Source organism: Dehalobacter sp. DCA, from assembly GCF_000305775.1.
In the GTDB taxonomy this organism is placed as follows: domain Bacteria; phylum Bacillota; class Desulfitobacteriia; order Desulfitobacteriales; family Syntrophobotulaceae; genus Dehalobacter; species Dehalobacter alkaniphilus.
Genome location: NC_018866.1, coordinates 1,036,607 through 1,094,277, shown reverse-complemented (window position 1 = coordinate 1,094,277; position 57,671 = coordinate 1,036,607). Strand labels below are relative to the sequence as shown.

The 57,671-nt window shown below is 44.9% G+C and carries 58 protein-coding genes (2 of these 58 running past the window's edge); 51 read left to right on the top strand and 7 right to left on the bottom strand.

What is annotated here, in order from left to right; genetic code table 11:
- Positions 1-449 carry the end of a tetratricopeptide repeat-containing glycosyltransferase family 2 protein gene (locus DHBDCA_RS05125; RefSeq protein WP_015043114.1) on the top strand. It extends 622 nt beyond the left edge of the window, so only the last 449 of its 1,071 coding nucleotides appear in the window; its start codon lies off the left edge, out of view; it ends in the stop codon at positions 447-449.
- Here DHBDCA_RS05125 and DHBDCA_RS05120 read toward each other — a convergent pair.
- Positions 446-1,471, bottom strand: coding sequence for a DNRLRE domain-containing protein (locus DHBDCA_RS05120; protein WP_242824968.1), 1,026 nt, complete (start codon positions 1,469-1,471; stop codon positions 446-448). The two genes, DHBDCA_RS05125 and DHBDCA_RS05120, sit on opposite strands and share 4 nt — an antisense overlap.
- A 134-nt stretch (positions 1,472-1,605) precedes the next feature.
- Here DHBDCA_RS05120 and DHBDCA_RS05115 point away from each other — a divergent pair, with 134 nt between their 5' ends.
- The 5 genes from DHBDCA_RS05115 to DHBDCA_RS05100 all read left to right on the top strand — a co-directional run bounded on the left by DHBDCA_RS05115 (position 1,606) and on the right by DHBDCA_RS05100 (position 8,258).
- A complete protein-coding gene (locus tag DHBDCA_RS05115) occupies positions 1,606-2,694 on the top strand; it encodes a glycosyltransferase (RefSeq protein WP_015043112.1) in 1,089 nt (362 codons plus the stop codon).
- Positions 2,695-2,762: 68 nt separating this feature from the next.
- The gene (locus DHBDCA_RS05110) at positions 2,763-4,343 is read left to right on the top strand and encodes a glycosyltransferase (RefSeq protein ID WP_015043111.1); all 1,581 of its coding nucleotides are present in this window, start codon (positions 2,763-2,765) and stop codon (positions 4,341-4,343) included.
- An 87-nt stretch (positions 4,344-4,430) separates the two neighbouring features.
- Positions 4,431-5,261, top strand: a complete 831-nt coding sequence (locus DHBDCA_RS05105; protein ID WP_015043110.1) for a class I SAM-dependent methyltransferase — start codon at positions 4,431-4,433, stop codon at positions 5,259-5,261.
- A 158-nt stretch (positions 5,262-5,419) separates the two neighbouring features.
- On the top strand, positions 5,420-5,713 hold the full coding sequence (locus DHBDCA_RS15685; protein ID WP_015043109.1) for a hypothetical protein: 294 nt from the start codon (positions 5,420-5,422) through the stop codon (positions 5,711-5,713).
- A gap of 4 nt (positions 5,714-5,717) precedes the next feature.
- Positions 5,718-8,258, top strand: coding sequence for a phosphodiester glycosidase family protein (locus tag DHBDCA_RS05100; protein ID WP_242824967.1), 2,541 nt, complete (start codon positions 5,718-5,720; stop codon positions 8,256-8,258).
- Between the two features lie 148 nt (positions 8,259-8,406).
- Here DHBDCA_RS05100 and rsgA read toward each other — a convergent pair whose 3' ends face one another.
- Entirely contained in the window at positions 8,407-9,483 is a 1,077-nt protein-coding gene (rsgA, locus tag DHBDCA_RS05095; RefSeq protein ID WP_015043107.1) for a ribosome small subunit-dependent GTPase A, read from the bottom strand.
- A gap of 309 nt (positions 9,484-9,792) precedes the next feature.
- On the opposite strand from rsgA, the gene DHBDCA_RS05090 reads away from it, so the two are divergent.
- The 11 genes from DHBDCA_RS05090 to DHBDCA_RS05040 all read left to right on the top strand — a co-directional run bounded on the left by DHBDCA_RS05090 (position 9,793) and on the right by DHBDCA_RS05040 (position 21,641).
- Positions 9,793-11,064, top strand: a complete 1,272-nt coding sequence (locus DHBDCA_RS05090; protein ID WP_015043106.1) for an MFS transporter — start codon at positions 9,793-9,795, stop codon at positions 11,062-11,064.
- Between the two features lie 207 nt (positions 11,065-11,271).
- Positions 11,272-12,483: an NADP-dependent isocitrate dehydrogenase gene (locus tag DHBDCA_RS05085; protein WP_015043105.1), complete on the top strand. Its 1,212-nt coding sequence runs from the start codon at positions 11,272-11,274 to the stop codon at positions 12,481-12,483.
- 256 nt (positions 12,484-12,739) lie between these two features.
- A complete protein-coding gene (locus DHBDCA_RS05080) occupies positions 12,740-13,903 on the top strand; it encodes an isochorismate synthase (protein WP_015043103.1) in 1,164 nt (387 codons plus the stop codon).
- A 107-nt stretch (positions 13,904-14,010) separates the two neighbouring features.
- Positions 14,011-15,741, top strand: a complete 1,731-nt coding sequence (menD, locus tag DHBDCA_RS05075; protein WP_015043102.1) for a 2-succinyl-5-enolpyruvyl-6-hydroxy-3-cyclohexene-1-carboxylic-acid synthase — start codon at positions 14,011-14,013, stop codon at positions 15,739-15,741.
- Between the two features lie 15 nt (positions 15,742-15,756).
- A complete protein-coding gene (gene menH, locus DHBDCA_RS05070) occupies positions 15,757-16,638 on the top strand; it encodes a 2-succinyl-6-hydroxy-2,4-cyclohexadiene-1-carboxylate synthase (protein WP_015043101.1) in 882 nt (293 codons plus the stop codon).
- Positions 16,639-16,650: 12 nt separating this feature from the next.
- Complete coding sequence (gene menB / locus DHBDCA_RS05065; RefSeq protein ID WP_015043100.1) at positions 16,651-17,493, top strand: 1,4-dihydroxy-2-naphthoyl-CoA synthase; 843 nt, start codon at positions 16,651-16,653, stop codon at positions 17,491-17,493.
- Positions 17,494-17,585: 92 nt separating this feature from the next.
- Positions 17,586-19,034 (top strand): o-succinylbenzoate--CoA ligase, encoded by a 1,449-nt coding sequence (menE, locus tag DHBDCA_RS05060; RefSeq protein WP_015043099.1) that lies wholly within the window; start codon positions 17,586-17,588, stop codon positions 19,032-19,034.
- Positions 19,031-20,134 (top strand): o-succinylbenzoate synthase, encoded by a 1,104-nt coding sequence (gene menC, locus DHBDCA_RS05055; RefSeq protein WP_015043098.1) that lies wholly within the window; start codon positions 19,031-19,033, stop codon positions 20,132-20,134. The genes menE and menC overlap by 4 nt, the downstream gene beginning before the upstream one ends.
- 29 nt (positions 20,135-20,163) lie before the next feature.
- Positions 20,164-20,553, top strand: a complete 390-nt coding sequence (locus DHBDCA_RS05050; protein ID WP_015043097.1) for a PaaI family thioesterase — start codon at positions 20,164-20,166, stop codon at positions 20,551-20,553.
- A 251-nt stretch (positions 20,554-20,804) separates the two neighbouring features.
- Positions 20,805-21,284: a DUF6530 family protein gene (locus DHBDCA_RS05045; protein ID WP_015043096.1), complete on the top strand. Its 480-nt coding sequence runs from the start codon at positions 20,805-20,807 to the stop codon at positions 21,282-21,284.
- Positions 21,285-21,287: 3 nt separating this feature from the next.
- Positions 21,288-21,641, top strand: coding sequence for a GIY-YIG nuclease family protein (locus tag DHBDCA_RS05040; RefSeq protein WP_015043095.1), 354 nt, complete (start codon positions 21,288-21,290; stop codon positions 21,639-21,641).
- A 19-nt stretch (positions 21,642-21,660) separates the two neighbouring features.
- Here the strand turns inward: DHBDCA_RS05040 and DHBDCA_RS05035 are convergent, their stop codons facing one another.
- Both DHBDCA_RS05035 and DHBDCA_RS05030 read right to left on the bottom strand, forming a co-directional pair.
- Positions 21,661-22,197: a hypothetical protein gene (locus DHBDCA_RS05035; protein ID WP_019226424.1), complete on the bottom strand. Its 537-nt coding sequence runs from the start codon at positions 22,195-22,197 to the stop codon at positions 21,661-21,663.
- A 300-nt stretch (positions 22,198-22,497) separates the two neighbouring features.
- Positions 22,498-22,998 (bottom strand): hypothetical protein, encoded by a 501-nt coding sequence (locus DHBDCA_RS05030; RefSeq protein ID WP_019226423.1) that lies wholly within the window; start codon positions 22,996-22,998, stop codon positions 22,498-22,500.
- A gap of 285 nt (positions 22,999-23,283) precedes the next feature.
- Here DHBDCA_RS05030 and nirJ1 point away from each other — a divergent pair, with 285 nt between their 5' ends.
- From nirJ1 to DHBDCA_RS04980, 10 genes are all read left to right on the top strand, one after another.
- Positions 23,284-24,471: a putative heme d1 biosynthesis radical SAM protein NirJ1 gene (gene nirJ1 / locus DHBDCA_RS05025; protein WP_026071881.1), complete on the top strand. Its 1,188-nt coding sequence runs from the start codon at positions 23,284-23,286 to the stop codon at positions 24,469-24,471.
- Between the two features lie 43 nt (positions 24,472-24,514).
- Positions 24,515-25,516, top strand: a complete 1,002-nt coding sequence (gene nirJ2 / locus DHBDCA_RS05020; protein WP_015043090.1) for a putative heme d1 biosynthesis radical SAM protein NirJ2 — start codon at positions 24,515-24,517, stop codon at positions 25,514-25,516.
- Positions 25,517-26,509 (top strand): siroheme decarboxylase subunit beta, encoded by a 993-nt coding sequence (locus tag DHBDCA_RS05015; protein ID WP_015043089.1) that lies wholly within the window; start codon positions 25,517-25,519, stop codon positions 26,507-26,509.
- 181 nt (positions 26,510-26,690) lie between these two features.
- The gene (locus DHBDCA_RS05010; RefSeq protein ID WP_015043088.1) at positions 26,691-28,352 is read left to right on the top strand and encodes a spore germination protein; all 1,662 of its coding nucleotides are present in this window, start codon (positions 26,691-26,693) and stop codon (positions 28,350-28,352) included.
- An 11-nt stretch (positions 28,353-28,363) separates the two neighbouring features.
- Positions 28,364-29,446, top strand: a complete 1,083-nt coding sequence (locus DHBDCA_RS05005) for a GerAB/ArcD/ProY family transporter (protein ID WP_015043087.1) — start codon at positions 28,364-28,366, stop codon at positions 29,444-29,446.
- Positions 29,443-30,609 carry a Ger(x)C family spore germination protein gene (locus DHBDCA_RS05000; protein WP_015043086.1) on the top strand — a complete coding sequence of 389 codons (1,167 nt, stop codon included), beginning with the start codon at positions 29,443-29,445 and terminating at the stop codon, positions 30,607-30,609. The genes DHBDCA_RS05005 and DHBDCA_RS05000 overlap by 4 nt, the downstream gene beginning before the upstream one ends.
- Positions 30,610-30,796: 187 nt before the next feature.
- Positions 30,797-31,825 carry a 3-deoxy-7-phosphoheptulonate synthase gene (locus DHBDCA_RS04995; protein WP_015043085.1) on the top strand — a complete coding sequence of 343 codons (1,029 nt, stop codon included), beginning with the start codon at positions 30,797-30,799 and terminating at the stop codon, positions 31,823-31,825.
- 19 nt (positions 31,826-31,844) lie between these two features.
- Positions 31,845-32,489: a class II aldolase/adducin family protein gene (locus DHBDCA_RS04990; protein ID WP_015043084.1), complete on the top strand. Its 645-nt coding sequence runs from the start codon at positions 31,845-31,847 to the stop codon at positions 32,487-32,489.
- Between the two features lie 20 nt (positions 32,490-32,509).
- On the top strand, positions 32,510-33,649 hold the full coding sequence (locus tag DHBDCA_RS04985; protein ID WP_015043083.1) for a GGDEF domain-containing protein: 1,140 nt from the start codon (positions 32,510-32,512) through the stop codon (positions 33,647-33,649).
- 33 nt (positions 33,650-33,682) lie between these two features.
- On the top strand, positions 33,683-34,480 hold the full coding sequence (locus DHBDCA_RS04980; protein ID WP_015043082.1) for an inositol monophosphatase family protein: 798 nt from the start codon (positions 33,683-33,685) through the stop codon (positions 34,478-34,480).
- 44 nt (positions 34,481-34,524) lie between these two features.
- Here the strand turns inward: DHBDCA_RS04980 and DHBDCA_RS04975 are convergent, their stop codons facing one another.
- Positions 34,525-36,051 (bottom strand): FAD-dependent oxidoreductase, encoded by a 1,527-nt coding sequence (locus tag DHBDCA_RS04975; RefSeq protein ID WP_015043081.1) that lies wholly within the window; start codon positions 36,049-36,051, stop codon positions 34,525-34,527.
- Between the two features lie 131 nt (positions 36,052-36,182).
- Between DHBDCA_RS04975 and DHBDCA_RS04970 the strand changes: the two genes are divergently transcribed.
- The 7 genes from DHBDCA_RS04970 to ybaK all read left to right on the top strand — a co-directional run bounded on the left by DHBDCA_RS04970 (position 36,183) and on the right by ybaK (position 40,461).
- Positions 36,183-36,920: an EcsC family protein gene (locus DHBDCA_RS04970; RefSeq protein ID WP_015043080.1), complete on the top strand. Its 738-nt coding sequence runs from the start codon at positions 36,183-36,185 to the stop codon at positions 36,918-36,920.
- A 95-nt stretch (positions 36,921-37,015) separates the two neighbouring features.
- Complete coding sequence (locus tag DHBDCA_RS04965) at positions 37,016-37,288, top strand: putative signal transducing protein (protein ID WP_015043079.1); 273 nt, start codon at positions 37,016-37,018, stop codon at positions 37,286-37,288.
- A gap of 91 nt (positions 37,289-37,379) precedes the next feature.
- Positions 37,380-37,601: a tautomerase family protein gene (locus tag DHBDCA_RS04960; protein ID WP_015043078.1), complete on the top strand. Its 222-nt coding sequence runs from the start codon at positions 37,380-37,382 to the stop codon at positions 37,599-37,601.
- A gap of 18 nt (positions 37,602-37,619) precedes the next feature.
- A complete protein-coding gene (locus DHBDCA_RS04955) occupies positions 37,620-38,465 on the top strand; it encodes a DegV family protein (RefSeq protein ID WP_015043077.1) in 846 nt (281 codons plus the stop codon).
- Positions 38,466-38,676: 211 nt separating this feature from the next.
- Complete coding sequence (locus DHBDCA_RS04950; protein ID WP_015043076.1) at positions 38,677-39,186, top strand: HD domain-containing protein; 510 nt, start codon at positions 38,677-38,679, stop codon at positions 39,184-39,186.
- Between the two features lie 300 nt (positions 39,187-39,486).
- Complete coding sequence (locus DHBDCA_RS04945) at positions 39,487-39,936, top strand: Fur family transcriptional regulator (protein ID WP_015043074.1); 450 nt, start codon at positions 39,487-39,489, stop codon at positions 39,934-39,936.
- 48 nt (positions 39,937-39,984) lie between these two features.
- A complete protein-coding gene (ybaK, locus tag DHBDCA_RS04940; protein ID WP_015043073.1) occupies positions 39,985-40,461 on the top strand; it encodes a Cys-tRNA(Pro) deacylase in 477 nt (158 codons plus the stop codon).
- A 95-nt stretch (positions 40,462-40,556) separates the two neighbouring features.
- Here the strand turns inward: ybaK and cls are convergent, their stop codons facing one another.
- Positions 40,557-42,014 (bottom strand): cardiolipin synthase, encoded by a 1,458-nt coding sequence (gene cls / locus DHBDCA_RS04935; protein WP_015043072.1) that lies wholly within the window; start codon positions 42,012-42,014, stop codon positions 40,557-40,559.
- 152 nt (positions 42,015-42,166) lie between these two features.
- Between cls and DHBDCA_RS04930 the strand changes: the two genes are divergently transcribed.
- From DHBDCA_RS04930 to DHBDCA_RS04885, 10 genes are all read left to right on the top strand, one after another.
- On the top strand, positions 42,167-42,862 hold the full coding sequence (locus DHBDCA_RS04930; protein ID WP_015043071.1) for a DUF2953 domain-containing protein: 696 nt from the start codon (positions 42,167-42,169) through the stop codon (positions 42,860-42,862).
- Positions 42,855-43,289, top strand: a complete 435-nt coding sequence (ytfJ, locus tag DHBDCA_RS04925) for a GerW family sporulation protein (protein ID WP_015043070.1) — start codon at positions 42,855-42,857, stop codon at positions 43,287-43,289. Before DHBDCA_RS04930 ends, ytfJ begins: the two co-directional genes overlap by 8 nt.
- 116 nt (positions 43,290-43,405) lie before the next feature.
- Complete coding sequence (locus DHBDCA_RS04920) at positions 43,406-43,987, top strand: nucleoside recognition domain-containing protein (RefSeq protein WP_015043069.1); 582 nt, start codon at positions 43,406-43,408, stop codon at positions 43,985-43,987.
- Complete coding sequence (locus DHBDCA_RS04915; RefSeq protein ID WP_015043068.1) at positions 43,984-44,523, top strand: spore maturation protein; 540 nt, start codon at positions 43,984-43,986, stop codon at positions 44,521-44,523. The genes DHBDCA_RS04920 and DHBDCA_RS04915 overlap by 4 nt, the downstream gene beginning before the upstream one ends.
- A 67-nt stretch (positions 44,524-44,590) precedes the next feature.
- Positions 44,591-45,349 carry a pseudouridine synthase gene (locus tag DHBDCA_RS04910; RefSeq protein ID WP_015043067.1) on the top strand — a complete coding sequence of 253 codons (759 nt, stop codon included), beginning with the start codon at positions 44,591-44,593 and terminating at the stop codon, positions 45,347-45,349.
- Between the two features lie 70 nt (positions 45,350-45,419).
- Complete coding sequence (locus tag DHBDCA_RS04905) at positions 45,420-46,127, top strand: FadR/GntR family transcriptional regulator (RefSeq protein ID WP_015043066.1); 708 nt, start codon at positions 45,420-45,422, stop codon at positions 46,125-46,127.
- A 2-nt stretch (positions 46,128-46,129) separates the two neighbouring features.
- A complete protein-coding gene (locus tag DHBDCA_RS04900; protein WP_015043065.1) occupies positions 46,130-47,164 on the top strand; it encodes an NADH-quinone oxidoreductase subunit I in 1,035 nt (344 codons plus the stop codon).
- A gap of 126 nt (positions 47,165-47,290) precedes the next feature.
- The gene (locus tag DHBDCA_RS04895; RefSeq protein WP_015043064.1) at positions 47,291-48,538 is read left to right on the top strand and encodes an NAD(P)/FAD-dependent oxidoreductase; all 1,248 of its coding nucleotides are present in this window, start codon (positions 47,291-47,293) and stop codon (positions 48,536-48,538) included.
- Between the two features lie 474 nt (positions 48,539-49,012).
- Complete coding sequence (locus DHBDCA_RS04890) at positions 49,013-49,471, top strand: hypothetical protein (protein WP_015043063.1); 459 nt, start codon at positions 49,013-49,015, stop codon at positions 49,469-49,471.
- A gap of 158 nt (positions 49,472-49,629) precedes the next feature.
- Positions 49,630-50,049 (top strand): HutP family protein, encoded by a 420-nt coding sequence (locus DHBDCA_RS04885; RefSeq protein WP_015043062.1) that lies wholly within the window; start codon positions 49,630-49,632, stop codon positions 50,047-50,049.
- 158 nt (positions 50,050-50,207) lie between these two features.
- Here DHBDCA_RS04885 and DHBDCA_RS04880 read toward each other — a convergent pair whose 3' ends face one another.
- Positions 50,208-50,387 (bottom strand): hypothetical protein, encoded by a 180-nt coding sequence (locus DHBDCA_RS04880; protein ID WP_015043061.1) that lies wholly within the window; start codon positions 50,385-50,387, stop codon positions 50,208-50,210.
- A 112-nt stretch (positions 50,388-50,499) separates the two neighbouring features.
- Between DHBDCA_RS04880 and DHBDCA_RS04875 the strand changes: the two genes are divergently transcribed.
- From DHBDCA_RS04875 to der, 7 genes are all read left to right on the top strand, one after another.
- Entirely contained in the window at positions 50,500-51,162 is a 663-nt protein-coding gene (locus DHBDCA_RS04875; protein WP_015043060.1) for a CPBP family intramembrane glutamic endopeptidase, read from the top strand.
- 106 nt (positions 51,163-51,268) lie between these two features.
- Positions 51,269-51,946, top strand: coding sequence for a (d)CMP kinase (cmk, locus tag DHBDCA_RS04870; protein ID WP_015043059.1), 678 nt, complete (start codon positions 51,269-51,271; stop codon positions 51,944-51,946).
- A gap of 4 nt (positions 51,947-51,950) precedes the next feature.
- Positions 51,951-52,532: a lysophospholipid acyltransferase family protein gene (locus tag DHBDCA_RS04865; protein WP_015043058.1), complete on the top strand. Its 582-nt coding sequence runs from the start codon at positions 51,951-51,953 to the stop codon at positions 52,530-52,532.
- An 88-nt stretch (positions 52,533-52,620) separates the two neighbouring features.
- Positions 52,621-54,669, top strand: coding sequence for a bifunctional 4-hydroxy-3-methylbut-2-enyl diphosphate reductase/30S ribosomal protein S1 (locus tag DHBDCA_RS04860; protein ID WP_015043057.1), 2,049 nt, complete (start codon positions 52,621-52,623; stop codon positions 54,667-54,669).
- An 89-nt stretch (positions 54,670-54,758) separates the two neighbouring features.
- Positions 54,759-55,877 carry an FtsW/RodA/SpoVE family cell cycle protein gene (locus DHBDCA_RS04855; protein WP_015043056.1) on the top strand — a complete coding sequence of 373 codons (1,119 nt, stop codon included), beginning with the start codon at positions 54,759-54,761 and terminating at the stop codon, positions 55,875-55,877.
- A 148-nt stretch (positions 55,878-56,025) separates the two neighbouring features.
- The gene (locus DHBDCA_RS04850) at positions 56,026-57,354 is read left to right on the top strand and encodes a DUF512 domain-containing protein (protein WP_015043055.1); all 1,329 of its coding nucleotides are present in this window, start codon (positions 56,026-56,028) and stop codon (positions 57,352-57,354) included.
- Positions 57,347-57,671, top strand: partial view of a ribosome biogenesis GTPase Der gene (gene der, locus DHBDCA_RS04845; RefSeq protein ID WP_015043054.1) — the 5' portion only. The gene runs 1,007 nt beyond the window's last position; only the first 325 of its 1,332 coding nucleotides appear in the window; the start codon lies at positions 57,347-57,349; its stop codon lies off the right edge, out of view. Before DHBDCA_RS04850 ends, der begins: the two co-directional genes overlap by 8 nt.

The following is a 57,671-nucleotide window of genomic DNA, read 5'->3' as shown; positions in this document are numbered from 1 at the left end:
AGGCCGCTGAGCAATACAATCGCTATTTGGACAGTGAAAATATGTTTGAAAACTATGCGATACTGGCTTGTCTGGACCTTGCCGATTGCTATCATCGGGCTCAGGAATGGAAAAAAGCGCTCCGGATATTGATCCGGAGTTTTGAATACGGCAGTATGCGCGCTGAGACACTGTGTTACATTGGGAGCTTATATTTGGAAAAAGAAGAATACCCGAAGGCAATCGGTTGGTACGAGTTGGCGCTTACCCTCAAAAAGCCTGACATCAGCTGGAATACCGTCCTGCATGATTTCTGGGGTTTTATCCCGAATATTCAGCTATGTTACTGTTATTACAGGATCGGAGATATGGAAGAAGCACAAAAATACAATGAAAAAGCGGCTCAATATAAACCGGATGATCCGGGAGTCATATTCAACCGCAAGTTATTTAGCAGTCCTGGCTATTAAGGAGCTGCAATTACTTCAAAACTAAAGTAGTTGAAGTTATCCAGGTACTTGGCGGTTATGATAATTGTCGTCGTATCCGCAACTGCTAGCGTCATAACCCCGGTATCAGGGTCAACAGGAAGAAGCGTATTCGATGATTCGTAACGTAAAGCAGTTTCATTGGAATTATCAATATTGGTATTGACATCGATTGTACTGCCGACGGTATCCGTCATAGCGGCGTTTGCAGCATTTACAAATGACAGCCTTTCATAGACCATAGGTGTAGAAATATTCATTGTTCTGGTCTCTCCAGGGTCCAAACTAATAGAGGATGACTGGGCCCAAGCATCATCATCCTGGCTTTGCTCCACAATAGCAAGACCTGCTGTTGGGGCCGCTGAATCATAGGTGATTGTATAAGCTGTTTCTAAGGCATGCCCTTCTAAAACAAAGCTTGTGGATAAATAGGAGAAGTCACCGATTACAGGACTGGTGTAAATGACGGTATGGGTCAGGGAATACTCGATAATCAGCATAGGCCACATGGCACTTTCGGCATATTCTCTTGTCCTGAAGGCCAAAAGGGAATTTGTAAGCTCTGTAGTTTGAAGCATAATGCCATAATTGGCGGCGGGTGTAATATACCAGTCTTTCACCAGATCGGTCATGGTGATATCGATATAGCCATTAGGGTTGTTATCATCAACCAGCGTATAATCAGGAGTTAAAACGGATCCGGGAGCATTATCCCAGGTTACAGCAGTTTCTTCAAAGGCAGCGGTTAAACGATAAATATCCAGCTGCTGCGGCGCGCCTGCTTGATAACGCGTAGTCAGATAAAGCCGGAGTACCGCTTTCTGGATGGTAATATTGGGTTCAAGCATGGCGAGGTCAAACCTTAGCAAGTTTCTGTAGATTGAACCGGAATACGGATCCAGGCCTGTATACATTGTACCTGTCTTTCCATTGTTTTCCGTTGGGGTAAGACTGGTTATATAGGCATCGGCTGCCGCGTAAAATGTGTGAATCAATTCTATCACCTTTCCTTTTTGAACGAGGTTTTTCTACGTTATATAGTATTCTGCTTGTCCGCGGATTGCGCATCGAGATTCACCAGACTTGCTCGATTCACATAGTATGAATTGTGAATTTGATATAGTTCAAGGAGAAAAAAATGGTCACAATTAGCCTGTGCATGATTGTAAAAAATGAGGAAAAGACGCTCGGAAGATGTCTCGAAAGTGTCAGAGATATACCCGATGAAATGATTATTGTGGATACTGGTTCGACGGACCAAACCAAAATGATTGCTGCCCGTTATCAAGCTAAGGTCTATGATTTTGCCTGGATAGATGATTTTGCAGCAGCCAGGAATTTTTCTTTTGCCCAAGCTACCCAGAACTATATTCTCTGGCTGGATGCGGATGATGTGCTGCTGGAGGATGACAGGAATAAGCTCCAGCAGCTGAAAGAGACCCTGAATCCGCAAGTGGATATTGTGATGATGAGATACAACCTTGGCGTTGATGATAAAGGGAATGCTGTCTGTACTTTTTTCCGGGAAAGACTCCTGAAAAGGTCGATGAACTATACCTGGCAAGACCCGATTCACGAATATATAAAAATTGAAGGAAACATTATCAACTCGGACATTTGTGTGACCCATAAAAAAGTTGAACGGAAGACCGCAAGAAATCTGGAGATCTTTGAAAAAATTATTTCCGAAGGCCGGATCTTAAGCGACAGAAATTGTTTCTATTACGCACGGGAGCTTTATATTAACAGCAGAATTGACGAAGCCATTCAATACTACGACAAATTCCTCGATACCGAGGGAGGGCTTTTATCTAATTATATTGATGCCAGCATCGATATGAGCAACTGCTATTTGAGCAAAAATGACCGGAGAAATGTGCTTAAAGCTTTGCTGCGAAGTATGGAGCACGATCTTCCCAGGGCAGAAGTCTGCTGCCAGATCGGTCATTTGTATAAAACTGCGGAGGATTATCCCAAAGCAATATTCTGGTATGAGCTGGCAACCACGATAAAAAAGCCGGAAGAAAGCTGGGGGTCTGTCGTCCATGATTGTTACGGTTATATTCCGTGTATGGAGCTTTGCGCCTGTTACTTTAAATCCGGTAACCTGGCGGAGGCCATCCGTTATAACAAGAAAGCCGGCGAGTATAAGCCGGAAGACAAGCTGGTCCTGCATAATCAAAAATATTTTGAAACTTTACTGGGCAGCGTCGTCAGTAAAAATTAAAGATGATGATATACAAAATAAACAAATGCACTTTAGGCATCGGCAATCTATAATCAGGAGTCAAAATAATGGAGAAGAAAAAGATTCTGCTGGGAAGCCCTGTCTGCCAAAAATCCAATATCTTAAGAGAATTTCTTGATTCGCTAACCAGACTGGAACAGGAAGATGTATGCATCGAGTATATTTTTGTTGATGATAATCATGAGGAAGAGTCCAGCCGGCAGCTGCTGCTTTTCGCCCAAAACAAACCGGTCAGACTGTATCAATCCGTGGACAAAGAAAAGAATCCTGAAACCTACGTATGTGATGACGCAACCCATCACTGGAAAGAGCACCTGATATGGAAGGTTGCTAAGTTTAAAGATTTTATGATTCAAAAAGCGATTGAAGGTTCTTACGATTATTTGTTTTTAGTTGATTCGGATTTGCTTCTTTATCCTCAAACTATTACCCACCTGATTGGAACCGGCAAAGATATTATCTCCGAAATCTTCTGGACGACGTGGTATCCGGAAACTCCGGAGCTGCCCAATGTGTGGCTGTATGACAGCTATGATCTGGTTCGCAGGCTCAGAGGGGAGAGCCTGACCCCGGAGGAACAAATGAAAAGGCAGCAGGCTTTTCTCAATCAATTGAAAGTCCCCGGCGTTTACGAGGTCGGAGGTCTCGGAGCATGCACGCTGATCGGCAGAAAAGCCCTGCTTCAAGGAATCTGTTTCAGGGAAATAGAGAATTTAACTTTATGGGGAGAAGACCGCCATTTTTGCATCCGGGCCAAGGCACTGGGGTTGGACTTGTTTGTGGATACGCATTATCCGGCTTATCACATTTACCGGGAATTAGCGCTGGCGGGGGTAAGTGATTTTAAGAAAAAGTGCGACACCGATAAAGGTAGACTAGAAGTAAAAGAGAGAACAAATGAAAAATATTTAAGTGTTCATAGACCGAAATTAACGCTGTCGATGATTATGAAAAATGAAGCAAATCGCTATCTGGAAAAAGTGTTGCAAGAACACAGGCACTCTATAGATGAAGCTGTCATTATTGATGACGGCAGCACGGACAACAGTGTCGATCTTTGCCGGAAGATCCTTCGGGGGATTCCGTATCAGATCATTCAGAACCCGGTATCAAAATTTCAAAATGAAGTGGAACTTAGAAAACAGCAGTGGGAAGAAACGGTCCGGACAAATCCGGAATGGATCCTAAACCTGGATGCAGACGAAATGTTCGAACGTAAATTTAAGGAGAAAGTCCAGGATTTAATCTGTAATCCTGATGTGGACCTTTATTTTTTCCGTTTATATGATTTCTGGGATGACAATCATTACAGAGAAGATAAGTACTGGCAAGCCCATTCCATTTATCGGCCTTTCTTGATCAGGTATAGGCCGGATTTTCAAGCTGAGTGGAATGAAACCCCCCTGCACTGCGGGAGGTTTCCCAAAAATATTACAATGCTTTCCTATGCTTTAGGCGATATGAGGATCAAACATCTGGGCTGGGCGGACCCGAAAGACCGTTTGGCGAAGTACCTGCGGTATTTGCAGCTTGATCCTGAATCGCGTTATGGCTGGAAAGAACAGTATGAGTCTATCCTTGACCCGAACCCCCGACTGGTCGAATGGGAAGAGAGTCCATTGCGTTAGTCATATCAAATACACTTGTTGGGAGAACCGAATATCGTGATGGAAGGTATCAAAATAGAAAAATGCCCTATATGTGAAGGATGTAGATTGGAAGTTTTTTTTGAATACAGCGGATTCAGACTGATTCATTGCCTGAAATGCGACTTAATTATGAATGAGCACGTTGCTTTGAGCATGCAGGGCAGCAGCCCGGACAGTCTGATTGACGCAACGTATGACGACAGCTGGATCATGATGCGCCAGCAGTACATCCAGGATACTTTTCTGCAGCATGCAAGTTTTAATATTTTGCTGCTGGAAGTGTTTTGCCCCCATAAAGGTGACCTTCTGGAAATCGGTTCCGGTACAGGTGAATTTATTTTCATGGCCAAAAATGCGGGATGGAAGGCCACGGGTGTAGAACCGTCTGAAAAGGCATGTATATTTGCTGATGAACGATTCGGAATTCAAATGATCAATCATGTATGGCAGACCGGCGTATTGGAACAAAATAAAAAATTTGAGGCAATCGTATTTTGGCATGTTATGGAGCATATGGCTGATCCGGTGGGATTCCTCAAAGGAATATCCGGCTTGTTAAAACCGGATGGGAAAATATTTTTCAGCATTCCGAACAGGGATTCATTCACCAACGCGGTTTACGGACCTTATTCCCCGCTTTTTATGGAAAGGGATCATCTGTTTCATTATAATGCTGTGAATCTGACCCTGCTTCTGGAAAAGGCAGGACTCAAACCGGTTTCACTTTTTTCGAGGGAAACGTATCAAAAAATGGAATCGGACCTGAACGCTTTATCAAAAATATCGAACAGGCCCGATAGCGGATCCCTCGATCAGATGATGGGAATGATAGCGCGGCTGCAGTCTCAGCACCAGGGGCATGAACTGTTCTGTATTGCAGTTTCATTATTTTTATAGGTCGTGCTCTGAAAGAAAAACTGAAAGAAAAATTATGTCAAAAAGGTAGATAAAACAGCAGGCAAAGGTGTATACTTAAAATAAGTTGGAAGAAATTCCAAATTTTTGCTGTGTATAGACAGAAATATCAGACAGAAAGAGGAGACAAACAAATTATCATGATTCAATTTAAAAAAGCATTATCCGTTGTTATCGCCATGATATTATTCGTCGCAACGCTTTCAAGTGAAGCAGCAGCCTTGCCGGCTGCGCTTTACCAATCAAGCACCCTGCAAACGATTACTGCTGGGGCAACTTTGGAGAATATATCGAGATTCACTTTGAACGGCTGGTTAAATATTAATGTTTTACGAATTGATACGACGAATCCAAATATAAAAATTGATACATTGACAAACGATCAGATAACAGAAGAAACTCGTCACTGTTCCCGCTCTAGCTCAACAAGATAACGCTGTGGCAGCGGTGAATGCCAGCTTTTTCAACGCAATAAATGCGGGAACCGGCTATGCCGACGGGCCAATCGTTCAAGATGGTAGCTTGTTGTCGACAGCCGGCTGGTATAATCAAAATAAAAATGAAATGGCTTCTTTAAGCTTAAGCAATTACGGCGAATTGAGTATTGACTATTGGAAAAATGAGATTCAATTGATTGGCCCTGATTCTGCGCCGTTTGTTGTTTCTCAGTACAACCAGCCCAGCCGTCGGAATTATACCGATATTACCGTTCTTGATAAGAAATGGGGGGCTTCCACACTAGGGGCTTCGGCTGCCTATCCTGACCTGGTTGAAGTTCTTGTATCTGACGGCCGGGTTGTGGAGGTGCGTCAGGCTCAGTCAGCTGCAGCGATTCCTACTAATGGCTTTGTAATCATCTCCAGGGGAGAACAAGCAGCAAAACTGGTGCAAAGTTTGCAAATTGGCGGACAAGCTTCTCTAAGCCTAAACTCAACTCCGGACTGGTCCGGCCTTCAAATGTCAGTCACCGGAGCTTCTGTTCTGGTTAAAGACGGTCAGATACCCGATAAATTCTCATATAATGTTAGCAGCTTTAATCAGAATAATCCCCGCACGCTCGCAGGAAGTACGCAGGACGGCAAACAACTGATTCTGGTTACTGTGGACGGAAGACAGGACAACAGTATCGGTCTTACCCAAAAAGAGTCAGCAGCACTGATGCTGCAGCTGGGCGCTTACAATGCCATGATACTTGACGGAGGCGGGTCAACGACCATGGTGGCCCGAACCCCTGGGACAAAGCAGCTCCAGGTTGCCAATGTCCCTTCAGAGGGAACATTAAGGCCAGTTGTGAACGCCATCGGGATTTTTTCTTTGGCTCCTGCCGGAACGCTTTCAAGATTAATCATTGAAACCGAAAGTCCAAATGTTTTTGTCAATACTTCGAGAAGTTTTACACTTAAAGGAGTAGACCAATACGCGAACCCGGTGGACATTGACCCTGAGGATGTGAAGTGGGGAGTCAGCGGTATCAAAGGCACGTTTTCAGGAAGTACGCTTCGTCCGACTTCCGTGGGGGATGGAAAAGTCACCGCAAAGGTAGGGGATTTGACGGCTGAGTTGGATGTTTGCTCTTTAAGCGCCCCCGCAAGGCTTATTCTGAGTACCAATGAAATCAAGGCGCCGTCAGGGCAAAGCCAGACGATACAGGTTACAGGCTGCAGTCTGGAGGGATTTACAGCTCGGATTCAGCCGGAAGATATTCAGTGGAAGGTATACGGCAGCATCGGCATCGAAGAATGTCTTAATGGTGTCTTCCAGTCTCAGAACGCAGGTACAGGCTATATCAAGGCTTCCGTCGGCAATGTTCATGCCTACTGTGCGGTTGCCGTATCTTCAGAAAGTACGGAAAATAAATATGCTTTTGAAGACAGCCTTGGGACATTTTCTGCAAGCTCGGAAAATGTCAGGGGTTCTTACCGGATCAGCAGCGGGCAGGTTTATGCAGGTCAAACATCCGGAGAACTGATGTATGATTTTCTTAATACGGAGGACCCTGGTGAGGCATCCATCCTTTTTGGAAATAAAGGGATCCCGCTTAACGCCAATACGTCAGGACTTGCCGTTTGGGTTTATAATTCTCTGGAGAATACCAACAAACTCATGGGAGAAGTTATAGATGCCAACGGTAAAAAGCATCAGGTCCAATTTTCAGCGGATATGAGCTGGAATGGATGGAGACAGGTCAGCGCTTCTCTCGGAAGTATCAATTCCCCGTGCTATTTGACAAGACTCTATGTCCGGAACACGGATCCTTCCAATAGCGGCGGAATGATTTATTGGGATGAGCTTACGGCAAGCGTGAGCAATCATCCTGCCATCGATACTGCCAAGATACCCCAAAATACTGTACTCGCTGATAAGGCCAACCGGGCGGCAACGTTCTCTGCGGGATCAAGCAATTTCAGGTTTGCGGTGTTCGGCAGCAGCGTGCAGCCCAGCAGCAAATCCAAACAACAAAGCTTGATGCAACTGAATACGTTTATCAATAAAAATATGGATCTTGCCATTTACACCGGAGCAAGCGCTGCCAAATTAGCCGGAGGAGTGACCAAGCCTGCTATGAAAACTGGCAGCGGGTATAAAATTTTTCATTACAAGAACAGTACTTTCATTCAGCTTGATTGCAGCAAAGGAGGGCTTCGGAGAACTAACCCGGCGCAATGGACCTCGCTGTTCAAAGAATTAGACAGCAGCAAAGGCGATCAAATCTTTGTATCCATGGACTGTGCTCCTGGTTCGTTTGTTAATGCCAAAGAAGCTGCTTTACTTAAGGATACTTTAGCGGATTACCACAAGGAGACCGGCAAAAATATCTATGTCTTTTATCCGGGCTCCACGGATCAAGTTCAGTTGGACAGGGGAGTACGTTACATTTCCTGTGCGGGCTTCAACACTTCCGCAGCAGGCAAACAGGCCAATAAGCTGATCGTTACCGTTCTGGATGATCAAGTTACCTACGAATTTAAAGCGCTATAAAAACGTAGAAAAATCGCTATAGAAAGAAAAAGACTTTAGCTGAATGGGAAAAAACCAATCAGCTAAAGTCAACTTGTATTTCGCTTACCCGAGTAAAGTTCTGGATCTTTGTTAACGGAATTTAGAAATCGATTTACTTGGGTTCGTGCTATCTTTGTTTCTTATTTTTGAACTGGCGCATGGCCTGCTTCATTTCGCCTTTGCTGCCGAACATGCTTTTGATTTTTTCCTGCTCAAGCTGCCGCGAATTTAAACCTTCGTAAGCAAGCTCTTTTTGCAGTTTCTGATAGCTGTTTACCCGGTCTTGCAGCAGTTCACCATTTTCAATCGCTTTGCGTACCGCGCATCGCGGTTCCGTGGTGTGGGAACAATCTTTGAATCTGCACTTTTGGGCAAATTCCGCAATATCATCGAACGTTTGGGCCAGATCACCGGATTCAATCTGCAGCTCCCGCATCCCTGGCGTGTCAATGACAAGGCCTCCGTTAGGAAGCTGCAGCAGCTGGCGGCTGGTCGTTGTATGCCGGCCTCTGTCGTCATCACGGATCTCCCGGGTAGCTAACACTTCCTGGCCCAGCAGGCGGTTAATCAGGGTCGATTTTCCGACACCGGAAGAACCGATAAGGGCAACTGTTTTACCATTGGCAATATAGGTTAAAATATCCCGGTAACCGTTTTCTGTCATACTTGAACAGACAATGACGTCTGTGCCGGCACAGACATCCGAAATTTTTTGAAGCTTTCTGTCTAAATCCGTGCAGAGGTCAGCCTTGGTCAGAACAATGACTGGAGTTGCCATGCTGTTGAAAGCAATGGTAAGGTAGCGTTCCAGCCTGCGCACGTTAAAATCATAGTTTAGGGACATGCAGATAAATACGACATCAATATTGGCCGCGACAATCTGGACAGCATGGGTTGTTCCTGCAGCTTTCCGCTCAAAGACACTTTGGCGGCGAAGCACCTGGTGAATGATCGCGTTGCCGGAACGCTCGTTTAAGCGGTCAATCATGATCCAATCCCCGACGGCCGGAAAATCTGCGTTATTTCTGGCGTTAAAAATAAACTTGCCGGAGACCTCAGCCTGCAGCTCGCCATTTTCAGCGATCACTTGATAGAAATCCCGGTGCTGTTCAATGACCCTTGCTAAATATAAACCCGGATATAAAGTTGCTTCTTGTGCAAAACGATCATTCAGCCCGTAGGCAGCTAAAAAGTTGTTATTCATTTTATCCTCCAAAATTATTCATCTCAAGTCATGTTAGAGAATTTTTTGGAGGGTACAAGTTTAGTAAACCTGTTTGCCCTCCCGACAGAGGACAAGGGGCTCGTGAGTGCAATAGAACTTCATCATAAAAATACTCCTTTGGTTTAAAGTAAATGTTGAAATACAATATAATTATACCATAAATGCCAATCACCAGAGGAAGATGTGTATCAAGGATAATCGTATCGTGTTATCCTTGATGTCAAAAAATTAGAGTTATTTTGAGAAATGTTCAGGAAAAAGTATCTATAGATGGGAGAAATTACTGCTATGCCTGACCTGAAAAATACGCCAAGCATAACGAGATTGCCAAACGGATCGAACTGGAAGAACGACACTGTTCTGTTTATAGCAAGCCAGACGCTCTCGCTTTTTGGGACATCGCTGGTTCAGTACGCGATGATGTGGTACATCACCTTAAGCACGCAATCCGGCGTGATGATGACGGTTTATATCATCTGCGGATTTTTGCCGACATTTTTGCTTTCTCCGTTTGCCGGAGTCTGGGCTGACCGTTATAACCGTAAAAACCTGATCATGCTGTCGGACACGCTCATTGCGGCAGTTACCCTTATTCTGGCCATTCTTTTTTTGCTGGGCTACAAAACCGTCTGGCTTCTGTTTGTGATGGCTGCCCTGCGTGCGTTTGGAACGGCTGTTCAGACGCCAGCTGTAGGTGCATTTTTACCTCAGCTCGTTCCGCAGGATAAGCTGACCAAGGTCAACGGCATCAACGGCAGTATTCAGTCGCTGGTCATGCTGGTATCACCGATGATCAGCGGAGCATTGTTAGCCATAGCTGCAATTGAAACAATCTTTTTTATTGATGTGGTCACAGCTGCCATTGCTGTGACGGTATTGTTTGTATTCCTGAGGGTAGCTGCCCATGCCAAAGCCTTGCAGAAGCAAACCGTCAGTTACTTCGGTGATCTGAGAGAAGGGATCCGGTATGTTCTTAACCATCCGTTTTTGAAAATTTTCTTTCTATTTACAGCTGTTTTCTTTTTCCTGGCAGCGCCTTCTGCGTTTTTAACCCCGCTTCAGGTTACACGCAGTTTTGGTAATGATGTCTGGCGGCTGACTGCAATTGAAGTTGCGTTTTCGCTTGGCATGGTTATCGGCGGACTCGGGATGGCATCCTGGGGAGGCCTCAAAAACCGGGTAAACACGATGACCCTGGCAGCGTTAATGATTGGGGTATGTACTCTCGCGCTTGGGGTCGTTCCGGTTTTTTGGATTTACCTTCTTTTTATGTTCCTGATCGGGGTCGTCATGCCCATCTTCAATGTCCCGGCAATGGTTCTGCTGCAAGAAAAAGTGGAAGGGGATTTTCTAGGCAGGGTATTCGGTGTTCTGACTATGATATCAAGTTCCATGATGCCGCTTGGGATGTTGGTGTTCGGTCCTTTAGCTGATGTAATTAAAATAGAGTGGATGCTGATCGTGACCGGTGTGCTGCTGTTTATTCAGGGGTTTTTTCTGCTTGGAAATAAAACCCGGATTGAGCCGGAAAGACAAGAGCAGCCTGCCGGAAAACCTTAAATGGTTAACTGAAAAGCTCAAATATTCAGGTGGAAAGATTTAAACATAGACGCTGATAATAGAAGATGGCAGAAATGAATTCTGTATTATTCTTTGTGTTTGCTTGTATATCAATTCGATATTTTATAGTATAATAGCAGTCGAAATTATGTCATTGACAAAAGCTTTCGATTTTAGACATTTTTCAGATATATTAAGGAGGACAAAATGCAGAAAATCCAAATGAACGTCCCACTGGTAGAGATGGATGGCGATGAGATGACCAGAATCATCTGGAAATCCATTAAAGAGATCTTGCTTCTACCCTATATCGATTTAAAAACTGAGTATTACGATCTTGGCCTGGAATACCGGGATCAGACGAATGACCAGGTTACGATCGATGCCGCTATGGCCAACAAGAAATATGGCGTTGCCGTAAAGTGCGCTACCATTACGCCGAATGCCCAAAGGGTTGAAGAGTACAATCTGAAAGAAATGTGGAAGAGTCCGAATGGCACCATCCGAGCGATTCTGGATGGAACGGTTTTACGAGCGCCGATTGTTGTGAAAGGCATCACACCAATGGTCTCTGCCTGGAAGAAACCGATCACGATTGCCCGTCATGCTTATGGTGATGTTTATCGCAATGTCGAATACAAAGTCCCGGGCGCTGGAAAGGCGGAACTCGTTTTCACCAGTGAAACCGGTGAAGTGAACCGTCAGACGATTTTTGACTTTGCTGGCAAAGGCGTCATTATGGGAATGCATAATGTCGACAAATCCATTGAGAGTTTTGCGCGTTCCTGCTTTAACTATGCGCTCGATGTCAAGCAGGATCTATGGTTTGCGACCAAAGACACGATTTCCAAACTGTACGATCATACCTTCAAGGATATTTTCCAGGAAATCTTTGATGCGGAGTACAAGCAGAAATTTGCCGATGCGGATATTGAGTACTTCTACACGCTGATTGACGATGCAGTGGCCCGTGTTATCCGTTCCGAGGGCGGATATATCTGGGCATGTAAAAACTATGACGGGGACGTGATGTCCGATATGATCGCGACAGCTTTCGGCAGTCTGGCCATGATGACATCGGTTCTGGTATCTCCCGATGGCTGCTATGAATATGAGGCAGCACACGGGACAGTAACCCGTCACTATTACAAGCATCTTAAAGGCGAAGAAACCTCAACGAATGCGATGGCTACCCTGTTTGCCTGGACCGGAGCATTAAGAAAACGCGGCGAAATCGACGGACTGAAAGATCTGATCGAGTTTGCAGATCAGTTGGAAGCCGCTTCCCTGCAGACAATCGAAGCAGGAATTATGACCAAAGACCTGGCCCTGATTTCCGATCTTCCTGAAAAGACGGTTGTCAGCACGGACGGATTCCTACTTGAAACCAAAAGGACCCTGGACAGAATCCGTGGTTAATTCTCGCACATCGTGTTGGATTTAACTGAATGAAATGACTGGGTGATTAAACAGCCTTGGTCCGAATTTCCATCGGATTAGGGCTGTTTATTATATCTAAAAATTTTTCAATTTATGGGGTAAACATGGTTTTTTATAAAAAAACTGCGGATTACGTGAAAAATTTTCCTCCTTTTGATAAAATAGTATATATATCGCCGAAAATGTAGGATAATACTATAGGAAATTAATTTTGCACAAGCGGAGACGGAAAAAATTGAAGTATCTAAAAAAAGAAATGAAATTGGAAAATCCTCTGGCTTTTTGGACCCATTTTGACAAACAGGATCGTCTTTTCTTTTATAATCCCCTGACCGGTGAACTGATCATCGGGGCAATACGTTGGAAAACCTTTGCTGAAGGAGAAAGTTATCAGAATTACGACCTAGTGTTTTCTGCCAGAACCTTTTTTCAGTCGGTCCGTGATCCCAAATGGGCCGGACTTGGCAATGAAACCATTGCTTTCAAGTACTATTATGTTGAAAAGGACGGCAAGCAGCTTTTATACTATCCCGAGCAGGCGCCGAAGGAAGAAATTTGCGGGTTAGAGGACAGGGAGACAAAGTCTGTCCGCCATACCTATACGATCGCTGATGATGATTACCCGCAGTGGCAGGAATTATTCACCAATGTCAAACAGGAAATATCCTTAAAAAACGTGGATAAAGTGGTTATTTCCAGAGAAGTGAAAATCAGTTGTGCCACGACGGTTCATGTTGAGAGCGTACTCAAGAGCCTCCGGGAAAAAAACCCGGACAGCTTTGTTTTTGCGTATGCGAAGGAAGGACGGACTTTTCTGGGTGCTACGCCGGAAATCCTGGTCCAGAAAGCGGACGATGAAATTATCAGTTATGCCCTGGCGGGCACAATTCCCCGTAACGCCATTGATGAGGGGACTCAAATGGAGATCCTGCTAAACGACCCTAAAAACCTGCATGAGCACCGAATTGTGCGGGATACCATAGCCGATGTGATGAAAAAATACTGCGCTGAGGTATGGATCGACGAGACAAGGATTCTGACCCTGAAAAACCTTTATCATCTAAAGACCCGTCTTGGGGCAAAAGACCGCAGTCTTTTAACCGCCTGGGTCACCCGTCTGCATCCGACGCCGGCCCTTGGCGGCAATCCGGTCGGACCCGCCCTTGACATTATTGCCCGAGAGGAAAAACACGAGCGGGGGATGTATGCGGCCCCCCTGGGAATCATGGATCAGAACGGTAATGGCATTTTTGTGGCCGGTATCCGGTCGGCCCTTATTCAGGACAATATGGTCTATGCGTATACGGGATGCGGGATCGTGGAAGGATCCGATTGTCTGGAGGAATACATCGAGACGAACGATAAATTAAGGACGATCCTGGAGGGCCTTGTACCCTGAACCCCATGTCCTTAAATCTAATCCTGGAATCTTATGATTCTAACTTTGGAAATCTTTAAGCTTGGGATTTGAAATATGTTGGACATGAAGGTGAGGATAGTACGACGATGACCGATTTTTTTGTAGCAACGAATTACATAGCGGCCCTGGTGGATGAATTGTACCAACTGGGCGTAAGGGAAGTTGTGATCAGCCCGGGATCGCGTTCTACCCCGCTGGCAATTTTATTCAGTGAACATCAATTTGAGATCTATGTCAGCATTGACGAACGTTCCGCAGCCTTCTTTGCACTCGGGGCAGCCAAAGAGATGCAGAGACCCGTCGTGCTGGTTTGTACATCAGGATCTGCTGCAGCGCACTATTTGCCGGCCCTGGTAGAAGCCAAATATTCCAGAGTTCCGCTGATTGTTCTGACGGCCGACCGGCCGCCCGAACTGCGTCAGGCCGGAGCGCCCCAAACCATTGATCAGACCAGGATTTACGGAGAGTATGCGCGTTTTTTTGAGGAACTGGCATTACCCGAAGAAGATGAACGGATGTACCGCTATGCCAGGGCAGTTATGCAAAGAGCTTACGGCAGCGCCATGACGGGAAGCTTTGGCGTGTCCCACGTGAATATCCCGCTGCGTGAACCATTGGTGCCGGATTTAAGTAAACTTGATTTTACAGCAGGCCGCTACAGAGATGCTTTTAGACTTCATAAAGAACCTTTCAGCCTTAACAACCCGTCTTCGTATCTGCTTCCTGCCGAGCCTTTGGAAGTTCATCCGAAATTTGATGCAGCATTCAGCAATAAAAACGGAATCATTGTTTGCGGCGGCGACGCGTATGCTGACTATCATACAGAGGTACTGGCCCTAGCGGCGCGTTTGAAAGCGCCTGTACTTGCCGATCCGCTGTCCAATTTCCGCAGCTTCTCAAGCGAGATCATTTTGGACAGCTACCAGGCATTTCTAAAAGACGATGCGGTCAAAGACGAATTAAGACCTGAATATGTCATCCAGTTTGGACAGACACCTGTGTCGAAAAGCCTTCAGCAGTATTTGGCCCGGCATCAGGACGCATTATTTGTCCAGGCCGATACAGTATTTGACTATCGTAACCCGGCACTTTCCACGAATCATTATGTACTGGCTTCACCTAAACTTTTTGCAGCGTCGGTCAAAACCGAAAACAGCAGCCGGGGATATTTGGATAGGTGGCTCATTTGCCAACAAAGAATGCGGGTGCAGCTAAGACAAGCCAGACAGGAAAAAGGACTGTTTGAAGGGGCCTTGATTCAAAGGCTTCAAGATCTTCTGCCTCAAGAATCCAGGATTCTTGCAGCCAACAGTATGGCCGTCCGCGATGTTGATGATTTTCTGGAAGCTCGCGCGCAAAACCTGAAGGTACTAGGAAACAGAGGTGCCAATGGAATCGACGGCATGGTTTCTACAGCCCTTGGTATAGCGGCTGCCGGTAAACCGACGGTGCTGCTGACCGGAGACATTGCACTTTTCCATGATTTAAATGGGCTTCAGATCGCCAAGAATCACCCGTTGAATCTGACCATCCTATTGTTCAATAACAATGGCGGGGGGATCTTCAGGTACTTGCCCCAGAGCCGGGGAAAATATTTTGAAACGCTGTTCTTAACCCCCCCGGGCTTGGATTTTTCTGCATTAACTGCTCTGTATGGCATCGCCTACTTTGAACCGAAAAATTATGAAGAATTTGAGCGCAGTTTCCAAACAGCTCAGAACACACAAGGCATCAAGCTTATTGAAGTAAAAATAGATCTGGAGTTAAGCAAGGAACTGCATGACAAGTATACCCGGCTGCCATCAGAAAATGACTAAGGTGGATGATAGGAAATGATGATCACCGCAAATGGTCTAAACATTCACTTTGAAGTACGGGGAACTGGGAAACCGGTCGTCTGTTTGCACGGCTTTTCAGAGAACCTCGGTACCTGGGACGACATGGATCTGGCCGGCTTCCGGTTGATCCTGGTGGATATGCTAGGACACGGCAGTACTGAAAAACCGTCTGCCCTTCAGCCGTACAGACTTCCCACGCTGCTGGAAACGCTGCATGATTTGACGCAGCAGTTAGAGCTGGTGCATTACAGCGTGATAGGGTATTCCATGGGCGGCCGAATTGCGCTGGCCTATGCTTTACAATATCCCCGGGAAATTGCTAAACTTATCATGGAAAGCGCTTCCTATGGGGAATGCGGTGAGCTCAGCAGGGAGAAGCGGCGCAGAGATGATGCCGTACTGGCCGAAGATATTCGGCAGAACGGGATTGAATGGTTTGAAAGCTATTGGTCAGGTTTGGAACTTTTCAAAACACAAGCCCGGCTTCCCGAGAAAGTCCGAGCGAAAATCAGGCAGCGCCGCCTGCAAAATGAACCATATGCGCTTGCCAATACACTACTGGCGAGCGGTCAGGGAACGTTTCCTTGTCTGAAAGATCTGGTGGCCGAATTGACAATGCCTGTTCTCTTTATCAGCGGCGAACTTGACCCGAAATACCAGAAAATCAGCCGGGAGTTCAGTCATTTAAATGCCAGGATTATCCGGCAGACCATCTCCGGAGTAGGGCATAATACGCATATGGAAGACCCGCAGACTTTTCGGGCGGTCGTTAGCGAGTTCCTAAGCGTTGATGCTTTAGATGAAATTACGGAAAGACGTAATAAGAATTCGGGAAAAAAGAATATGAACCCGGAGAAAAAGAATACGATATTATAGGGAGGTAATTCAATGAGCACATTTCCGTGGAAAAAATTCAGCCGCAGCTATGAGGATATTATTTATGAGACATACAGCGGGATCGCCAAGATTACCATCAACCGCCCGGAAGTCCGCAATGCTTTCCGCCCCAAAACGATTATGGAATTGATTGATGCTTTTTCGATTGCCCGGGAGGATGAAAATATCGGGGTGATCATTTTGACCGGCGCTAATCATGGTCAGGGCCAGGAAAAAGAAGCATTCTGCTCCGGCGGTGACCAAAAGGTGCGTGGTCATGGCGGTTATGTCGGTGACGACCAGATTCCGCGTCTAAATGTGCTGGATCTGCAGCATTTAATCCGCATCATTCCTAAACCGGTGATCGCAATGGTCAATGGGTTTGCGATTGGTGGCGGCCATGTTCTGCATATTGTCTGCGATTTGACAATCGCATCGGAGAACGCCAAATTCGGCCAGACCGGACCGAAGGTCGGTTCTTTTGACGCCGGCTACGGTGCAGGTTATCTGGCTCGCATCATCGGCCAGAAGAAAGCCCGCGAGATCTGGTATCTCTGCCGTCAATATACGGCTAAGGAAGCCCTGGAGATGGGACTCGTTAATACAGTCGTCCCGTTTGAGCAGCTTGAAGAGGAGACCGTGAAATGGGCGCAGGAAATCCTGCAGCATTCACCGACGGCCCTTCGCTTCCTGAAAGCAGCTTTCAATGCAGATACGGATGGTCTCGCCGGACTGCAGCAGCTGGCCGGGGATGCAACGCTGTTATTCTATACCACAGACGAAGCCAAAGAGGGCAGAGACGCTTTTAAAGAAAAACGCGAGCCCGATTTCAAAAAGTTCCCGAAATTCCCCTGATCCGGCAGGATATTACGAAGACCTACCTCAAATAATGTAATACACGATCTGTATGGATGGAATTAAGGATTTAATAGAGAGTATGGATTAAGATGAACTGGTTAAAAAGGCAAGCCCTTGAAAAACCGGATAAGAAATTTATCAACGACCTGACGTTTCGGGACGTGTCCGAACGCGTGAGCTTACTTTCGGTAAGGCTTTTGCTGCATGTACAAAAAACAAAAAGGGTAGCGCTCCTTTCGAATAATTCTGAACAAACGGTCTTGTTTTTTCTGGCCTTACAGCTGCTTCAAAAAGAAGTATTGATGCTGAATACACGTTTAACCGCTGAAGAAATCGGCAAACAAGTAAAAACCTTGGATATTCAGCTGGTTTTGGCCCAGGATGGTCTGGCCGCCGTGAATTTTAGCCAGTCATTTCCGGCCGAAGTGAAGTCATTTTCGGATGTAGTTGGGGATGATGTTACGGATGATGTAAAGGCTGATGCTGCAGAACAAGATGATTCGGAAGCATGCAGCGAATTTGATCCGGCCGTGGATTATAACCCGGAACAAATTGCAGTCATTATGAATACGAGCGCCACGACCGGAGAATTCAAATCTGTTCCGCTGCGCTGGAAACAGTTTGCTGCCCATGTTAAGGCTTCTCAAAAAAGCCTCGGAGTCACAGAAGAAGATAACTGGCTAATGATTCTGCCGTTGTATCATATCAGCGCCTTAACGATTCTACTGCGCAGTTTATACAACGGGACTGCGGTAACCTTGCTGGAAAGCTTTCGGGAAGAAGAAACGTTAAACCTGGTTCAGGAAGGAAAAGTCAATATGCTGTCGGTTGTTCCGACCATGCTGAACAGAATCATTGACCGGATTGACAGGCATTGCTTGAGAGTGGTGCTTATAGGGGGGGAGTTCATACCCCGACCCTTGGTTGAAAAATGTATGGTTAGGCAGATCCCTATCTATAAAACGTACGGTATGACGGAAACCACCAGCCAATCGGCAACTTTTTCCGTTCTTCAATACCCGGATAAGCTTGATTCAGTTGGCTTACCGCTGGACTCGGTGGAAATCCTGATCAAGAATCCAGGGCCTGACGGCAGCGGCGAAGTCCTGATTCAGAGTCCCATGGTTATGGACGGGTATCTTGGCCGGGAAACAATCTCTGGATTTTTTCCTACGGAAGATATCGGTTATTTGGATCCGGATGGTTTCCTGTATATTCTCGACCGTCGCAAAAACATGATCATTTCAGGCGGGGAAAATATTTATCCGCGGGAAATCGAAAATATACTCTACGCGCACCCTGGGATCAAAGAATGCGTTGTCATCGGAAGAAAAGATCCTAAGTGGGGACAGGTACCTGTCTTATTTGCAGTATCTTCGTTAAACGAAGAAGAGATCAGGGACTATCTGTCTCCGAGACTTGCCCACTATAAACTTCCCAGCGAGATCATTTTTTTGGCTGAACTTCCCCGGAATACCACAGGAAAGATCCGTCACAAGGCACTGGAAGATATGCTGGCCGGGGGAGGAAACCCATGATCATAAAAAAAGCAGAGCTGTTCCTTTTGGACATGCCTTTGAAATTTACCTTTAAAACATCTCAGACCACTTTGAACCACCGGGAAACGATCATTCTTAAAATCACAGACGAATTTGGGAATACCGGCTATGGGGAAGTTGTCGCTTTCTCTGATCCTTTTTATACTTCGGAAACGCTTGCTGATGCCAAACGCCTTCTGCTGGAAACTTATCTTCCGCGGCTGCTGCAGGAAGAGACTGTGCATCCTTTCGACATTCATGCCTGGCTGGACAGAGCTTACCCGATGACAGGCGCCGGGGTTGAAAATGCGTTGCTGGACGTGTACGCGAGGCGTCAGGATATCCCTGTCATGGCGGCTGTGTTTCTGGAGGAGACAAATACGCAGATTGAGGCGGGGATGGTTCTGGGAGATCTGGATAGCGCCGGCCTGTTAAAACAGATTGAACAGTACCTGCAGGAAGGTTACGTCCGTTTTAAAATAAAGATCAAACCGCAGGACGGTTTTGCCAAACTCAACATGATCAGAACTGCCTATCCCTATCTCGAGCTGCTCGCGGATGCCAACAGAAGCTTTCGCTCCGAGCACATTCCCGAATTGATGAGAATAGATGGTCTTGGTTTGCTGTGTTTGGAGGAACCTTTGGCTGAAGCTGAACTGACGGACTATCAGAAACTCCAGGCAGAAATGCAGACGCCTGTCTGTCTGGATGAAAGCATTTTAAGTGTAGCTGACCTGGAGAAGGCGATCGAATTAAAAGCCTGCCGCGCCTTGAACATCAAGACCGGCCGGGTTGGCGGCCTGTTTTATGTCAGGCAGATGATTGAGCTTTGCCGGAAGCATCATATCTACTATTGGATCGGGAGTATGGTGGAAAGCGGAATTTCGAAAATACTGCACGTCCATTTGGCAAGTCTGAAGGATACCTATATTCCTGGAGATTTGTCGCCGTCCCAGCGTTATTTTCCACAGGATATCATCCGGCCTGAGGTCACGGTTCAAAACGGCAGGATTGAAGTACCCCGGGGTCCGGGATTGGGAATTGCTGTCGATGAAAATGTCCTGGCTGATTATACCGTTGAGCATCACATATTCGCTTAGCAACGTGCGCGGGAAAGGAGGACCACTTGATGGAAAACCAGAAATACCTGATGGATTACCTGAATATTGAATATATACAGTATAAGGACAATACGTTTGAAGCCAAGATGAATTTAACGGCTTTTCATAGCCAGCCTTATGGTATATTGCATGGCGGGGTAACCATTGCTTTGGGAGAATCGGCTGCAGGATATGCCTCCAATCAACTGCTGGATAATACCCAGGTTGCTGTGGGCCAGAATATTACGGCAAATCATATGAAAACAAAAAACATAGAAGGCTATATCCTTGCGAAAGGCAGACTGCTGCATCAGGGAAAGACATCTCATGTCTGGTTGATTGAAATGCTTGATGAAAAGGATGAGTTGATTTCCGTAGTAACCGTGACAAATGCGATTATCAATTACAATAGAGTGTAAAAGAAGGCTGTTAAAGCCTTCTTTTACATAGTATGAGGGTAGATCTGTGTGCCACAATACCACACTGGTCTAGCTATGGACGTCAAAATATTTGTGACCACTGTGCCTGTAATGGTGGCGTATTTTTTTTGACAAAGATGGTGTAATGTGATAATCTTCTCATTGCAATCTACTAATTTAGTAATTTAGTAGATTAGTTGATATAAAAGAAATGACAAAATAAAATTTTGCTAAATTAGGAGAGGTGACTTATGAAGATTCCGACGACGCTGAAACATAAACCTGTGATTGTATCGGAGGACTATGAACGGATTGACGGCAGAAATGCCTATGATTCCGACGCCAAAGGATTATCCCTGGGGCTGGCCCAGTGGAATGACAGGGGAAAGCTGGAGATATCTGCAAAAGTCTGGCGGTTCACCGGAGAAAAATGGTCGAGACAGTCCGAGGAGCTTCCACTTCACCGGGTGATCGATCTTGCGATCCTGATTTGCAGATCGACACTTCATTTTCGTGAGGCCTACCGGTATGAAAAAATGTATGATCCTGAGAAACCCGTCATTGACAGGATCGGGCTGCAGGGAGATGCAATGACCGTAGCCGTATGTACTGATAATCCGATGATTGAAGGAGACATCAAACTATTCAGGCAAGTACTCAGCAATGATGATGAATTAATCGGAGAACGGTTGAGTACGCTTTCCAAACTTCTGAAGGAAATGGGGTATTAGACGATGACGGGTACATCCGACCGGAAAAGGGAGCTCCGCAATGAATATAAGGAACGGAAAACTTCCGGTGGAGTTTTTATGATTACCAATAACGAAAACGGCAGTTATGTTCTGCAGGGCGCTGTTAATGTCAGGCGGTTCCAGAACCGTTTTGATTTTTCTAAAGATACCGGCTCCTGTGTGCTGACAAAACTTCAACCGGAATGGGATGAATATGGGGCCAAGGCCTTTAAGTTTGAAATTCTGGAAGAAATCGAAATAAAAGATACCCAGACCATGAAGGAATTTGAAGAAGACCTTCAGCTTCTCGAAGAGATATGGGCGGAAAAGTTGGATCCGGAACTAAGGATTCCCTAAGGTATCCAATGCGGTTTTCTTAGGTATCCAAGGAATGATGTATATTGGAATCTTTGACCTGTGAGAAGGATGTATTCTTCTCACGGGCATTTATTTTTTTAATCATAGTTGGGTTGGCTAACATTATAATAGTCTGAGAAGAAACCAAACCATGAAGAAGATGATTCCAGATTGCCGAATAATACGTCTTTGTTAAGCGGAATTTTTTTAAGAAACCAACTTTCTGTCCACCTATAAGCGTGCCCAAAGAAAGCATAGAAATGACAGCTCCTTTTATCAAGTAATGATCATTACCCGTTTTCTTAAGCGTATAAACTAAGGGAATTCCCCACAATGAGCCTATACCTAAATGAGCCAATTGACCCAATATGAAATTCTCGCGTCGTTTTGTTCTATATGGAGCTACAAATAATCCACCTGCTATATGACCATATAGTGTTTCAGTTTTCCCTGCCTTAAAAATTAATAAATTAGATACATCCATAGCAATCGTCCCAATTAAACCTCCAAGAAGGCCAATGATGATTGTATCTTCGCTCCTGCCAATTTTCAGCATTAAAGTACTCCTTTTTTATATAGAATGCACTTATTTTTGAAATTTTAGAATGGTATTTTCTACCGCTGAAATTTGGTCAAAAAAGTCTGCATTTATTTCTAACTGGAGTCTGGAGTTTTTTATTTAACCCCGGCCCAGAAATTCTTTCTTACTGCAGTGCTGGCCATTGTCTTGATGATCTTAGTTATACTGATGATCAGAAGGGTACGTATTTTACTGAAAAATATACGCCTAAAGCCTATGGCACAACGCCATAGGCTTTAGACTTGTCTTATTACGATTCTTTTTTTGTGTGAGATTTTATTTATCCGTGCTGTCCTTGTTGTCAGTGCTGTCTTGAGCGTCTTGCACTTCTACAGTTTGAGATTCAATTTGCTCGGGCACTGCAGCAGGGGATTCAGCCGGGTCCTCAGATACGATATCTTCAGCTGCGGTATTAACGGTGTTTGTATTTACCACTGCGGGTTCAGCATGGACCACGGTTTCACTGTTGGAACATGAACGGAAGTATCCGGTGATTTTTTGATTGATGAGACCTGCACCATACAGGACTACGGCAATGCCAAGGATGCTAAGCGGCTGGAAGATTCCAGGGAGCAGTTGACCGGGAACCAATTCCTTGGCGACCATTTCATATGGATAGCCTTGCGTGATATACTGCGAAATGGTGTTGTTGAAATACAAAATATTATTGACTAAAAGTGCAACAGCGATAACAGCAATAAAAGCAGATGCGATATACATGAAAATCGAACTTCTGGGGAGCTTTTTTCTTGCCTGGGATTTCTTTTGTTGTTTCATAAAAGATATTTCTCCTTTTTTTGCCTGTCACGGCGTTAATTGTTTTGCAGACCTTTATTTATTTGAAAAAGGTTCCTACTGGTAATATAGACATTAATTCTTAGAATTATATTAATGTAGGGCTTACATTATTCATTTTTGATTTTATACTGTATAATTGTACGAAGAGCCAAGCATCCTCATTGTTTCAAAACATTGACTATGAGGGGATTTCCAATTGGGAAGATTCAGGCAGCATTTATACGTAAAGGTTAAATTTAATTGAAGATAATTGGGGGCATAATGATGATTAGTGTTACGAGGCTGCTATTTGATGCGGAATATTTCGGGGATTCCCTGCGTTATAGCAGGCATGCTCATGGGGCTAAAAACGGAGCAACAGGTAGTTCAGGACCGGTCGTTGTTTGGAATTCGACGCGAACCTGCAATTTGCAGTGCGTCCATTGTTATATGGACTCAGATTCGCAGAAATATAACGGAGAACTGACAACGGAAGAAGCGAGGAGGTTTATTGATGATTTAGCGGAGTTTCACGTTCCTGTCCTGCTCTTTTCAGGCGGAGAGCCTTTGATGCGGCCCGATTTTTTTGAACTTGCCGCCTATACTGCTCAGAAAGGAATCAGACCAACTTTATCTACGAACGGTACGTTGATAACACCGGAAGCTGCCCGGCACATCAAAGAAATTGGTGTAGGTTATGTTGGGGTATCTCTTGACGGTCTGAGAGCGGTGAATGACAAGTTTAGGGGCAGAGAAGGAGCTTTTGCGGCTGCTATGGGAGGAATCCGGAACTGTGTGGAGGCGGGTCAGCGCGTTGGTCTGCGCTTTACGATTAACCGTCATAATTATGAGGAACTGGATCGTATCTTTGATTTTATTGAAGCAGAAAAAATTGACCGTGTTTGTTTTTATCATTTGGTATACTCCGGACGGGGCAAGCAAATGGTCGCTGATGATATTACTCCCGAAGAGTCGAGACAGGCGCTCGATACCATTATCCGCAGAACAAGGGACTTTGAAAAACGCGGACTGCACAAGGAAATCCTGACAGTTGATAATCACGCCGACGGTGTTTATCTCTATTTGCGGGCTTTATGTGAAGATCCGGCCAGAGCGGAGAAAATAAAGACACTCATCGGCTGCAATGGCGGAAATCGTTCTGGGATTGCGTTTGGAGAGGTTGATCCTTCAGGGAATGTACATCCAGATCAGTTTACGCAGCATATCTCGTTTGGCAATGTCCGAGAGAGAAAGTTCGGAGATATCTGGACTGACTTAAGCCAACCAGTGCTGGCAGGTTTGAAAGACCGTAAACCGCTTCTCAAAGGGCGATGTGCCGAGTGCCGGTATTTAGATTTCTGCAACGGCAATTTCCGCACCAGGGCAGAGGCTGTGACAGGCGATTTTTGGGAATCTGATCCTGCCTGTTACTTAACGGATAAAGAGATCGGAATAAAAACGATTAATGGTTGAGGTTTAGCTTTGTTAATCTCTGTACTAGGAAAGGAAGAAAGATATGATTGTCTCTTGGAATACGACAAATGCCTGCAACATGTATTGTGATCACTGTTACCGCGATGCCGGATGCAGGGCCGAGGAGGAACTCAACACGGCTGAGGCCAGGACGCTGCTGGAACAAATCGCCAAAGCAGGGTTTAAGATAATGATTTTTAGCGGCGGTGAACCACTCATGCGCCCAGATATTGTTGAACTAGTCGCCTATGCCAAAGACCTTGGTTTACGGCCTGTCTTCGGAACCAATGGTTCTTTGTTGACGGAAGATCTTGCCGCAAAGCTTAAAAAAGCCGGCGCCATGGGGATGGGAATTTCCCTTGATTCAATGGATCGAAAAAAGCAGGATGATTTCCGTCGCTATGACGGAGCCTGGAACCAGGCTGTGCAAGGTATGCGCAATTGCAAGGCAGTGGGGCTTCCTTTCCAGGTGCATACAACAGTGATGGACTGGAATGCACATGAACTGGAAACACTTACGGATTTTGCGGTCCGGGAGGGAGCAGTGGCGCACCATTTTTTCTTTCTGGTGCCGACAGGCCGGGCAGTGTCTATAGAAGAAGAGTCTTTAAGGGCGGAAGCTTACGAAGAAGTGCTGACCAGGATCATGAAGAAGCAGCAAACCGTTGATATTGAACTGAAACCAACCTGTGCACCGCAGTTTATGCGAATTGCCAAACAGATGGGGGTAAACACCCGGTTCAGCCGCGGCTGTTTGGCTGGAACAGCATATTGCATTATCAGTCCGAAGGGTCAGGTACAGCCCTGTGCATATTTGAATCTGCCTCTCGGTGATGTCCGGGACACACCTTTTGATGAAATATGGCGCAGCAATCCGGTTTTGCAAGAACTGCGCACGCTGGCGTATAAAGGTGGGTGTGGCAGCTGCGGGTATAAAAAAGTTTGCGGAGGCTGCCGGGCTCGTGCTGCTTTTTATGAAAACGGTGACTACATGGCTGAAGAGCCCTGGTGTTTATACCACGGACGCAAGGGGGTCAGTTGCTAAATGGAGACAAAGGACCGGATTTTGCTGACCAGAATCCAGGCGGCCTTCCCGGTTGAGGAACGTCCTTATCAGGTTTTGGGAGAAATGCTGGGGCTAAATGAAGAAGAAACATGGCAGCGGGTTAACCAGTTCCGGCAGAAAGGAATGATCCGGCGGATAGGCGGAGTCTTTGATTCTCGTCGTCTTGGGTATTTCAGCACGCTTTGCGCGGCTAAGGTTCCGGAAGAAAAAATATCCGTTCTTGCGGATTTTTTAATGGAAATCCCCGGAGTTACGCATAATTATTTGCGGGATCATCGTTACAATATGTGGTTTACGGTCATCTCCCGGTCGCAGGCCGGGCTGATGCAGATTTTAGAACAGGCAAAGAATATTTTGGGAAGTCCTGAAGTTTACAGCCTTCCCGCTATCAGGTTGTTCAAGATTGGCGTGCTGTTTGACCTGGAAAAGCGTACAAATAATAAGCTGCCCATTGCGAATGCCGGCTATTCGTCTCCGGAAGGGCAGCCTGCTTTTCAGGCAGGGGAGGGGGATAAGGCCTTAATCCGCATTTTGCAGGGTGATTTGACTTTGTCGCTTTGTCCTTTCTCTGAGGCAGCTTCCAGACTGGGATGGTCAGAAGAAAGTGTCCGAGCAAGAATCCAGGACTATAAGCATGACGGGGTGCTGCGACGTTTTGGTGCCATCCTGTATCACCGGAAAGCTGGATTTACTTCAAATGCGATGGGGGTATGGGTTGTTCCAGAAGCGCAGGTTGAAGAAACCGGTCACATCATGGCCGCCTTTAAGGAAGTAAGCCATTGCTACCAACGCCCTGAACTTCCGGATTGGCCGTATAATCTATTTACCATGATTCATGGGCATTCGCCGTCGGAGTGCAGGAAAACAATGGAGAGAATTTCTAAGGTTACAGACATACGACAGTATGAGATGCTATTCAGTCATGCTGAATTGAAAAAGACAAGCATGGAATATTTCAGGGAAGAAGAGTAAAATAACGCATTTTTGGCAAGGGCGTAACGGGACTTAAGTTCTGTTACGCCCTTGTTCCTTATGCTTTATTGATTTATCTGTTCCGGTGATTGTCTGCTGGTATCTTTCTTCAGATTAGAGTAAAAACTGAATTAATACACAAAATAAGCATGATAGAATAAATTTGGATGGTAATGCCGAGATGCTTGACCAGCTTATCACTAAAATACGCAGTAAGAACATAGGAAAAGAAAAACCTTTGCTTGATGAACGGTCCCAAGCCGGGAAGCCTCTGTCAAGCGTAATTGAGCATAACCTGCAAGCCATGCAGCAGATTTTTGAAAAATGTTCGGATATTTCTTTCAGAGAATTTCAGCTGCACTCTACCAAAAAAATCAAAGCGTTTATTGTCTACTCAGACAGCCTGTGTAAGCCCGAAATTATTAATGATGCAATTTTAAAGCCGATCATGCTGGAGGTTTCTGCAAGGACAGAAAATCTTCACACAAAAGCAGATCTTAATACGAACACAGCCGTTTATACGGACACGAATCTCAAAACAAATGTCGGTGATATGCCCGGTATCATACTTCAACATCTGCTAACCAATTACAAAGCCGATACGTTGTCTCTGATCTCCGAAGCAGCTGACGCAGTACTGGAGGACAATCTCGTTCTGATTATAGACGGGTATCCGATTGGCATTAAAGCTTCTGTCCAGGGCTATAACATCAGACAGATTAATGAGCCGACGACTGAACCGAACATTCACGGACCGAGGGACGGTTTCGTGGAAAATCTGGGAACAAACATAAGCCTTCTCCGACGCCGCATCCGGACCAGCCTACTGAAGGCTGAGAGTATAACGGTCGGAACGTTATCCAAAACGAAGGTTAATATTTGCTATATTCAGGGGGTAGCAAACGAAAAGATTGTAGCTGAAGTCAAATCGCGTATTGAGAGGATCACGATCGATAATATTTTAGACAGCAGTTATCTTGAAGAATTTATCTCTGATGAACCAATCAGTCTGTTCCCACTTGTACAGTATACGGAACGGCCGGACAGGACCGCCGCTTCGCTGTTTGAAGGCAGAATTGCCATTATGGTTGACAATTCACCTTCTGCTTTAATTATTCCATGCACTTTTGTGACCTTGATACAGGCCTCAGAAGATTACTATTATAGCGCTTTGTTTGCCTCTTTTGCGCGATTAGGCCGTTTTATGGCCATCAATATTACACTACTGGTTCCGGCAGTTACAGTTGCGGTATTTTCAGTCAATCAGTCGCTTATTCCAATATCTCTTTTGAATACGGTAGCCGGAGCAAGAGAAAATCTGCCTCTGCCAATTTCTTTGGAAATATTTTTGATGGAACTTGTTTTTGAGCTTCTACGGGAAGCCGGGGTACGTTTGCCTAGGACAGTTGGGCAGGCGATCAGTACAGTAGGCGGTTTGGTGATCGGGCAGGCCGCAGTCGATGCCGGGATTGTCAGTCCGACTTCAGTGGTGGTTGTCGGTTTGACAGCGGTTGCTTCGTTTACATTCCCGGATTACAATGTCGGGACAAGCATCCGGATCATTCGTTTTGGCTTAATTATCATGGCCAGTGTTTTTGGAATTGTGGGAATTATCTTTGGGCTGATGATTTTGCTTACCCATCTTTGCAGTCTGCGTTCTTTCGGGGTACCTTATCTGTCACCCATCGCTCCGCTGACACTGCGTGATCTGAAAGATACCTTAATCCGGGCCCCTTGGTGGGCGATGTCTACGAGACCCAGGTTCTTCGGAGGCAAGAAATCTCTGCGGGGCAATGTTGGTCACATAAAGCATAAACCTAAAAAGAGGGGGGATAACAAATAAGCAAGGAACGGATGTCCGGAACGCAAATAGCAATGTTGCTGTTTATTATGATGACCTCAACCGCGATCCTATTTATTCCGGGATTAACCGCACTGACAGCCAAACAAGATGCCTGGTTCGCGAGCCTGGGAGCAGGGATATTTGCTTTTGGCGTATTGTTCATTTCGGCCAAGCTGGCACAGCGATTCCCGGGACTCACAATAGCAGAATATCTGCCGCTCATTGTAGGAAAAATCGGAGGCAAGGCGCTGGCTGTTTCCTATATCCTATTTTTTATTGTCTTAAATATCCTCGTCGTTAGGGAAACTTCGGAATTTTTAACCGTATCCGCTTTATTTGGAACGCCGGGCATTCCTATCAATTTGGTATTTGTACTTATTTGCTGGTATTCTGCGCAAAAAGGGATTGAAGTGATTGCGCGGATGAACCAATTCATCCTGCCTCTATTTGTATTTGCTTATCTAATGGCCTGTATCTTGGCGATTCCGAAAGCAGATCCAAGCAGTCTGCTTCCTATTTTGGAAGACGGGATCAGTCCGGTGATGCAGAATATATGGATACCGGTTCAATGGTATGGCGAAATTGCCGTATTGCTGATGTTAATCCCTCTGATAAACAAACCTCAGGAAGTGCTGAAGAAGGCATCCTACGCGGTTATCAGCACAATGCTTTTGTTGACTTTCGGATCGCTGGTTGTACTTACTGTCTTAGGGGCAGATGTGACCGGTCAAATGATTTTCCCGATATGGTCTACTGTGAAAACAATTGAATACGGGAATTACATTCAACGTATAGAATTATTGGTATTGCCGTTATGGCTGACCGGGATCATGGTCAAATCCTCTCTGCTTTTTTATGTAACGATTCTTGCAGCCAGACAGTCAGTCGGTAGAAAGCATCCGAAAATTATTGCCGCTTCAGTGATGATCATCGTATTCTCAGGGGCAACGTTTCTTGTACCAAACACCATGGCGCTACTGGAATTCCTGACAAAATGCTGGCCGTCCATATCTTTGTTATTTGAAGTTGTACTGCCGTTACTGTTGCTTGCTATTACATTAATCAGAAAGAAAAAAGGGGGCTGTATGCAGTGACATCAAAAGCAAAAAGATATGCCCGGATGATTCTTTTGATGCTGAGTTTGCTTTTCCTTACAGGCTGTTGGAGTAGAAATGAGGTTGAGGATTTGGCTATGATGACTGGCGGGGCGATCGATTACTTGTCTGAAAAAGGTCAGGAAAAGTATGAGGGTCAATGGGTAATCATTAGTCCGCCAAGCTCCAGTAATTCAGACGGTGGTGCGTCTTCCAGCAAATCTACGGATCTGGTGTATAAAGGGGAAGCTGAAACACTTATGGAAAGCATAGCGGCTATAAATAAACAGCTTCCGCGTTTGCAGACCAGTAGCCATGTAATATTTACCATTTTTGGGGAAAATTTGGCTAAGACAGTGACGGCCAAGGTGGTGGAAAACTTTCTGCGTTTTCCTGAAGGTAGACCCAATCAATTTTTATTTGTGACCAAAGGAAATGCTGGGCCTTTTCTTCAGGCCAAGCCGGCACTTGTTTCGAATCTTTTTAAGCAGATAAAAAAACAGCAGGAGATTGCGCTTCGCACGGGAGTTTCAAGAGGGGTTACCTTTCTGGAATTTTGTCAATGGCTTCTTAGCCCAGACCGAGATCCGGTGCTGCCGCAGATTAAATGGAATGATGTAAAAAGCGATAGTATTATGATTGAAGGCTTGGGTGTATTTCGAAGCGACAAACTTGTTGGCTGGTTGGACAGGGAGGAGTCTACAGGATACTTGCTTCTGACGCATGATTCTAAAGACAGCCTAATGACGTTTAAGTTTGAATATGGCTCCCAGATGATCAGTTACCAAATGGGGGCCTCCAAGCATAAAGTCAAAGCAAAAATGGTTGATGGAAAACCAGTCTTTCATATATTAATCCAAACTTCCGGGACAATTCCTGAAAACGCTAATATCCAAATCTCCACGAAAAATGTCAAGCAAATGGAAGCAGCCGCTGCAGAAAGCATCAAAGAGGTGGCGTTAAAGAGCATTTCAAAAGCCAGGTTGTATGACTCGGATTTTTTGGGTTTAATGCAGCAATTGCACCGTCATGAGCCGTCAGCCTGGAAAGAAGTCGAGACTGACTGGCGGAAGGCCTTCCGGGAAGCGGAGATTGAAGTAGAAGTTCAGGCAAAGATTGTAGCGGAATGGGCATTAAAGCAATCCTTTAATCTCAAGGACTAGGGACATTCCAGCATATTCAAAAGGGCCTTGAAGATTTCCATGCAAATTAATGGATGTTAAAAAGGATCAGAATGTACTATAATTCCTAATATAGTCAATATTATCATGGCATGGAAGCACACGATTTTGGCATATCCATTTTACCGGCCTTTATTAGTGAAGAGTGATACAAAAGGAGAATGCAGTTATGAACATGAAATATATTAAAAAAATACCAACGGCCGAGGAGATTATTGAACAGATACCTTTACCTGAACATATAAAAAAAATAAAACGGGACAGGGACGAGCAGATTAGCCATATTCTAGAAAACAAAGATAACCGCTTTATTCTGATCATCGGACCCTGTTCGGCGGATAATGAGGACTCGGTATGTGAATATATTGGAAAGCTCGCTGTCATGCAGGAAAAAGTCAAGGATAAGATATTGATAATCCCGCGGATCTATACCAACAAGCCCCGTACTACGGGGGAAGGCTATAAGGGGATGGTCCATCAGCCCGACCCGAGCAAAGAACCCGATTTATGCGAGGGGATTATAGCCATCCGTAAGCTCCATATCCGAGCCCTGTCGGAATTCCATATGCCGGCAGCTGATGAAATGCTTTATCCGGAGAACTACACGTATCTTCTCGATGTGCTGGGTTACATTGCAGTTGGTGCCCGCTCTGTGGAGAATCAGCAGCACCGCTTAACCGTCAGCGGCGTATGTACACCGGTCGGCATGAAAAACCCGACGAGCGGGGACATAACGGTTATGCTGAATTCGATTTATGCCGCTCAGCAAGGGCATCATTTTATCTATAACGGCTGGGAAATAGAGACATCCGGTAATCCGCTTGCACATGCTATCCTAAGAGGGGCTGTGGATTCCTCCGGGAGAAATATCCCGAATTATCACTATGAGGATTTAATCTATGCCGCCTACGAATATGAAAGGCTCCAGCTGGCTAATCCAACAATCATTGTGGATACCAACCATGCCAATTCGATGAAACGCTTCTATGAACAGCCTCGGATCGCGCGGGAAGTTCTGACAAGCAGAACGTATGACCCGCTGTTGAATAAAATGATTAAAGGACTGATGATTGAGAGCTATCTGGTGGAAGGCAGGCAGGAGATCGGAACGAATATCTATGGAAAATCCATTACCGACGCCTGTCTGGGATGGGAGAAAACGGAAGAATTAATTTATAAAATAGCTGAAAATGTTTGAGCTTGGGGGATTAAGAACCATGCTTTTGGAAGAACAAAGGAAACAGGTCATTGATATTGCCAGACAGACCCTTCAGTCCGGGTTAATTATGCGGACGATGGGAAATTTCAGCATGCGGGACTCGAAAACAGGCTATGTATGTATAACCCCGAGCGGGATGGATTACTCTGTGGTCAGACCGGAAGATATAGTTGTGATGGATACGCAGCAGATTGTGATCGATGGCAGCCGAAAACCTTCGATCGAAAGCGGGATGCATTGTCTTGCCTACCAGGAAAGACCGGATGTGCTCGGTGTTTGTCATACCCATTCCTGCTTTGCGACAGCCTGGGCCTGTGTGGAGGAACCTTTTCCGCTGGTCTTGGCCGAAATGGCTGCTGTGCTGGGTGGAAAACTTGAAACGGCCCCTTTTTTCCCGATGGGTTCCGAGGAGCTGGCTAAGGCTACGATCCAGACCCTTGGCATACAAAATGCTGTACTGATGAGCAATCACGGCCAGTTGACGGTAGGTCCGACGCTCGACAAAGCCCTGGCCAATGCGCAGCTTGTCGAAGAGGCTGCCAAGATTGCCTGCTATGCAGTCAGTATTGGAAAACAAAAAGTGATTTCTCCCGGGCAGGCCAATTTGCTTCAGCAGTGGATCTCGGAAAATTACGGACAGTAGAGAACAAAAGAGGGAAAACAATGAAGGTAAACCAAACGAACATGATAAACCGTTTCGGTGAATTTAAAGATAAAAAATTAGAGAAGGAGTACGAACAGTCCGAGTTTACTGTTTTATTTAAATATCTCCGGCCAATCGTGCTTCTTCTGGGAATCTTATATTTCCTCTTTGTTATTCCGGACTTCTTTTTTGTAAGGAACCCGAAAGCATTTCAATTGATATTTCTGGTAAGAGCCGTCTATTTGATCCTGATAGGTATATTTTTTTTCAGGATGAAATCCATAAAAAAGTATTCAACGTTGTGTTTTTGGGTTACGCTCTATGAAATAATGGCGTCCGTTGTATTTATTTTTGTCTTTTACCAATATGAATCACCGAGTTTTTTTATTCAAGCCTTTGGTATTATCGCGATTATTTTAGCGGTTTGTTTAGTCCCGAACCGTTGGATCAATATGATCATGATCTCCGTATTTACTGCGGTCACTTTTTTTGCTGCTTCGATCTATTTCTTGGAGCAAATGGATGCTTCGGATTTTTCCGCGGTAATTTTTTATATCTTATTAGTGACGGCCCTGAGCAGTAGCGCTTCATTTAGGACCCACCTTTTTAAAAGAATCCATTTCCTAAACGGCAGAGATCTGATCCAACTGTCCATTAGAGATCCGTTAACCGGGATCTATAACAGGCTGAAATTTGATGATGAGCTTGATAAATGGATCTCCTATGCGAAAAGATATCCTTGTGATGTTTCACTTATGATTTTCGACATTGACTATTTTAAGAAAATTAACGATTGCTTTGGACATTTAACTGGGGATAAGGTTCTGACGGAGGTCACGGATCTGGTCAGAGGAATGATAAGAGAAACAGATATCTTCGCCCGCTGGGGAGGCGAGGAATTCGTTATTCTGCTACCGAATACCCATAAGAGTGAGGCTGTGGAAATAACAGAAAGAATAAGAAAGAGGATATCAGACTATGATTTCACTTCCGGCCATCTAACCTGCAGTTTCGGAGTAGATTCTTGGCGCAAGGAAGAAGAACGGGACAGTTTTGTGCAGCGTGTTGACACGCTATTGTTGAATGCCAAGGAGATGGGTAAAAACAATGTACAAAGTGACGATGTCCATTTAAACAAGCCAACATTGCTCACTGAATGAACACGGTCATTCGACCATCATAGGAGGAAAGATATGTCAGACTTTGAAAATATTTTGGGTAATGTTAAAACCTGGGTAAGAGAAGTCGGTAATCTTCAGAAAAAAAACTTCCGCAAGGAGAATCTTTATATCGAAACGAAGTCGACAGAAGTAGATTTGGTAACGGAGGTCGACAAGCTTTCGGAAGATTATTTTCTGAAAGCGATTCAGGATAAATATCCCAGCCACAGTATTCTGTCTGAGGAATCCGGGGTGCATCAGAACAAGGATTCGAATTATCTATGGATTATTGATCCGCTGGATGGAACGACGAATTACGCGCAGGGTCTGCCGGTCTTTGCGGTATCGGTGGCACTTCAATATAAGAAAAAAACGGTTCTGGGCGTTGTTTATTTGCCGATGCTGGATCTGCTTTTTGAAGCGGTGGTCGGTCAGGGAGCCAGCCTGAACGGCAAAAGAATAAGCGTTGCCGCTAAATCCAGGTTAAAGGAATGCCTGCTGTCTACTGGTTTCCCATATGACCAGTCTGAAAATCCGGACAACAATACGAACTATTTTGCATACTTTGTGCCTAGATCGAGGGGGATGCGCAGAATCGGCTCCGCAGCCTATGACCTTGCCAATGTGGCCGCAGGAATCATTGACGGCTATTGGGAACTGAATCTAAGTCCCTGGGATGTTGCCGCGGGCATTCTGCTTGTTGAGGAAGCAGGCGGGAAAGTCGCGCTTCTTGAGAAAAAGAGAGGGATATCCCTGATTGCAGGGAATGAAAATATTGTTGGCCAGATATTTCAAGGAATGTCTTCGGTTGACCAGCAAGATATCAGTTGATGACTTTGAACCATTCAAAACCCTTGAGTAGAGGATTGCTGCCCTCACTCCTGAATGTGTTCTAATTTATTTTGCGCAGGACTGTCAATGATCTCACCCTCGTAGGTAAAACGGGATCCATGGCAGGGGCAGTCCCAGGATGCTTCAGCTGAATTCCACTGCAATTCACATCCCAGATGGGTGCAGGTCGTGTCGACAATATGCAGGGCCCCTTGCTGGTCGCGATAAGCACCTGCTCGTTGGCCGTCATGTTCGATGATTTTGCCTCCGCCTCTGGGAATTTCCGCTATGCCCGGGACGGATGACAGTTTGCCGGAAATCAGGTGTTTGGCGACGTTCAGGTTTTCCTGGACAAAGTTTTTGGCTGAGGCGACCGGCGTAAAGCGGGAAGGGGAATACACATTCATCCAGGGGCTGTAGCCGTTCAGGATCAGGTCCCGGAAAATAAGAGCGGCGGCCGTACCTGTGGTCATTCCCCATTTGCCAAACCCTGTAGCGACGTAGACATCAGGCGTATCGGTCGTGAGATTACCGATATAAGGGACTTCATCCATCGTCGTATAATCCTGTGTGGACCACCGGTAAGGGATATGCTCAACCTCAAAAAGCTGCCTGGCAAAATCTCTGAGTTTTAGGTAATGATTGCGGGTATCTTCTCCCTGCCCCGTCTTGTGATGTTCACCGCCAACAATTACCAAATTGTTTTCCTTGTCGTGTTGAGAACGTAGGGAACGGGTCGGGTCTTCAGCAGAAATATACATGCCTCCGGGATAATCTCCTTTGATTCTGACACCTAAAGCATAAGAACGTTCGGGATAGAGTCTCGTGAAAAATAAACCCATAGCTTCATAAAAAGGGTAGTGAGACGCAATAATCACCTTTGATGCAGCGATTCTTGCCCCGTTATCGGTAAGCACCAAACAAGGTGTGCCTTGCTGAATGTCAACAGCTTTGGTTTGTTCGAAAATATGACTGCCGTTTCCGGGTATTTCCTTAGCGAGTGCGAGCAAATATTTTCGCGGATTAAACTGAGCCTGGTCATCAAAACATACAGCGCCTTTAATCGGGAGCGGAAGAGGGATCTCTGACAGGAAAGAAGCCTTGATGCCGAAAAGATCAGCAATTTTCGCTTCTTCCATAATTTCCGGAACATACCGATCCTGCTGCGTAAAGACATAGGCGCTTTGCCGCATAAAATCGCAGTCTATGTTGTTATCCTGAATCAGTTCGGCAATCAACTGTAGGGCAATTTCATTGGCTTGCGCATACTGCCGGGTTTTTTCTTCCCCAAACTTTTTCTGCAGCTTAGCATAGATTAAGGAATGCTGTGAAGTAATCTTGGCGGTCGTATGACCTGTAGTCCCCTGAAGAATGCGGTCGGCCTCAAGGACAACCACCTTATAGCCTTCCTTTTTTAAAAGAAAAGCAGAAGTAATCCCTACGATTCCGCCGCCAATGACTGCAATATCTGCTTCAACATCCTCAATTAGAGCCGGATACTCGGTCCGGGGTGTCGAAGCCATCCAGTAAGACTGAGGCACTCTTCGGAAATCTGTCGGATAATTTTCCATCGGTTTATCCTCCTGAAAGTGAATAATCTTTGAATCTTACGGTATTATCTTTAGCAGTTGAAATAAAAATATCCAATGACCCGGCAATCGTGTAAAATAGTCTTATGATAAGCGACGAAGGAGATACATCGGTGGAAGCATATGATGTGAAGGCGCTCGCAGAACTGAAAAAATGGCAGAGAAAAATGACCAGGAACGCATCGCTGACCGACAGGGTAGCAAAAAATATTCAGAACAGAACGAACAGGCTGATTCCGGATAAAGCTCATGAAATCATAACAGCTGCGATCAAAAATATGGTGGGGGCTGTTTTGACAGGATCCGAATTTACGACAAGGGAACCGCTTAAAAATATTGACCTGAAGGAACGGGACAGACTTGCTTTGGCTAAAATCAGCGTCTACAAAAAAACGGCCAGTCTGGAAGGGGCGGGTACAGGAGCAGGCGGCATCTTGCTTGGATTTGCAGATTTTCCTCTGCTCTTAAGCATCAAGATTAAGTTCTTATTTGAGATGGCAAGCATTTATGGATTTGATATCAAAGATTTAAGGGAAAGACTATATATCCTTCACCTGTTTCAGCTGGCTTTTTCCAGCAGAGAGAAACGGATGCAGGTCTTTCAAAGAATTTTGGACTGGGATGAATACATTTACAGGCATCCGATTTCAATGGAAACAGTTGATTGGCGCACTTTTCAGCAGGAATACAGAGATTATATTGATCTCGCCAAACTTTTGCAGCTGGTACCTGTCATCGGAGCTTTTGTCGGTGCAGTAGCGAATTACCGGTTGCTTGGGGAACTAGGCGATACGGCTATGAATGGCTACCGTTTGAGATTATTAAAAGATAAGATGGATACTATGATCTGATTACAAAACCCGATGATTCAATTCGATTATGTTATAGATTAAATCATAACGGAAAATATACCGATATGAATTTGGCGCGGAAAAGGAGGATACGAATGAAGGAACCCACTGAACAAGATCGTAACGCTGAACTTGAAGAATGGATATTAATCACTGAAGCCGCGAATGAAATTGAGGCGGATATTATTGAATCGATCCTTGATTCTGAAGAGATTCCCTGCTATAAAAGGTACAATGAAGCTGGGGATTATCTTCGAATCTATATGGGGATGACCAATTTCGGTGTGGAAATCTATATCCCGGGAAATCTGAAGGAAAAGGCGGAAGGCCTTCTGAATTCAATGAATACGCAAGATGACCAGGAATAACAAATATTCTATGCGAGTTTTAAGATTTGTGTTATAACTTAGAGTGTGATAGATAATCATCATTCAATTTATTTCAAAGGGGGAGTTTATCATGCCGCATATCATCGTTAAATTATGGCCCGGACGAAGTGAAGAACAAAAAATAGCCTTAGCCGATAAAATGGCCGAGGCGATGACGGAAATAATGGGAATTCCCGATAAGAATATTTCGGTTTCTTTTGAAGAAGTAGCCAAGGAAAAGTGGACCGAAGAGGTTTATAATACCGACATCCTGGCCAAAGAAAGTCTGTTGTATAAAAAGCCGGGTTATTAATGTTTAGGAGTGGTGTGAATGCGGAAGGTTAAGATTATAACCGACAGTACCAATGACCTTTCAGCAGAATTGCTTCAAAAATATGATATTGATGTTGTTCCGCTGCATGTTGATTTTGGAGAAGAAACCTACCGGGATGGCATAGACTTAATTCCGGCAAGGCTTTTTCAGCTTGTGGAAGAAAAAAAGTTGCTTCCGAAGACGGCAGCTCCTTCACCGTATGCGTATGCAGAATGCTTTCGGGAATATTTTGATCAAGGGCAGGACATTATTGTGATCACCATTTCTTCTCAGATGTCCTCATCTTACCAAAATGCCGCCCTTGCTGCCTCGGAATTTCCACAGGGAAGAATCTGGGTAATCGATTCCCAAAACCTGTCTACAGGCATAGGAGCTTTGGTGATTACATCTGCCGAATATGCCCGACAGGGGCTCCAGGCGGAAGAAATTTCAGCAAAGATCCGGGATTCGGTTGCCAAGGTCCATGTGAGCTTTGTGATCGATACGCTGGAATATCTTTATAAAGGTGGCAGGTGCAATATTCTGCAGAACCTAATGGGTAGCGTCTTGAAAATCCGGCCGACCATCGGTGTAGAAAATGGGAAAATGCTTGTCGTTGATAAAGTGCGCGGAGAAAAGAAAAAGGCCTTGGATAAATTGATTGAGAATGCCAGGCGGGATTCTGTAGATTCAAAACAAATCTTCATCACCCACTCCCTGGGAAGTGAAGAGGAAGCCGTCTACTTGAAGTGCGCGTTGCAGGATATTTATCCGTATAAAGAAATTCTGATTACCAATGCAGGCTGCGTGATTTCCAGTCACTGCGGCCAGAAGACAATCGGTGTGATTTATATCAGAAAATAGAACACCCAAAATTATGGTGCTATTTAGCTGTTTAATCGTAATTACTTAAAAATAGTATTGCGTTATGCCAAATAATAATAAAGAAATTACAATTTTGACAAAACGTTTACGAAAATGTAACGAAAGTACTATTAAATTGTAACAAAAGACCATTGAAATCATGGTTTGTTTCTAATATAATAAGTTCTAGTTAATAAAGTTAGGAGCAATCATGGAAAAATTATTATTAAAGTATGATGATTATTTTCTTGCAGTAGCCAGACCTATTATCGAGCACAATGAATACCAGAAAATGAAAATGATCCCGCATCACCATGGCTCAGTCTTTGAGCATTCTCTGGACGTTGCTTACCTGTCTTATAAGATTGCCATGAAGTTCAGACTCGATGTCATTTCGACGATCAGAGGGGCACTTCTTCACGACTTCTACTTATACAAGTTTAAAAAAAGAGAAGACAAGAACCTGCTCGCAGAAAGCTACCGGCATTCACGCAATCATCCGAAGATCGCGGTGAAAAATGCGCAGAAATACTTTGAACTGAACAAAAAAGAACGGGATATCATTTCCAATCATATGTTCCCAGTCGGACTACCAAGAAGTTATGAAGCCTGGGTAACCACAATCGCAGATAAAAGCCTGGCGCTGACCGAATACACCACGAGAGTATATTGCTTTGCCTATCTGAAGCTGTATCTGCATCTGGTTCAAAAATCTGCTTAACGCGAATACATTAAAAAAATTTATACTTATAACTATAAAGTATTCAATAAAATCGAATTAAATAGAATCGAATTAATAAAATATATAAGAATCTAATAATAATCACTAATAATAATCACCATAATCGACGAAGAATGAAATCAACCCACCAGATTCAGAATGTTAACTAACCGGTTTGACCGGTTTTTCTGTTTTTGGGACAGAAATAAGCCCTGCTGAACAAAAGCCCGACGGTACGGTTGTTTTTGATGAAAGATATGGTAAAATCTGAATAGAACAAAGAGAACGGGGTGTTTTCTTATGACAGTCAAAGAGTTAAATCAGCTCTTAAAGGAAAAAGGCTATAAATTTACCAGCCAAAGACAGTATGTTTTTGAGGTAGTAACGGAAAACCAGGGAAAGCACCTGAACAGTCAGGAGATTTTCGAGCTTGTCCGTAATAGATTTCCCGAAATTGGTGTTGCTACCGTCTACAGGACGCTATCGCTGTTGGAAGCGATGGGGCTGATTTACGGTGTTGATTTTGAAGATGGATTCCGCAGGTACGATATCGTGAAAGATGACGAGGAACACCGGCACCACCATTTGATTTGTCTGGAGTGCGGAGCCATTAAAGAAGTCGAGGAAGATTTGCTGGGAACAATTGAAGAAAACATTATGAAGAAGAATAAATTCAAAGTGATTAACCACCGTGTTAAGTTTTATGGTTATTGCGAAAAATGTCTGGCAAAGATCGAACATGATCAATGATCATTAACGTAAAGAAATTATGATGTCATAAGGCATGGATGAGGAATAATGGCAGTAAATCAAAAAACAAACGTCGTAAGGATCCTTCAATCAAAAGAGATCCGGCATGAAGTCTATGAATATGAAGTGGAAGACGGACTGATAGACGCTGTATCCGTAGCCCGGAAGATGGGATTTGACCCGGAACGGGTATTTAAAACGCTTGTTACAACCGGAAAAACAACAGGGACCAATGTTTTCATTATCCCTGGAAATTGCGAGCTGAATTTAAAAAAAGCTGCCGAGGCAGCCGGGGACAAAAATATTGAGATGCTTAAATCTAAAGAACTTTTGCCGCTCACGGGCTATATTCACGGCGGCTGTTCCCCTATCGGGATGAAGAAGGATTTTCCGACCTATCTTGAGGAGATGGCCTCGGAATATGATTACATCATTATCAGTGCGGGAAAAATCGGGATGCAAGTGAAACTTGATACGGCGGAACTCGTCAAACTGACGGATGCCAAACTGGCTGACCTTGTATAGTTCAGTCGGCTTTCTACTTTCTAGAACCGGTTAGAACTTCTCAATTGAGAATTATCTGTAAGAGCATCCTGGTAAGAACAAATCTTTATACTTCGCTATAGTACCGGTGCCAGAAGTCGCGAAATGGACTCTTTAAACTTAATCAGACTGGAACGCTTCGCATATTTTTCGGGCGTCAGTTCGGTACATAAAAGCAGATCTTCATTATAAATTTTGCAGAGATTTTCCGAAATGCCGACATCATAAATAAATGCATTGACTTCAAAATTCAGTCGGAAGCTTCTGATGTCAAAATTCGCCGTACCGACAGAAGCTATTTTTTTATCGACCACGATGGTTTTCGAGTGCAGAAAACCGTTATTGTAGATATAGATCTTGGCCCCGGCTTTGATCAGTTCCCCGACAAAGGAATACGTTGCCCAGTAGACAAAAATATGATCCGGTTTGTTCGGGATCATTATTTTCACATCGACACCGGACAGCGCGGCAATTTTCAGAACTTCGAGGATACTGGAGTCAGGCACAAAATAAGGCGTGTGGATATAGATAGATTTCTTGGCAGAGTTGATCATTTTGATATAACCCTGCTTGATTTCTTCATGGGGAGAATCCGGGCCGGAGGAGACGATCTGAATACCGCTCGTTCCGACAACTGCTGGTTCAGGGTAATACTTTGCCGAATGCTTGATTTTTTCACCTGAAGCAACTTTCCAGTCGAGCAGGAATCTTGTCTGCATACTGAGAACAGCGGTTCCTGTTATTTTGAGGTGAGTATCACGCCAATAACCCATCTTTTTCTTCAGGTTGATGTATTCATTGCCGACATTGAAGCCGCCGATATAACCTATCTGACCGTCAATGATCACTAGTTTACGGTGGTTTCTGTAATTGAGCCTCAGGTTAATATAACTCAGAAATGAAGGGGAAAATTTTTCGACACTTCCGCCGGCATCAATCAGAGGCTGAAAATCATCCTTCCGCAGTTTGTTACCGAAGGAATCAACCAGTAGCCTGACTTCAAGGCCTTCTTTGGCTTTTTCGGTCAGAATTTTGATTAATTGCAGCCCCAACGAATCTCTTTTAATAATAAAATACAGAACGTGAATATGGTCTTTGGCTTCGAGGATCGTGCGAAAAAGGTCTTCGAATTTCTTTCTGCCGTTTATAAATATTTCTACGCTATTGTCCTGGGAAAAGAGTGCCTGGCTCTGAATCTGATGTAGCAGAATCATATCTTTGTAGTTTTCCATTGCTGGGTCATTAAAGGTCAATCTTCCAGACTGAAGATCTTCAATTTCTTTGTTTAAAAGCGCAGCATATTTCAAATGTTCCTCCGCTCCGAGTTGGAACATTTTTTTGCGCGTCAGATTCTGAGAAAACATAAAATATAGAATCGCTCCACCGGCGGGGAACAAAAATAAAACAAGAATCCAGGCCAAGGTGGAGGTTGGATTTCTTCTTTCTAAAAAAATAACGGTACAGGCCAGTAAAATATTGATAATATATAAAACGGTAACAACGTGGGAACTGAGTTCTGTAAAGGATAGTGTCATTATATCGTTCCTCTCAAAAACATCTGTTTATTCTTTTATATCAGAAAGATGTCAAGCTGGCAATTATTTTGTAAAATGGCAAATTTTCATAGAACGGCACAATAATGGGAATACCATAGAGAGGACGAAATATTTCTAAGTGGAGGCAAGTCATGACGATTCTTGCGCTGCTCACAGCCTGCTTGATTTGGCTGCTGGTTTTAGCGCTGTTAAAAATCAATCTGCTCATCGATTATACTTTCAAAAATTTTAGCAGTGTGTTGAAGATCCATTATCAAGCTGCATTGTTCCGGTCCAATCTGGAGATAAACATTCCGGCAGAGATGGTCTCGACCGGCTTTCTTTATTTTCTGTTGAACAGCATAGAAAATATACAGCAAAATGACTGCCCGGACAGAAAATCAAAAAATAATGCTGACTCGACCAGAAAACGTTACCGGTTGATAAAGCATTTTCTGCGGGAGGCTGTTCGTCATTATGGCTATTCCTCCGCAAGTATCAGACGGCTGCAACAAAGTTTTTCCAAAATAATCCGCTCTTTTTATCGTAAAATGACAGTTCATTCCCTCCAGGCCGATCTTGAACTTGGCGGCAGGGATGCTGCCGAGACGGGTTACTTGACGGGAGCCTGCTGGACAGCCTTTGGGTTTATCTCGGCAAGACTGCACAGGTATATCTCGCTAAAGCAAGATGACTTTAGATACCGGGTAATTCCGAATTTTACCGAAAATATATTTTTATTTAGACTTTGCTGCATATTAAATCTAAAAAGCAGCCATATTATTTTTACAGGCTATAAATTCCTATTAATGATCTTAAAAAACAGGAGGACTAGGAATTATGGATGAACATCCAATTGAAAATCTGATGCAGACAGCGATGGATAGTATCCAAAAAATGATAAATGTAAACACAGTGATTGGAGACCCGGTCGAAACACCAAGTGGCTCTGTGATTATACCTGTTTCCAGGGTATCCTGCGGTTTTGCAGCCGGCGGCAGCGAATTTTCTTCCGCTGAGGGAGAAAAAGAGGAGGAGAAAAAAAATGAAAACGCTTCCAAGATGCCTTTTGGTGGAGGAAGCGGCGGTGGGGTATCGGTAAAACCTGTAGGTTTTCTGGTTGTAAACCAAAATCAGGTCCGACTGCTTCCGGTCGAAGGAAATATGATTGCAGAACGCATCATTGACGAAATGCCTAATCTAATGGATAAATTGTCCCATATGGTCAATAGAAAGAGATTCCACCGTGAAGACGGGTATGAAGAAAGATGCTAATAAAGTATATATGCCGGCAAACAGCATGTCCCTGATATCGTCGAGATATTTTTGAAATTGTCTATTCTTCTATTCCCCCTGCTGAAAACATACATTTTAAGCAGGGGGTTTCTGTTATGGTCAATTTGATCTGGCTGGTTATGCTGATCTGCGGCATTATTGTCGCTGCCCTGAATGGAAATATCGATCAGGTCACTGCGTCGGCCCTTCAGGCTTCTGAACTCGGGGTAGAAGTGGCAATCCAGTTAATGGGTGTCATGAGCCTGTGGCTGGGTATCATGCATATTGCTGAAAAAGCAGGACTCATCCGGCACCTGGCCAGAATAAGCGCCCCGGTGGTCAGAAAACTTTTTCCGTCGCTCAGGGCGGATAGTCCTGCCTTCGGCCCAATTGTCATGAATCTCTGTGCGAATATCCTCGGTCTGGGTAATGCCGCTACGCCGTTTGGCCTGAAGGCCATGCAGGAGTTACAGAAAGAAAACCCGGATCAGGAAACAGCCAGTCCCGCGATGATTACGTTTCTGGCGCTGAATACGTCCTGTATTACGATTATTCCGGCCACAATCATTGCTGTCAGAATGAAGGCCGGATCGGCCAATCCAGTCGAGATTATTGGGACGACAGTTTTTGCCACAGGGTGTGCCATGGCCTCAGCCATCATTGCAGATGTTCTTTTTAGAAAGAGGAACGGATTATGAGCATCATCTCTGAGCTTGCCAGATGGGCTATTCCGTTTATTTTATTTTTTGTGCCGATTTATGGTTACCTCCATAAAGTTCCTGTATATGAGACATTTGTTGAGGGGGCGGAGAATGGCTTTAAAACTGCCGTAAAAATTATTCCGTTTTTAATTGGAATGCTGGTGTCCATTAAAGTGTTTGTGGATTCTGGCGCCCTGGATCTGTTAATAAACCTTCTTCGACCTCTTTTTTTAGCTATGGACTGGAATCCAGACCTGTTAGGCATTATTCCTTTGGCCGTTATGCGGCCACTGAGCGGTTCAGGGGCCCTTGGGGTTGCAACTGAACTGATCCATCAATACGGACCTGATTCGTTTATCGGCCGGCTTGCTTCCACGCTCCAAGGAAGCACAGATACCACCTTTTTTGTGCTTGCCGTCTATTTTGGCTCAGTCGGCATCAAAAAACACAGATATGCTTTAAAAGTCGGACTGCTCGCTGATGCAGTCGGACTGATTGCTTCAATCTGGATCGTCAGCAGGGTCTTTGGCTAAGGGTTTGCTTTCTGCAGTTTTTTTGCTAAAATCAATTGAGAGATGTTTCGTTAATGGTGGTTTTTTGATGGATTGTTCCGGAGATCAATCTGAACGTTTGCAAAAAGCGATGGCTCGTTTGGGCGTCGCTTCTCGGCGTCATGCCGAAATTCTAATCAGTCAGGGACTTGTAAAAGTGAATGGACAGACCGTAACGCAGCCGGGTTTTAAGGTAACGCCTGAGGATGTCATCGAAGTCAACGCTAAGACGTATTCTTCAGGACCAAGCGAAGACCTGGTCTACGTCATGCTTTATAAACCTGCGGGTGTTATTACAAGTGTTACGGATCCCCATCAAAGGAAAACGGTCATTGATTTACTTGGCCAGAATATTAAAGAAAGAGTCTATCCAGTCGGCAGACTGGATTATGACACTTCAGGACTTCTGCTTCTGACCAATGACGGGGAACTTACATTTCGGCTGACGCATCCAAGTTTTGGCGTGGAAAAAGTATACCGGGCCTCAGTCGCCGGTAATATTTCTGATCAGGCAATCAGGACGCTTGAGTCGGGTGTACACCTCGAGGATGGTATGACTTCTCCTGCGAAAATTAAGAAGCTTTCCCGTGATAAAAGCGGCAACCAGACCGAAATTGAGCTTGCCATTCACGAAGGAAAGAACAGGCAGGTCAGGAGAATGCTTGAGCAGGTCGGATACCCCGTTTTTCGCTTGCGCAGAATCTGTTTTGGCCCGCTCCAGCTGGATCCAAAAATGACGGCAGGAGAATACCGACTGTTAACGACTTCTGAAGTCAATGCTTTGAAGGAAGCAGTAAGTATACGGTGATTATTTTATATCATTTGTAAGTAATAGGTAATCAATGCGAAATAAATATTGATAATTGCGGGGAGAAAGCATGAATCTGAAACCAGCAAAAACGAAAAGAATCTACGAAGAAATAGTTGATCAAATCAGTACGCTGGTTGCTGAAGGACAAATCAAAGCAGGTGATAAGCTTCCTTCCGAACGGGATCTTGCGGAGAGGCTGCAGGTCAGCAGGGCGTCTGTCCGGGAAGCGCTCAGTGCTTTGGAAATTATAGGTTTGCTGGAAATCCGAAGTGGAGAAGGAACCTATATCAAACATGTTAATATAGAGTCTGTTATTGCTCCTTTGCCATGGGTACTTTCTCTGGAGAAAGATACCATTTTTGAACTGATGGAGATAAGAAAAATCCTGGAGACCCAGGCTGCCGCACTGGCGGCGGAAAGGGCTGAATATCAGAATCTTTCCGCAATGAGGGGTTCTCTTATTGAGATCAGAAAGGGTCAGAATACGGGCCGGCAGGGCTATCCCTGTGACCGGGATTTTCACGATGCTATAGCTAAAGGAACGAAGAATAAGATGCTGATCCGCATGCTCCATGTGATTTCAGATATCATGCACCAGACATTGAAGACGAATTGGGCAGATACTTTTGAAAAAGAGGGCATGTCGGAACTTCTTTATCAGGAACATGAGGAAATATATCAGGCAATCGAAGCAAAATTACCTGAAGAAGCGCATGCCGGAATGCTTCGTCATCTCGAAAGAATTGAAAATGAATTTCGCAAAGGATACGAATAATCATGAAGAGATACAATCAAATGCTTTATCATCCCGACAACTGTCTGAACAAGAAGAAGCCCTATCTCCGGGAATGCAGGCTTTGTATTGAAGCCTGTCCGCATAAGTCCATCGGTGATAAGAAAGAGATTTCGATAGAAAGCTGTACGGAATGTGGTGTCTGTATGGCCGTTTGCCCCTCTGACGGTTTTGTGGACAGAGACATGAAAAACCTCGGAGAGTACCTTTTGGAAAACGGAAATTGCGTATTAAATTGTCCAATGGCTGCGCCTGCCGGTTATGAAATTGCCTGCCTCGGGATGCTGGACAGGGATGCCTGGACAGTTTTAATGCTTTTGGCTGAATCTAAACAGGTCAGAATCCTTACAGGGGACTGTTCCAATTGCCAGGATAAACAGGCTGCAGCGGTCAGCCAGCGCTTCTATCTGGAGGTCAGCCAGCAATGGATGGATCATCCCGGCTTAAAGCTGGAGATTCTCCCTGCTGAAGAAGGCGCAGCAGAATCGGATTACGGTCCCGGACGTTTTGCTCGTGGCCGATCGAAAAAAGGGTTGAAAAACAGGTTGCGTGAATTTGGTAAAGATAGAATCAAGGCAGCGTTTCCGGCTATCGAAGCAGAAGAATCCTATACCATTCCGAGGACCCGTCAATGGCTGGCAGAGACACTGAAACAGAAACCAAATAAAAAGGTGCCTTTTCAGGCAATCAGATATACCGACCAGTGCAACGGCTGCGGCGTTTGTACCAAAATATGTCCGCAGCAGGCGCTCACACTGAAACAGAAAGAGAATAAAATGCTTTTGATTTATGAACCGCTCCAGTGCGTTCAATGCGGTCGCTGTGTGGACATCTGCGGTTCCCGGGCTCTGAGCTTTGCATACCTGATGTTTCCGTTCAAGTTTCTGGCCGGTAAGGTTATTGTCGGAGAGGCGAATTCCTATTATTGCCGGGAGTGCGGCAAACAGATCTTCATTGATACGGATTCAGGCTTATGTGCTGCTTGTGCAGCGCATTCCACGAATATTGAAGGTAGGTAAACAGCCACGCTATGCATCCTACTCCATTTGAAGTTGTCTAAATATTACGGAGACTAATCTCTAAAGTTATTTTAGAAAGTTTTGTTGGTTTTCGATCAACATATTGGAAAGCAGGGAGGATGGATTATGGTTAAAAAGGTTGTTGTAATAGGCGGTGGGGCTGCAGGCATGATGGCAGCGGGCCAGGCTGCTTTTGTTGGAGCCGAGGTGGTACTCCTTGAAAAAATGACGAGACTCGGCAGTAAGATTGCGATCTCCGGTAAAGGTCGGTGCAATCTTACCAATGCGGGGGATATCAGTAATTTTGTAAGTTTTTATCCCGGAAACGGAAAATTTCTATACGCTTCCTTAAAAGAGTTCGGCAATGAGGCGTTGATTCATTTTTTTCAAGACTATGGTGTCGAAACAAAAGTAGAAAGAGGTGGAAGAGTGTTTCCGACAGCCGACGATTCGGAGGTAATCGTTAAGGCATTAAAGAAGTATCTGGAACGAACATGCGTAAAAATCAGGCTTAACCAGGCTGTCAAAAAAGTCATGATCGAAGATGGGAAAGTAACCGGTGTTCAGCTGGCTGTCTCCGATGAAGTGCTTCCGGCAGATGCTGTGATCGTTGCCACGGGAGGAGCATCCTACCCTGGAACAGGATCTACCGGGGACGGATATACGCTGGCTGAAAAAGCAGGACATCGGATCATTAAGCCGTTGCCTGCGCTTGTTCCGCTCAAAACCCTTGAAAAATGGCCGAAAGAGCTTCAAGGATTGACGCTGAAGAACACGGCTGCCTCAATCTGGATCGACGGGAAAAAGAAGGGAGAAGAATTTGGGGAGATGCTGTTTACGCATTTTGGTTTATCCGGTCCGATTATTCTAACCTTAAGCAGGATTGCTTCCAAGGCTTTGGACCAAAAACAGAAGGTTGAGTTGAAAATAAACCTAAAGCCCGCCCTTACTTCTGAGCAGATAGATTTAAGGCTGCAGAGGGATTTTCTGAAGTATGGCAACAAGCAGTTTAAGAACACCCTGGACGATCTTCTCCCGCAGAGTATGATTCCTGTGATGGTCGCTTTATCGGAGATTGACCCAGAGAAGGTTGTTAATAAAGTTACTAAAGAAGAAAGGAAAAGACTCTGCCGGTTATTTCAGGAGCTGGTACTTCATATAACGGCGACGCTCGGTATGGCGACAGCAATTGTTACCTCCGGGGGCGTTGACGCCAAGCAAATTAATCCAACCACAATGGAATCCCGTCTGGTTAAAGGGTTGTATTTTTCTGGGGAAGTGATCGATATCGACGGCGTAACAGGCGGCTACAACCTTCAGGCAGCTTTTTCAACCGGTTATAAAGCCGGTAGAGCAACGGCTAGGATGGGCTAGAAGGCGAATGAGCCATAGAAGCAAGGAGCGACAAGATTATGGCGGACGGCTATGCCACTCTTGGGTAGGTCTGGAGGCCACAATACCGCTTTTCGGCTATTGCGCCCTCCATGGCGCAAAAAGCCGCGCTCCGCATCGTGCTCCACTCACAGCGGAACTGTGGCCCCCAGACTGATCATAGGTTATTTAAGCGGGGTTGTATGCCAGAATGCAGCTCGTTATCTTGTGCGTTCGAGGAGCAGTTCAATAAACGCCTTTCATGTAAGCTTATCAGCGACTTCCTGTTAGAAGGTCTTCACGCCACAGTAACCGCGCAAGTGGAATATGGGCGAAGGTACACGATTGCTTGGGGGAGAATAGAAAGTGGTATTGTGGCATGCAGACCAACCCCAGATAAGGTTTTATAGATGCCTTACAGAATGATGTCGGCATGCAAATTCCTAGCGGCGCATACATATTACTGAGGTGAGTCAAATGCGCTCCAGGAGATTTTCTTTCCCGCGCCAAAAAGTGTCAAGGTTTCAGGGCTTTGAGAAAACAGCCATCAGGATTATGGCAGTTTGTACAGTATTGTTAGGGCTGTATCAGCTGAAAGCATTTACCGATCCCGTCGAGTTCTATCTGAAATTTTCCGGAGAAATAGATGCCCCGGCCTTTAAATACAGCGAAAATGCAAACAGCGACTCCATTAGTCTCTCCTTTGAGATAACTCCTGACAGTGTTGTAATGGTTAGACAAAATGACCAGGATATTGGAACCATTGAAAATGGGAAAAGCATCACAGTTAAACCGGGAACCGTTGTTCTGGATGCAACCGGCATTCCTTATCCGGTCACTGTCAATGTGATTCTGAATAGTAAAACATATTCGATTGAACTTAACGGGGATGTCAAAAGTTTTGATGTGAAGTTAAAATCTGCGGAGGCCAGCTGATAAGCTCGTCGTAGTCCCTCAAGATAAGCTTTGCTAATCTCCGAAAATTCATGTAATATAATGAAAGCAGGTGTTGTTTTTTCTGACATCGCCTCTTTTTTAGCGTGTAATTGTTTGTTAGCGTCATGAAGAACGTTTGCCTAGAAGGAGGATTGGCTATGATGCCGGATAGTAAGACGGTTGCTCTGGCTGCTTTAAGAATGGCAATGAGTGAAACCAGAGAAGAGGAAAGTGCGCTTAAACAGAAATTTTTAGCGGATAACATCAAGACAGTTGCCGTAGATTATGGCGGAGATTATCTTGCTTCAATTAAAAAGCTTGTCGAAAGGGCGATTGTTGCTTCGAAACGTGAAGGGGTAATCCACGATTCCCATGGCGACGAAGGGGCCGTCGCGGGCGCGACACGTGAGGCTTTAAGCCAGATTATGCCGAAAGCAGCGGGGCTGAATATCGGAGGAAAAATTGGGATTGCCCACCGCGGTGATCATCTCAGCGTGGCCGTGTTTTTTGGGGTAGGGCTGCTGCATTTGGATGAAGTAGCCGTAGGCCTTGGACACAGGGTTGCCCCACGAAGCTGAAAATATAGAAAACTTGACTGTGGCCAATCCTTTTGGCAGCAGCCTTAGTTGCACTTAGATCTATCAGAAAGGAACGTATTCTTTCTGATAGAATAAAAAAGGCTCCGGTTAAGGAGCAGAGTGTCAGCGAATAAAGATAAGAGGCGATGATCGCTGATTCAGATTTCGCTTTCGTGTGCTGCGAACATATCATCATTCGAATCTTTTTGCCAAAACTTTTGAATGTGTTTTTCGATTTTTTTGCCATATCTTTTATAAGTACAACCCAGCAAAAATCCCCCCACCATGGCAGAACCCATGAACAGCAAGCTATGATCCGATTTTTTGGAATAAAGCATCCTAACAGCCTCCTTCCGCTGTATATATTTCTGTGTAATTCATTTAAATTTATTATGTATAGATCTGAAAAAAATAATCTAGGATAATTTATGTAATTGCAGGGGATGAAATATGAAGTTGAATTTTAAGGCCTTAGCTTATTTTGTGATCGGTGTGGCAGTTGTTTTTTTACTGATGCCATTCGTCAGTTATTCTATCTATCAGTTCTTTCCTGAAATCAAAACGGCCTATTATCTTTCCATGATGACTTCGAATACCCTGTTTGTTTTTTTGATTATGCTGATTATGTTCAAAAATAGGCTTTCCCTGAATGACCTGGGCTGGAGAAGGACCAGTTTTGCTTCCGCCCTTATTGATGTATTCAAATTCTGTTTTTTGGTTTGGCTGATTAATATGATCTATATGGCATTTCTGTATTATTCAGGCCAGACGACGGCAGAAAATGAACTGGTAAAGTTACTGCAGAACCCGACAATTTCCATGTTCATTGCGAACATTTTTCTGATCGCCGTTATTGTTCCTTTTATTGAGGAAACGCTGTTCCGGGGAGTACTGCTCGGCTGTTTGCGGAATTATTTCGGCAAATGGACGGCGATTGTAATCAGTGCCTGCATTTTTTCCGCCCTGCATTTTGATTTGACCGGCTTCATTCCGAAGCTGGTTCTCGGAATCGGACTTGGTTTTTTATATACCAAACATGATTCGATTTATCCGGCAATCGGGCTTCATGCGCTGAATAACTTACTGGCGGTTATCGGGGTCTCAGTATCTTAAACCGTAAAGTGAATTGTAAGCGATCATTTTGCTGTGGTATAATTTTGGCAGATGCGAGCTTCGAAACAGCGCGCAAGATTAAGATTTTTTTGATTGGAGCATCGTTTTGGAACATTTGCGTGAAAATCATTTGCAGGTGGCGATTGACGGTCCTGCCGGGGCAGGAAAAAGTACCATTGCGAGAATCGTTGCCGACAAACTTGACTTGTATTATCTTGATACAGGTGCGATGTATCGAACTGTAGCTTATAAAGCCCTTGCTTCAGGAATTTCCCTTCAGGATGAAAAGGCAGTAACAGGTCTGGCCCGGATCATTGACATCAGACTAAGCCATATTGACCGTCAAACCGTACTCTGCGACGGGGAAGATGTTACCTCTAAAATCCGGGATGTTGAGGTAAGCAGGGCAGTATCGCTGATTGCATCTTATCCCGGGGTTCGTAACCGGCTGGTTGAACTACAGCGTCAGGAAGCACTGAAGGGCAATATCGTGATGGATGGCAGGGATATCGGTACATACGTCCTGCCGGATGCCGGAATTAAGATTTTTCTGACGGCTTCGGCTTCTGAACGCGCACGTCGAAGATACCTTGAGAATATCAAAGAGGGTAAGAAGGTATCTTTGGAAGAAATACGCTCGGATATTGAAAAACGAGATGCAGTAGATTCCCAGAGAAAATTTGCACCGCTGAAACCAGCTAAGGACGCGGTGATCCTCGATACGACAGGTTTAACGATTGATGAAGTTGTTGCCAAGATCATTAGAATTATCAGGGAGGATTAAAGTGATGCTGTATTCATTGGCAAAGGGAATCATGACCCTTGTTCTGAAGGTCAAAGGATGTAGGATAACAGGCCTGGAAAATTTTCCTGCAGAAGGACCTGTGATTATAGCCTGCAATCATATTAGCCTCTGGGATCCGATTATTGTTGGCTGTTCGATGCCAAGACAGGTATATTTCATGGCGAAAGAGGAGCTTTTCTCGATACCATTGTTAGGACAGATTCTGCACGGACTTGGTACTTTCCCGGTTAAACGCGGGAAGGGCGATATCGGGGCATTCCGAAAATCGGTCAGGCTGTTAAAAGAAGGAAAAATTCTGGGGATATTTCCGGAAGGTACCCGCTCCAAAACCGGTGACATTCAGGAAGCCATGGCAGGGATCGTTTTGATTGTAAACAAAAGCCATGCCCCGATTCTGCCGGTCAAGGTATATGGAGCCAGAGGATTATTAACCCAAAAAAGGGGTAAGATAGGGATAATTATCGGTAAGCCATTTTATGCCGATAACCTTGAAATCCCTGAAAAGACTGAAAATAGCAGGGAATGGCTTGCCAATAAAATCATGGATGTTGTGAATGAAATGTAAAAATCATAAAAGGTTAACAAGGTACTAGGAGGAATTTTGTTTTTCTCAGCGAAATAGACGTGATAGGCATAAAAGGAGGGCAGTTTTGTTGACGATTCAGCGAGCGGCAAAAGCAGGTTTCTGTTTTGGAGTCAAACGGGCGATTGAATTGGCTGAAAAAGCTGCCGGCACCGGGTTGACTGCATCTTTGGGACCGCTCATTCATAATCAGCAAGTTGTTGATTATTTGGCTGAGAAAGGATTGGAAGTCATTCACTCTGTTGATGAGGCTAAAATGGGTCAACAGCTTGTAATCAGGTCGCATGGCGTTCCCCCGGAAACGTACGAGGAAGCAAAGGAACGTGGAATTACCATTATTGATGCAACGTGTCCTTATGTTCAAAAAGCGCAAAGAATGGCCGCAAGCTCATCAGCAAACAGTTTTGTCATTGTTGTCGGTGACAAAAGCCATCCGGAAGTTAAAGGGATCCTGGGATGGGCAGGAAGTAATGCCCTCGCCATAGAGACGCTGGCCGAGGCTGAAGATTTGCCGTACTACCCGAGAATTACTGTCCTGGCCCAAACAACACAGCAAAAAAGCCATTTTTTTACGGTTGTTGAAGAATTAAAAAAACATACTGGGGAGCTGATCGTCCAGAATACGATCTGCGCGGCAACTGAAGAACGTCAGGCCTCAGCCAGAGAATTGGCTGAAAAAGTGGATCTGATGATTGTCGTGGGGGGCTTGAGCAGTTCCAACACACGAAAACTGGGATCGATCTGCAGTGGGAAAACGAAAACATACTGTATCGAAACAGCTGAAGAATTACTGGAGATCTGGTTTACGGATGCTAAAATCACCGGCTTGACAGCAGGAGCTTCCACACCGGATTGGATTATCGAGGAGGTTTGCAAGAAAATGTCGGAGTTTATGGAAAAAACACAGATCCAAGAGGCTGAGGAAAGCGTTGTGAAGACGGTTAGTACGGTTAGTGATGAAGAGAACATGATGGAAAATTTTGATAAGGGACTGCCCAAACTTTATCGGGGCGCGATTGTCAAAGGGACCGTCGTAAAAATAACAGGCGATGAGGTATTTGTGGATATTGCCTGGAAATCGGAGGGCATGATTCCTTTTGAGGAGCTTTCCGCTACCAAGGTTTCGAATATTAATGATCTCGTTAAAATTGGTGACACGATTTCTGTGATGGTCATGCGTGTTGAAAACCAGGAAGGCTACCCTGTTTTATCCCGTAAACGGGCTAATGAGGTTGAAGCGAAGGAACAGTTGGCCCATCTGGCCGAATCAAAAGAAGAAGTTCAGGCAGTCGTTACGGAAGCAGTCAAAGGCGGACTTCTGGTCGACCTCGGAATGAGAGGCTTTGTGCCTGCTTCTCAGGTTGAGACCGGCTTCGTAGACAATCTTGAAAAATATATAGGGAAAACACTTCGTTTAAGAGTCATCGAGTACGATGAATACAAGAAGAAACTGGTTCTTTCCCAAAAGGTCATTTTAGCTGAAGAGCAGGAAGGTAAAAAAGAAAAGCTTCTGGAGACGCTTAAAGAAGGCGATATCATAAAGGGAACAGTCCGCCGCCTGGCCGATTTTGGTGCGTTTGTTGATCTTGGCGGTATTGACGGGCTGCTGCACATCTCGGATATGGCTTTCTCCAGAGTAAAACACCCGTCGGAGATCGTGAATGTCGATGATGAAGTTGAAGTTCAGATCTTAGCGATTGATACCCAAAAAGGCAGGATTTCCCTCGGGTTAAAACAGCTTAAAACGAATCCGTGGTCTGCTGCTGCTGAAAAATATGCCGTGGGATCCATCGTACACGGCAAAGTCGTCAGAATCGCACCTTTTGGCGCTTTCGTAGAACTGGAGGACGGGATCGATGCGCTGGTGCATATTTCCCAGCTGGCCGACCACAGGGTCATGAAAGTACAGGATGTCGTACAGGTTGGGCAGGAGATCACAGCCAAAGTCATCGATTTTAAACCGGAAGATAAAAAAATAAGCTTGAGTATCCGGGAACTTCTTACGGAAGCCAGTGAAGCCAGTGCCCGTCAGGATTTGGAGAACCAACCGGAAATACCTGAAGTTACGATTGGCGAGAAAATCGGAAATATCCCGGATACAGACGTGGACACACTTTAATAAAATTAATGCATCAAATGGCTTCTTGCTTTGATTTGGCAGGAAGTCATTTCACTTCAGACGGAATTAATGCAACAGGAGGTCAAAAAATGGCTGCTCAGAAGATAAAAACAAAAAATCCTGACTTTATTCTGTTATTTTCTGCGGTAATCATTTTGGCAGTTGGCCTGATTATGGTCTTAAGTGCTGGCTCCTCTTTTTCTTATGAGAACAAAAATAATTCCTATTATTTGTTTCTTAGGCAGTTGCAGTGGGTAGGCTTAGGAATCTTTGCAGCCGCGGCAGCTGTTTATCTTCCTTTAAAGGTCTTTCGGAAGGTATCTGGGATCAGTATACTCGTCAGTGTCATCCTGCTCTTGATGGTTGAATTCAGCAGCCTATCAAGTACAAAGAAAGGTTCGGCTCGCTGGCTGGATATTTTCGGGATGTCCGTACAGCCGTCAGAAATTGCAAAGCTGGCCATTGTCTTCTTCTTTGCTTATATCCTTAGCCGCTACCCGGTCAAAAAAATTAAGGATATTTTCCTGCCAGTGGGTGTGCTTGGCGTCATCTGCCTGCTCGTTTATAAGCAACCTGACCTTGGTACTGCGATTGTCATCCTGGGTGCAGGAGCGTTTATGCTGATGATGACGGAGCTCCCGACGGGTTATTTCCTGGCTGCGATACCTCTAATTGGCATCCCGGGATTCTACCTGGTCAAAGGTGAAGAGTATCAGTGGAACAGAATTTTGGGCTGGCTGCATCCTTGGGAATATGCAACATCATTTGGCTATCAGCAAATTAATGCCCAGATAGCCTTCGGGTCGGGCGGACTGCTCGGGATCGGTATCGGGAGAAGCAATGAAGGGCTCGGGTTTTTGCCTGAAAATTATACGGATACCATTTTTGCCGTGATCGGACAAGAATTTGGTTTCTTCGGGACTTCGCTTATGATCTTGTGTTTTATCGTACTTATTTGGCGCGGCTATGCCATATCCCGGCAATGTCCGGATGGATTCGGACGGATGCTCGGATTTGGGATCACAACGATCCTGGGCATCCAAACCGTGATTAATCTTTGTGTTGTAACCGGTCTTTTTCCGGTAACTGGGATTACGCTTCCTCTCGTATCCTATGGAGGAAGCTCCCTGCTTGTAACCATGTTTGAAATAGGTATTTTATTGAATATTTCGCGCTTCCGACAGGATAAGCTGTTGCGAAGCAGCTAGCAGACTAATCATAAGGTTGTTTATGTTTCAATTTGATTGGGTAGTTATTTGAAAAATGGTTTACTAGTACCTTTATAATAGTCATTATAGTATAATAAAAAAGTTAACCAAGTGCTAAAACGTTTTACGCTGGAAAAGGATGGAAAAAATGCCCAATGGGTTGATGGTATCTGCTGTCATGAAAAACAGTATTGCTGCTGAGATGGAAATCGAACCCGGAGATGAGATTCTCCAGGTGGATCAGCACAATGTTCAGGATATTTTGGATTTGCAGTATTGGACCGCTGAAGAAGAATTTACATTAATCATTCAGAAGAAGAATCATGAGATCTGGGAACTGGAGATTATCAAGGAACCGGAGGAACTGCTTGGTATCGAAGTCAGCAGCGTAGGCCGGGACGGACTAATGAAGTGCCGGAATAACTGTGTTTTCTGCTTTGTCCGGCAGATGCCTCCCGGGATGAGATCATCGCTGTACGATCTGGATGACGATTACCGGTTGTCGGTGAACCAGGGGAGCTATATCACTTTGTCCAACCTGAAGGAGAAGGATTTTCAGAGAATCATCGACATGCATCTAAGTCCTTTGTATATCTCCGTTCATGCATGGAATCCCGTCGTCAGGGAGAAACTGATGAGAAACAGGCAGGCCGGGAAGCTGGCGGAGCAAATAAAAAGGCTTGCTGAAGCTGGTCTTGTTCTTCATACGCAGATCGTTCTGGTCCCTGATTACAATGACCGGGAGATCTTGCAGGAAACCGTGGAGAACCTTGCGGCCTTTTTCCCACAGGTCCAGTCCATTGGGATTGTTCCGGTCGGCTTAACAAAGTACAGGGATGGATTGCCTGAACTTCGGACTGTAACGCCGGAGGAGGCCAAGGAAGTCCTGGATATCGGTATAGAATGGCAGCAGAAATACCGAAAATGGACCGGACTAAACCTTGTTTATTTTTCTGATGAATTTTATATGCTTGCCGGCAGAGATCTTCCGTCATATCCAGAATATGATGACTTTCCGCAACTGGAAAACGGCATTGGCATGGCCCGAAAGTTTCAGGAAGAAATCCGGATGTGTCTCTGTGACCTGCCGAGGCAGATTCCGGAAAGAAAGATACATCTCGTAACTGGTTCATCAGCAGCGGCATATTTCCGGTCCAGGATCGCGGAGCTGCCTGCAGTTCAGGGTGTACATATTACCGTTCATGAGATTGGCAACCGTTTTTTTGGACCTGCGGTGACCGTAGCAGGGTTGCTCACGGCTCAGGACATCGCACCGCAACTGGGTGACCTGCAGGGAGAGTATTTCTTACTATCGCGCGTGATGCTGAGAGCCGGTGAAGAAGTATTCCTCGATGGATATGATGTCCGGTGGCTGACCGAACAGGTCAATGGCATACCGGTAGTTGTGGAGAATGATGGTCAATCTTTTATAGAAGGACTTTTTGGGATAACGATTGGAGGTTCGGAAAATGAGTAAACCTGTGGTAGCAATTGTTGGACGTCCGAATGTCGGGAAATCGACGCTATTTAACAGAATCGTCGGCGGCTTGGTGGCCATCGTTGAAAATACCCCCGGGGTAACAAGGGACCGGTTATATTATGATGCTGAATGGCTTGGCAGAAAATTTACGCTGATTGATACCGGTGGTATAGAATTTAAAGATGAAACGACACCGCTTTCATCGAAGATGAAACAGCAGGCCGAAATCGCAGTCGATGAAGCTGATGTCATCATGTTTCTTGTCGATGCCAAATCCGGAATTACGCCGGATGATCAGCAGATCGCCAGATACC

What these genes read in the sequence shown, in the direction of transcription:
- DHBDCA_RS04950 (WP_015043076.1), top strand. Translation starts at nt 38,677, where the DNA reads ATGGAAAAATTATTATTAAAGTATGATGATTATTTTCTTGCAGTAGCC.
- menE (WP_015043099.1), top strand. Translation starts at nt 17,586, where the DNA reads ATGAACTGGTTAAAAAGGCAAGCCCTTGAAAAACCGGATAAGAAATTT.
- DHBDCA_RS04855 (WP_015043056.1), top strand. Translation starts at nt 54,759, where the DNA reads ATGGCTGCTCAGAAGATAAAAACAAAAAATCCTGACTTTATTCTGTTA.
- DHBDCA_RS04900 (WP_015043065.1), top strand. Translation starts at nt 46,130, where the DNA reads ATGAAGAGATACAATCAAATGCTTTATCATCCCGACAACTGTCTGAAC.
- DHBDCA_RS04930 (WP_015043071.1), top strand. Translation starts at nt 42,167, where the DNA reads ATGACGATTCTTGCGCTGCTCACAGCCTGCTTGATTTGGCTGCTGGTT.
- rsgA (WP_015043107.1), bottom strand. Translation starts at nt 9,483, where the DNA reads ATGAATAACAACTTTTTAGCTGCCTACGGGCTGAATGATCGTTTTGCA.
- DHBDCA_RS05030 (WP_019226423.1), bottom strand. Translation starts at nt 22,998, where the DNA reads ATGAAACAACAAAAGAAATCCCAGGCAAGAAAAAAGCTCCCCAGAAGT.
- DHBDCA_RS04880 (WP_015043061.1), bottom strand. Translation starts at nt 50,387, where the DNA reads ATGCTTTATTCCAAAAAATCGGATCATAGCTTGCTGTTCATGGGTTCT.
- DHBDCA_RS15685 (WP_015043109.1), top strand. Translation starts at nt 5,420, where the DNA reads ATGATTCAATTTAAAAAAGCATTATCCGTTGTTATCGCCATGATATTA.
- DHBDCA_RS04975 (WP_015043081.1), bottom strand. Translation starts at nt 36,051, where the DNA reads ATGGAAAATTATCCGACAGATTTCCGAAGAGTGCCTCAGTCTTACTGG.
- DHBDCA_RS05035 (WP_019226424.1), bottom strand. Translation starts at nt 22,197, where the DNA reads ATGCTGAAAATTGGCAGGAGCGAAGATACAATCATCATTGGCCTTCTT.
- ytfJ (WP_015043070.1), top strand. Translation starts at nt 42,855, where the DNA reads ATGGATGAACATCCAATTGAAAATCTGATGCAGACAGCGATGGATAGT.
- DHBDCA_RS04980 (WP_015043082.1), top strand. Translation starts at nt 33,683, where the DNA reads ATGTCAGACTTTGAAAATATTTTGGGTAATGTTAAAACCTGGGTAAGA.
- DHBDCA_RS04885 (WP_015043062.1), top strand. Translation starts at nt 49,630, where the DNA reads ATGATGCCGGATAGTAAGACGGTTGCTCTGGCTGCTTTAAGAATGGCA.
- DHBDCA_RS05045 (WP_015043096.1), top strand. Translation starts at nt 20,805, where the DNA reads ATGAAGATTCCGACGACGCTGAAACATAAACCTGTGATTGTATCGGAG.
- DHBDCA_RS05110 (WP_015043111.1), top strand. Translation starts at nt 2,763, where the DNA reads ATGGAGAAGAAAAAGATTCTGCTGGGAAGCCCTGTCTGCCAAAAATCC.
- menB (WP_015043100.1), top strand. Translation starts at nt 16,651, where the DNA reads ATGAGCACATTTCCGTGGAAAAAATTCAGCCGCAGCTATGAGGATATT.
- DHBDCA_RS04955 (WP_015043077.1), top strand. Translation starts at nt 37,620, where the DNA reads ATGCGGAAGGTTAAGATTATAACCGACAGTACCAATGACCTTTCAGCA.
- DHBDCA_RS04910 (WP_015043067.1), top strand. Translation starts at nt 44,591, where the DNA reads ATGGATTGTTCCGGAGATCAATCTGAACGTTTGCAAAAAGCGATGGCT.
- DHBDCA_RS04965 (WP_015043079.1), top strand. Translation starts at nt 37,016, where the DNA reads ATGAAGGAACCCACTGAACAAGATCGTAACGCTGAACTTGAAGAATGG.
- DHBDCA_RS04945 (WP_015043074.1), top strand. Translation starts at nt 39,487, where the DNA reads ATGACAGTCAAAGAGTTAAATCAGCTCTTAAAGGAAAAAGGCTATAAA.
- DHBDCA_RS04990 (WP_015043084.1), top strand. Translation starts at nt 31,845, where the DNA reads ATGCTTTTGGAAGAACAAAGGAAACAGGTCATTGATATTGCCAGACAG.
- DHBDCA_RS04920 (WP_015043069.1), top strand. Translation starts at nt 43,406, where the DNA reads ATGGTCAATTTGATCTGGCTGGTTATGCTGATCTGCGGCATTATTGTC.
- DHBDCA_RS05015 (WP_015043089.1), top strand. Translation starts at nt 25,517, where the DNA reads ATGGAGACAAAGGACCGGATTTTGCTGACCAGAATCCAGGCGGCCTTC.
- menD (WP_015043102.1), top strand. Translation starts at nt 14,011, where the DNA reads ATGACCGATTTTTTTGTAGCAACGAATTACATAGCGGCCCTGGTGGAT.
- menH (WP_015043101.1), top strand. Translation starts at nt 15,757, where the DNA reads ATGATGATCACCGCAAATGGTCTAAACATTCACTTTGAAGTACGGGGA.
- DHBDCA_RS04960 (WP_015043078.1), top strand. Translation starts at nt 37,380, where the DNA reads ATGCCGCATATCATCGTTAAATTATGGCCCGGACGAAGTGAAGAACAA.
- DHBDCA_RS05090 (WP_015043106.1), top strand. Translation starts at nt 9,793, where the DNA reads ATGCCTGACCTGAAAAATACGCCAAGCATAACGAGATTGCCAAACGGA.
- nirJ2 (WP_015043090.1), top strand. Translation starts at nt 24,515, where the DNA reads ATGATTGTCTCTTGGAATACGACAAATGCCTGCAACATGTATTGTGAT.
- ybaK (WP_015043073.1), top strand. Translation starts at nt 39,985, where the DNA reads ATGGCAGTAAATCAAAAAACAAACGTCGTAAGGATCCTTCAATCAAAA.
- cls (WP_015043072.1), bottom strand. Translation starts at nt 42,014, where the DNA reads ATGACACTATCCTTTACAGAACTCAGTTCCCACGTTGTTACCGTTTTA.
- DHBDCA_RS04875 (WP_015043060.1), top strand. Translation starts at nt 50,500, where the DNA reads ATGAAGTTGAATTTTAAGGCCTTAGCTTATTTTGTGATCGGTGTGGCA.
- DHBDCA_RS04915 (WP_015043068.1), top strand. Translation starts at nt 43,984, where the DNA reads ATGAGCATCATCTCTGAGCTTGCCAGATGGGCTATTCCGTTTATTTTA.
- DHBDCA_RS04850 (WP_015043055.1), top strand. Translation starts at nt 56,026, where the DNA reads ATGCCCAATGGGTTGATGGTATCTGCTGTCATGAAAAACAGTATTGCT.
- DHBDCA_RS04895 (WP_015043064.1), top strand. Translation starts at nt 47,291, where the DNA reads ATGGTTAAAAAGGTTGTTGTAATAGGCGGTGGGGCTGCAGGCATGATG.
- DHBDCA_RS05085 (WP_015043105.1), top strand. Translation starts at nt 11,272, where the DNA reads ATGCAGAAAATCCAAATGAACGTCCCACTGGTAGAGATGGATGGCGAT.
- DHBDCA_RS04890 (WP_015043063.1), top strand. Translation starts at nt 49,013, where the DNA reads ATGCGCTCCAGGAGATTTTCTTTCCCGCGCCAAAAAGTGTCAAGGTTT.
- DHBDCA_RS04985 (WP_015043083.1), top strand. Translation starts at nt 32,510, where the DNA reads ATGAAGGTAAACCAAACGAACATGATAAACCGTTTCGGTGAATTTAAA.
- DHBDCA_RS05040 (WP_015043095.1), top strand. Translation starts at nt 21,288, where the DNA reads ATGACGGGTACATCCGACCGGAAAAGGGAGCTCCGCAATGAATATAAG.
- DHBDCA_RS05050 (WP_015043097.1), top strand. Translation starts at nt 20,164, where the DNA reads ATGGAAAACCAGAAATACCTGATGGATTACCTGAATATTGAATATATA.
- DHBDCA_RS05005 (WP_015043087.1), top strand. Translation starts at nt 28,364, where the DNA reads ATGTCCGGAACGCAAATAGCAATGTTGCTGTTTATTATGATGACCTCA.
- DHBDCA_RS04865 (WP_015043058.1), top strand. Translation starts at nt 51,951, where the DNA reads ATGCTGTATTCATTGGCAAAGGGAATCATGACCCTTGTTCTGAAGGTC.
- nirJ1 (WP_026071881.1), top strand. Translation starts at nt 23,284, where the DNA reads ATGATTAGTGTTACGAGGCTGCTATTTGATGCGGAATATTTCGGGGAT.
- DHBDCA_RS05010 (WP_015043088.1), top strand. Translation starts at nt 26,691, where the DNA reads ATGCTTGACCAGCTTATCACTAAAATACGCAGTAAGAACATAGGAAAA.
- menC (WP_015043098.1), top strand. Translation starts at nt 19,031, where the DNA reads ATGATCATAAAAAAAGCAGAGCTGTTCCTTTTGGACATGCCTTTGAAA.
- DHBDCA_RS05115 (WP_015043112.1), top strand. Translation starts at nt 1,606, where the DNA reads ATGGTCACAATTAGCCTGTGCATGATTGTAAAAAATGAGGAAAAGACG.
- DHBDCA_RS04995 (WP_015043085.1), top strand. Translation starts at nt 30,797, where the DNA reads ATGAACATGAAATATATTAAAAAAATACCAACGGCCGAGGAGATTATT.
- DHBDCA_RS04905 (WP_015043066.1), top strand. Translation starts at nt 45,420, where the DNA reads ATGAATCTGAAACCAGCAAAAACGAAAAGAATCTACGAAGAAATAGTT.